We start from the raw sequence: 57671 nt of genomic DNA, 5'->3' as shown, positions 1-57671 counted from the left end.
TAGAATAAGCAGAACATTAAATATTCTTTTTATCCGATTTTTTAAAAAGATGCAAAATACAAACAATTATAGGTTGAAAAATAAATAGCTGAGTAAATATTTGCTTGCAATTAGTAAACTTTTTGATAGACTTAATGCAGATGATATTATTATATAGAAGGAAGTGGTATTGATGATTATATATATATTGGAGAATGATGAAGTAGCAAAGAGCGATATTCCAAGGGAAAAACTAATGAATTCCTTTGGAAATGATATAGAATTCCAATCAGTAAAAGAAATTGAGGATATACCTGATATCGATAAAGGGGCGATTTATGTTTCTTCGCTACAAAACCTTGGTGAAACGAAGCAGGATATTATGGATGCACTTGACCTTATCAGCGAAAAGGATATTCGTATTATTGTAGGAGATATCCCTGATACTTTAGCACTTAGACCCAATATCACAAAGATAATGACAGCTCTATACAAGACATTGGCATATAAGGATTATCAAAAGCGTGTTATTAATCAGCAACGGAAGATAAATGAAATGAAAAAAGATGAAGAAAAATGGAAGTCATACGGACGGAATCAGAAACTCACGATGGAGGAATTTACTTCGGTATATCAGTCGATACTGCAAGGGGAATTATCTGTTAAGGAAGCCCAAGAAAGAATGGGTATTTCCAAACGAACGTTTTATGTATACAAAAATAAATATGAAAAAGGTATATAAATGGTTGAAAATAGTATACCACTATGCTATACTATTGTTGTAAGGAAGAGATAGCGGTGTCTCACCTTACACTCCTCATTTGTTTGTTTAGTTGTTTGTTTTTAAATCTCCTTTTCAAAGCTGGGTTCCGGGCGTTGGAGCCCAGTAATTAAAGTAAATAGTGGAAAATAGTAATTTATTATTGTAATTTGGAAGACGATTCAGGAATTAATCTGAGTCGATTTTTTTAATTTTAGGGAAAATTTTATTAAAAGCAATATTATAAAAATTTATATTGGTCGAATGGCCAGAAAGGGGTACATTATGGATAATAAAATGGAATTTGTTTCGGTTATGGATATTGAAGGTTACAGAGTGGAGGCAATAAATGAACCAGAGAATTTGAACGAAGTAACACTGTGGGTAACAAAACCAGGAGCTGACCTGAAAATGAAGATGGGTAAGTTTAATTCAGATATTGTTGGTGAGCTTACACTGCTGATGATTACAGATATGGTAAATCAGAACTTGGAAATGAAGAAGTTTGATTTTAATTGTCTCGTGAATAGTGCTATATCCGAAGGATTAATTGAAAGAAATCCGATTGCATAGAAGGGAGGAGTAAGCCATTATGAAATACATTTACGCTATATACTTAAGCAGTGGTATTAGCTCTGCCATGATTACAGCGATTACCCATGCATTATTTGGAACGGGAATAATCGTTGGAGCAATTATGATTCGTAGGGTATTTATGATATCAAGGGAGATAAAAGAGCTTCCAAGTAATGGACTTTCGGATGAACAATGGAATGCATCGGTTGACAGAGTGATAAGGCATCATCAAATAAAGCATGCAGTTCCACTAATTGCAATGACCTATGTTGCTTTATTGTTGGTCAATTACTTTATTATCATGCGATAATAGCGGTAATTTCAACTCACATTATGGAAAGGAGATATATCTGATTGCAAAGGAGAACTAAGAAAGATTTAGAATTATTGGCAGGAGAAACCTTGCTTGATTATTTTATAAGACACACGCTGACGGAAAAGGATGAAAAAAATGTAGTGCAAGTGCTTGCACATATGAATGCTTTTGTCTTTGGTCAGACGGAGCGCAAACGTAAGGAAATTGAGGATTTCGGTGACTATTTCTTATCGAATGGGTTAGAGGAAAGTAGTAGGGATGAAAGAATTAAGTATTTTGGGGAAGAAGATGCGTATATCCTAAATATCTATTATAAGCTGTTTGAAGAGGAAGAACGGAAACGGATTTTAGAAGAAATTGAGGATATTAGTCTGGAACAACGGTACGAGGCGATGACTTTGACTGATACGATTTTTTCTCAAATCAAAGAAGATATAACTGTGACTTTATCAACGCTAGGCGGCCCCGTTATTTTTAATTATTATAAGAATGATGCGAAGAATACCGAGATGTTAAAAAACGAGTTTTTTATTTACATGGCCTACGCGATTAAGTTAGGAAAAGCAGGTCTTGTTGTTCGTATTAAAAAGAAACCGAAAGACCTACTTTTTGGAATTAAAATCGAGGATGAAAAATGGGAGCCATTACGGGTGTATGAGTTTTTAGAAGATTATGAGGATGGTCTTGATTTGAGCGTGATGTATACGGAAATATCGAGGAAGTATGAGTGATAGGTGTTGCGTCCAATTAAAAGTTTATAAAAGGGAAAGACATGGGAGGAACTGCTAGACTTTGAAAATGCTCCTGAGGATGCTATTATTTAATGAAATAGGGAATGTCATGGTAAATAATATTGGGTGTGATAGGCTATAGCTTTAATGAGATACCTAATTGTATGCAAACTGTAGAACATATGGTAAGTGAGGGCAGGTAGGACTAAACTATCTGCTTTTTATATGCAAATGTTTGCAATTGTATTGATAGCAAATATAAAAGCATGTATAATTATGGGATATTATAGAGGATTTAATTATGTATAGGGAGAATAAGATAATGTTAATAGGAAATACAGAAGAATGTTACTGTGGTAGTAGTAAAACATTTAAATCATGCTGTAAAGGAAAAGCTATATCTAGCAAGGCACAACCACTTGGAGAAGATATCTTGAGTAATCCAAATAGAATTAATCATATGTTGCAACAAATGCTTAAAGCAACTGACTTTAAAATCTGTATGCATCCTGACAAAGAAAAATGTAAGATGCCTATCAAAAATGCCCACTCATTGCAGAATAATGGTGTTTTATCATTAATAGCAGAAAAAGACCATGTAATGGCTAATGACTTGCTTAATAAAGTAAGAGATGGGTATTCCACTAAAAGGGTAAGCAAAAATGATGCAACCACATTTTATGGATTTTGTGAATATCATGATTCAGTAGTATTTCAAGAAATAGAATTAAAACCTTATGAAAATAATGTAAAACAAAACTGTTTGTTTGCCTATAGGGCATGTGCTCAAGAATACCATAAAAAGCAAAGAGAAATAAAGGCAATCCAAAACTGTTTTAAGGATAACCCAAGTCTTTTCCTAGAAGATGAGTTTGTAATGTCATATAAATTAAGAAAATTGGCACTTGATGACGTTAATCAAACTATGGACATTTTTAATAATGGAATAAATAATGATAATTATGATATAATGGAAAATTATGTGTATGAATTTGATAATCAATATGACTTTGCAGTAACAACCACTTTTTGTCCAGCAGAAGATTTAATAGGTAAGCAATTAAATGATATATATTCTACAAATCCTGAAAGATTAAAGGCTGTGTTTATTACAGTTATACCAGTTGTAGGTAAAACATATTTTATCATTAGTTGTTTAAAAGAAGATTATAGTAACTTAAAGAGTTATTTTGAGCAGATAGAAAATTTAAATGAGGATGAATTGAAAGTTTTTTTAAACAATGTAATCCCTGAATATAGTGAAAATATTGTATTAAGCCCAAGGTTATGGGGTGAATGGACTAATTTCTCAAAAAAAGAATATGAAAAGATGGTTACAGGTGAAATAGGAGATTTTGGGGAAATGCTTAAGGGTGGTTTGCCTTATGACTCATTTGATGATTTTATGAGAGGTATGGATATCAGGAATGGTAAGATTAATGTTATGCAAAAACCCAAGTATGATTTATTTAAGCTAAAGAATATATAGGGAAAGGAAGTGTTACCAACAAATAAGTATGGTCGAAGATGATGCTTATTGAGCTATATATTATGGAGAATTAATATTTAGTATAGTATCGACAACTTGGAATGATAGCGAAAAATATGATTTTGATTGGGATACATTGAAGAGTCAAAGTAATCCATTTTCTATATTTGCGTCATAGTTTACAAATCCATACAAAAGAATTGTAAATTGAATCTGACACAGATGAAATAGTTTATAAAATAACGTTTGCAATTCGATATGAAAAATCAACAGTAACGCATTTGGATTATTGGTATGTAATTAAAAATAAGAATGGAACTTATTCGACTTCTTATGGTGTTGGTTATCAATCAGGCAAATGGAGATTATTCATGAAATCAATATGGATGCAATTTAAATATCGGGAAATTATAAAAGCAGCGAAATATCAAGACCTAACAACTATTAGTATTTGGTTGGTAGGTTTTTTGCTTATATGGAATCCGTTTAGTAAGCAATCATAATAATTAGATTGATAGAATGGTATTAAAGAGCTGGTACATTCCAAAAAAGGTACCACCTACAATGATATTTATTAATGCAGATGGTATCAGCTATAGTGGTACTTTATTGCTAGAAGAGGTACCAGCTACTGTGCTACTTTTTTGAAATGATACCATCTACGGTGGTACTTTCTTTCTGTAAACATACTCATCTACGGTGGTACTTTTATTAAAAAGCAATACCAGCTATATTGCTACCTTTTTTAAAGTACCGCCTTAACTGATACTTTTTAAATAAAGAGCTGTATTTTAGAGGATTATGCTGATAAAGGGGCAGAAATATATAGAAACTGCATCCTTTATCTACAAACGACTTGATTCAGCTATTTTGGAATCTTTTGTGATATGATTTCCTGAATTTTATATCATGAGATTAATAGATGGGTAGAATTGATGAAGCAGAAAACAGCAAAATCACTTGGAAAGCCGAATCAGAATATCAAAAAATATCGGAAATTAAATTCGAATTAATTGCAATTTAATTCAAAAAAATACTTTTTTTTTCTTAGCAAGCACCAGACAAGGGGACCTTGTCAGCTTCGTTTTATCATTCACATGATAAAAATAGAAAATTCTTCGAATTTTAATAATAGTTCATAATAAAAAACTATTAAGTGCACGCTGCAAATAAATGAAGAGGTATATTATGTTTAAAAATGTAATATAAGGATGTGAATTAATGAACTATATGTTATAATTTGGATGTTATATGAGCATCACATGCAAAATAGAAACTTCAAAGGAGAAAGAGACTATGAATATTTTGGTATTAGGAAATGGATTTGATTTAGCACATGGATTAAAAACTTCATATAAAAATTTTTTAGCGTCTGTTGAAATAACAGATGATTTAATTGAATATGATAAAACTTTAAGAGTAAAAAGATGGGAGGCATATGATAAATCAAAAATACCTCAGTGTCTCTGTGAAGAATTAAATAAAATTGTTAAGACAAGAAATCATGAAATGGATGAGTTGAGAACATTTCACACATACTGGAGACATAATTTTTGGTTTAAATATTTTAAAGACAAGCCAGAAGGCACATGGATTGATTTTGAACGGGATATAAAAGAAGTTTGTAAGAATATAGAAGATGTGATTTATAATGACGGTAAGATTAGAAAACTTGATGAAAAAATAGATGTAAATAAAGAATTTAGTGTTTACTTAAAATATTTAAAAAATAAAGATGAAATAGATAGTTTTGCTAAATTAATTAATGTTTTGGAAGAAGACTTAAAACATGTTATAAATTCGTTGGACATATATATAAATGAGTTTATTAATAATCAAGAATGCGAAGAAATTTCACCGGATATTATTTCTTTGGATATTGATAAGGTGATAAGTTTTAATTACTCATTTACTTATCTAAATTTATATAACGTAACACCAAATATTGAATGTGATTATATTCATGGAAAAGCAGGTTTGCAAAGAAATAGAGATTATAGTAATTTAGTATTAGGATATGATGAATCAAAAGAAAAAATAAAGGAAGAGATGCTGGCAACATTTGCACCATTTAAGAAATACTATCAGAGAGTACTAAAGGGAACAGGAAATAAATATGTAAAATGGGTAGATGAAATACAAAAAAAACCGGAGCAAGAACACTGTGTATATTTCTTTGGTCATTCAATGGATATTACAGACCAAGATGTAATAAAGGCTTTAGTATTAAATAATAATGTAAAAACCACGGTTTATTTTTTTAATAATCAAGATAAAATGGCGAAAATTAAAAATTTGATTTCAGTGTTAGGATATGATGATTTTATTGAATATACAAGAAATAGAAGAATTGAATTTATTAATCAGACCAGATTTGATAAGAAAAAATATTCGCAGATATATAAGAGTAAAATGGCTGTTAAGAATCTGTATAATCTTCCTTATGTGTCAGAGTGGACATATAAATCAATCAATGAATGGTTTGATAATTTAGATGCTTACTCTTCTTCTTATGATATAAAATATTTATATTTGGCAATAGATGCATTACAGAAATTTAATGTAGAAACAAATAAAGTTTTAAAATTAATTAAGATATGTAGTGAGCATTGGGGTAAACCATGCAGTTATCAAGAATTTTTAAAAGATTATTCCATATATTGTGGTGTGGATACAAAATTTGAGAATAATGAATTGGAAATTTTAATAAATGATATTTATAAAAAGAGAGTTGAAAATGAAACAAATGGCTATTATAAGTTTTTGGAAAGAATTAAATTCGATGGAAGAACATTGAACTCAATCTCTATGGGAACTACATATTTGATTATTGATTTAAGAAAATTAACGAAAGTTGCAGATTGTTTCTTGGATGCATTTGATAAATATCTTTCATATCCCCAAATATATGATGACATGGTTAGTCTATTAGACTTAGTTGACCCCGATTTAGTTGAAGAATTATTTGCTTCAATGTTGAATGAATCCAGCTTAGCTGATTTCAGACGAACAAGGATGAATATTCTACTAAGTAGGCATAATGCACAATGTAATGCAAAGAAAATGGATAATAAAGAAGTTGTAAAGAAATAATATAACCTTTACTTATCCGTTGACTATGTTAGTATATTTAAGCATATAGGCAAAGTAATAACAGTGGAAAGACGGTGTAACCTGTAATCATGCATGGGTGATTGTAAAGTGGGAGTCATGTCTCGTCACTATATTATAAAAACATAAAAATTAAAATTTTAGAAAGAGAAATTTTATGAAAGCATGCGTGAGAAAAGTCAATTACAAAAGGGGATGGGCCGTTTTTGAAAAGGAAGATGGGGATTTTGGTTGGTTCGAAATATTAGATACTGTGGATTTAGAAGAGGATGATTTATTAAAAGGAGACTTTGATATTTTAGGTGGAATAAATGTTATAAAACTTGCTACTGGAGAGAATATCGATATTTTTATAGAAGATTATGGAATGACATATAAAAGAGCGATAGAAATGGTCTTTAGGTAACAGAACCATTATTATATTAGTGCAACAAAAAAATATGAAGTTGTGGAGAGAATTATGATTTTATGGACAATACAACATAAGAGTGCATATGAAAAGATGAGAAAAAGTGGAGTGCTGAGAGCAAATGAAGCACATCTTTGTGACGATTCCTTTACAGAAGCTTATCTATGGATGTCAGGCCAAATGACCAAACGTATCGGTAACTCACCGGAAGGTGTTATCTTCCCTGTTTGGGCGTGGTATAAGTGGGAAGGAGAGCGGAAAAGGCTTGATATGAGAGCTCATGGCCGTCACTGGGGAACGAAGGGCTCGCCAATTGTACTGCTAACAGTTGACGTTCCAGAAAATTTTGTATTGCTATCTGATTTTGATTATTGGCATGTAGTTTTGAATAACGGGGATATCATATTTCCTCATTGTGAAGAAGCTATTTATTCTCAAGAAGAAAAGAAAAAAAGTTGGGAGAATATATTTGATATAGATTGTTCTTATGATGGTGAGCAACATCAATACCTTACAACACAAGCCACACTATGGGAAATGAGATGGGAATGGGTAATAAAAGCTGAAAACTTTATATCTCGATAACTTCCAATTGGCAGGAATGGTTGATTCATAATAGTAAAACGTTATTTAAGAAACTCAATAATCATGCCAGTTTTATAAGAAAGGTTGAATCTATGGATAATATTTCAGATATAGCTGCATTAAGAAAGTGGAATAGCATTCCGGAAGATATCTGGAAAAAATTGTTGCAGAACGTGTTTTGTGGAACCTGCGGTGTGACGACAATAGCTCCAGGGTATACGATAACCTTTAAGAAGGGATTAGGAATCCTTCAGAATGGGAAATGTTTGAAATGTGGACATGATGTATGCAGGGTTATTGAGGATTAAGGATGAATGTAATTCCTTTATATTATTCCCGCTGAGAAGGAGACTAAAATGTCAGATGAATATATTGCTGAATTAATTCTTAGAATGACTACAAAAGAAGAAGTAAAGTCATCAGATGAATCAATTAGCTGGAAAGCACACCGTGAGGCTGAGATGCTTTCTGATGCATCTCTCTATCCAGCTTTAAAAGAACAAATTTTGCTTAATTCAAAGCCGAAGGATAAAAAATATCGCGATGCAGCATATTTTATTTTAGGAAAGCTTCTTGAAAATAATCCCGATAATGAATTCATTGTATTCTATTTGCAGCTGATGAAGGTGGAAAAAGACAAGTATATTCTCTCATCTATGCTGGATAGATTGTCTGAAATAATAATTCCATCAGATATTTCTATTGAAATCATAATATCCCTATCAATGAGTGAAAAATGGCTAATTCGACATAGTGCAATTAATGCGCTTGGTTCATCAGCTACCTCAGCAAGTAAGCAGGCACTTTATTATTATCTTAATCAGGTAGATGAAAAAGCCTATAAATACGAAATCATTTATGCAAATGCATCACTTGGTAAAATCGGTTCAGTAGAAGATATTCCAGTTTTGGAGCAGCATATAAAAAGCAAAATACGTGATGTACGTGATAGTGCAGAATTTGCGATTCATCGTATACAGGAACGAATTTGCTAACATAAATTGATGAAAGGGGGAGTGAATTGTGAAGAAAATAGCTATTATACTGTTTTGTGCTTTAATCATGGCTATTATGTTCCCTAATACTGCGAAAGCAGACATAGGACCCAAACCATCGGTGGTGATTGATTTTAATGGATTAGATGAAAAAACGTATTATGCCACACTGCTTTCGAGCGAGAAATCTACCGGTCCTTTCTCGGCACTAAATGATAGCAATCATACATATGCACATTATCAGGAGGACGATGAAGATTATGAGATTTTTCTGAAGTTTGCGGAGTACCATGACGTAGATGGGTATTATTTTCTGCAGTTCTTTAAAAACTGTACCGGGTCGAATCGATTTAGCTGGACATACTACCCACCGCAGGATTTCAAAATACTTCTGTATTTCCCCGAAACAGATAGTTTTATCATAAGTGAAAACCATTATGAACGTTATGCATTTGACAGCTATTTCACGGCGGAGGTTTCTAATACAGATATTTCTGCTAAAAAATCCTATGAGTATACGAATGAAACGCTTTCCCTGATTGTTCGAATATTACTTACTATTATTGCTGAACTTGGTATAGCACTGGTATTCGGATTTGGGGAAAGAAAGCAATTTCGATTTATCATATTTGTTAACGTCATAACACAGATTGCACTGAATATCGCACTGAATATTATAAATTATCATTCTGGAGAACTGGCATTTATAGTATTCTATATACTTCTGGAAGTTGCAGTATTTATTATGGAAGCTGTTCTTTATACTTGGTATCTAAAAAAGAACAGCCAAAAAGAAATACCAGGATGGAAGCCAGGTATATATGCATTGACGGCTAATGCCGTTTCCTTTACTTTAGGGTTTGGATTGGCTTATTGTATTCCAGGCATTTTTTAATGGATGGATTAATATAGGACAACAAATATTCATATGAGAAACCCCTCTGCTTCTTTCCTATTATTCTTGAAAACAAAAACATAAAAGGTGCTTAGAATGTAAAAAAAACAAAATAAGTGATGCCTTCAAATAGAAACATCAAATGATACCTTAGGGAGGAATGTGAAAACCAGAATAACAATAATATCATCAGAGCCCATAGCATAAAAACTATTGGGCTCTATTTCTGGAAGGGGCATAGGAAGGCTTTCACTTTTACTCATTACCATATTTCCCGGGAACTGTCTTTTTCTCAAGGTCTTTCAGATTGAAAGGTAAATGATAACTTATTATGTGATTAAATTTTTCTAATGTAACATTCCCATGAAAATCTGCCATAAATGTAATTTCATCAATACCTACGGTGTCATGCGGTCCAAGATAAGGGGTTGAAGTAAAAGTAACATAACTATTTCGGCTATCTAATGAAATTTCCTTCACAACAATACTATAATAATTTACAGTAGGTGAAATAGTATAATATTCATCATAGAAGTCATCTGATGCTTTTTTAATTCTTGTTAAATAAGTATTTACTAATAGCTGGTTACACTCTTCATGTATTTCGGAAGGTTTCATGTTAGCAGTAGCCATTGCTTCATCATTATTCGTGATAGCAAAAAGGGAAGAGACAAGTATAACATCACATAATAGCAGTAACAAAATAATTCTCTGTATATTTTCTTTTATAAATCTAAGCAATTATATCCTCCCAACAAACTAAGTGAATCGAATTACCTATATGATATATATATGATAATACCCGTAATATTATCTTTGTTTGATGGCAATAAATTAATAAATTCATTCCGGCAAGAGAATGCAAATTGTGTAGATTTGTCTATTTTGCATATGGTTAAATCATAAGTGATTATCAGATGAAAACAGAACTGCTTGATTACGGCAATTGCATATAAGTAGGCGGCCATTCTATCATATTCTTTTAGATAACATATAATCAATTTAGGAAAGGATGTGATTCTAATGGCTATATCAAAATCCATACCAATAAGAGCAGCAAAAGCTGACCGCATCGGCTCAGCCCTCGATTACATTATGGACGAGTCGAAAACCTCGACCACAGTTTACCAGAATTTTAACCGCAATACCGATATAACAGAAAATATTCTTGATGGCGCGTTTGCTTATATCAGTAATCCTGAAAAAACTACAACTGCTGAAAAAGCTATTTTAGTTTCTGGCTTTCGCTGTAATCCAGCAACGGCATCGACCGAGTTCAGAATCATAAGTGAAAAATATCACCTGACCAAATCAGAACATATTAGTGAGGAAGAGGTCTATTGTAAAGGCAATAAAAAATCTAATGGAAAACATAAACAGGCTCGTGAAGCGTATCATTTTATACAGAGTTTTCCGAAAGGGCTGGAGATAGAACCTGAGCTGGTACACCACATAGGAATGGAATTTGGAAAAAGACTTGGAAATGAAGAATTTCCGTTTGTTTGCTCTTGTCATATGAGCACAAGGTGCTTGCATAATCACATCCTGATGTCAGCTTATTCTTTAGATAATATAGCGAAATTTCGTGATTCTAAGTCACAGCTCCACCGGATGCACCAGATTAATGATGAACTATCTCGTGAGTATGGTCTCCCCGTTCTCTTAGATACAGAGAATAATAAAGGCAAAAATTACGCTGAAATCGTTGCAGAACAAGAAGGTGCCTCTTGGAAAGAATCTGCCAGGAATGATATCGAAAATGCAAAATTAAGCTCATATAGCTGGTCAGATTATAAAAATATCATGGAGGAGTCCGGGTACCAGGTTCAAGAAAACAAAAAATCTATTACCTACACATTGCCAGATGGCAAGAAAATTATGGATAAAACGCTGGGTCAGGAATATACCAAAGACAAACTGCAGGAGTATTGGGACAAGACCTATGAAGATAGCAACGGAAATCTCAATCAGCAAATAATTGATGAACTGGCAGAGCTCAATCGGAAACGTATTAAGAAATATCTGGATAGCATTAATATTAGGGTGTACCGATATACTTTTTTAGGACGGCGCAGAACGGACTTGGAGATGCTCCTAATATTTGCGATTAAAGTACTATTAATAATAATGGGCATTTTTAGATTGCTATTCTCTAATCCAGAGCAGTTAGATAGTAATCCGACATATAAGTCTGTTGAGTGGAAAATTAAGAATCTATCCAAAGCCTTGCATCTATTAGAAAAACTTAATATTCGTAGTAACACTGAATTGGATGAAGAGTTAAAGCAGAGTCGAACGGATACGTCCCAATTGCAAAAAAAAGTGGATAGACTTACAATTCAAAAGATAAATTATTCTTCTTTAATGGATAGTGTAACTGTAGTTAAATATCTTCAGGTTAGAATGGATGCAATGGGTCTTAATGAGGAAACACTCGCTATAGTTCAACCGGATGAGGTAACTATTCGTAAAAACAAGGCAATCCTTGACCCGATGTCTACAATCCAGCGAAGGAACCTCTTCCTCGCAATTTCAGACTCGAAAAACTATCGCCTCGACTGTAAATACGATGAGATTACAGCCAGCCAAGTAACTGAAATTATTGATTTTTTGAAATCTCCGAAAACACATCATAAGCCAGATATGGTAATTTCATTAGAAGAATTTGAACGCATCCGGAAGAAGAAAATGCAAGATACCATTCAAAAGCATAAAATGGGAATCCGAACAAGTCGGGAAGAAGCGGATAAGAGCGATAATCTGAGTAGTGGTAAGGATTATGTGAAATTGCTGCAAAAATATGACGCTGAAGAAAGAACGCTCATTGGGAAGTATAGGGATGCCCTGAACCATCTGGTACAGTTCGGGATTGATGATATCAGTCTGATTGAAATAAAATATAATGATATTCTGAAGACTTTGGAAGATAAAGAACAGGAGCTAATGTTATCTGATGAACGGTGCAAACAGTTAACACAGATTAAATCTGCTGTTGCATTCGCAGAGAATAAGCACTATCTGTGTGGACCTTTCCGTGATATCCTTAAAGAGAAGGATTTCAAAGATAGAATTGAAATTGTAGTAGCAGCAGAAGAGCATAATCAGCAAGAAACTACAATGGATGATATCATGGAAGAACAGAACATCGGTAGAACAAGGTGAGGGAAAATTAGTTATTCTGGAATAGGTTATGATAAAGAAAGAGGTCCGCGGAGGACCTCTTTTGCTGTAGACAAATCAATTTTGATTGAACATCATTAAGGATATGTGTTTAAATATTTTTTTAGACAGATATCTATGATACAATAAAATAAATTTGTATTTGTGGAAAGGAATCAGCAATGGAGCAAAATAGTATTTTAAATAAATTACCAAGTAAATTAATACTAGAAAATGGAATTAATTTAGTCTTGGATGAAAAAATTCATTATGGGAAAGAAAATTTATCAGATATTTCTTGGTATCAATACAAAATAGTTAATAACAAAGAATTGGGTATTGTTTATGATAATATTTGTTTAAGTTTATTTAGAATAACAGAATTGGTTAGGATTGAAGCATCTAAAGAAATTATCAAAAAAAGAGTATCAAAAAAAGAAACGGTAAGACCCCATATTGATTATATGACAGGGAATATTCATCCAAGTAAAGAATATATAGCAAATCAAAACAAACTGGGTAAAATACAGCAATTGGTATTGTGTAATGGTCTTGGACCACATATCCCTGAAAAACAATTGGATGATGATTATTATGTATACAAAAATTGTGCAAGACAATCAGGAAGCAAGGTGCATAAGGCATGCTATTACCCACTAATTGATAACAACCTTAATCTACAGGATAATTGGAGATATCAATTATTGGAGGAAATATGGAACCTAATAAATCCACCTACATATATGTGATTTTATCTTATAAAGCACCATACAAATTCCAAGTGAATACAAAAATAATTAGCCACCAAATATCATACGGTTATCTAATGGCTAGTATTTTTATACGACATATGTGTTATTATACTATGAAATATAGTTTGGCTACAGTCTAGAAATAGATACTATGAGGGCCTCTCCTATTGCCTACGTTAATCAATTTCTGTATATTACAGGGGCAGGTAGTCTCTATTCCTTTTAGTGTGGTCGATATTACTTCAAGAGGCGGTTGTTTTGTAGTGTAGCATGACCGTTTTACTCCGTAAACCAAGCTGTTAAGCGTCACAATATGCACTAATTTGTTTTTCCAGCTCTTGGTACATTCTCTTGCGCTCATTATAATTGATTTTCAGAGCCGCGTTGCAATTATTATTAATCTCTGTAAGCAGGTTCTTGGTGATTTCTGCAACATAATCAGCTTCTATGGTATTTCTTTGATTCAGTAGAGATAAAAGCTCTTGGATTTTGCAGTTTGTCTCGTAAATTTGACAGGTATAATCAAGCAAATCATTAGTTGTAATATATAGGATAACTGGACCTTTTATGAGGACAGTCTTGACATATTCAGATACTGACAACTGTTGCTCGTTAGCTTGATTTGTGATTTTATTTTTCTCTGTCTCCGAGAGATAAATCTTGATAGTTTGATTTTGCTTGTCCATACCAACCACCACCTAAAAAATAGGAAATAACGATTCCTTATCAAGTACAAACATGAGAGTAGAGCTGCCTGAATTGTCTGGAATGATAAACCATTGCGTAAGCGTGCCAAGTATAAAATCAAGTCCAATTTTTGCTTTGATAGTCACTTCGATTTTTCGAGATAGATGATTATTTTGGTTGCTGGAGGCTGCTAATGTCTTAATGAGAGTTGCCGCTTGTGACGTAAGTTCTTCAGGAAATTTCATAACAACACAAAAGAGGTCATTCTGCTCTGTTATGTCAATTGGAACATCGGTCATAAAAAATTTGCCTATCATGTTAACCTCGGCAGGGATATTGTGGTTGGCGTCAATGGTGATATTGCATTTAGCGGTTTTGTTTGGGTATGTACCGCAAAGATTGGTTGCTAAAGAATTACAAATCATAAAAATACCTTCTTTCATAAACAAATGTTAAAATGTTTCTAATATCAATATGACAGATTATTTTAAAAACATATAAAATTTAACCCTGTTTTGTCATTTGTTATTGAAGATTTTTAATGTTTTGCTCCTATTTGAACGGCCATATCGAAAATGCAAGGTTTTTGAACATCAGAGTGGGTATTACAGTGTGATAGTATTGTTCTTAGGACGATTACAGTGATTCTGCCCAGTCTATGAGTGATAGCGGTATCAGCTCAGTAAATTTCAATAAAATGCATGATTATACATCTGTCATGAGTAGAAATCTGAGCTCATCAATGGTAAAATCATGGTATTAGACTACTAAGGCAGTGACAATCATATTTGTTGCAGAAATAGCAGAATATCTATGAAAGCCAGTTACTAACGGGGCAGATATATATCGTTGAAAAGATGAGATTATCTATATCAGTAATTCTAGGATTCTGCATATTCCGTATCATAAATGCCATTGTGATTCCGTATCATAGCTTCTAGACTGAATTTTCTTTAATACAGAGAATTTTGGTTACTACAATTGCAGTTAAAGCATAACCAAGGAAAATCTTACTACAGGAGTATAATTGATGTTACAGCGCCTGTTCTTGAGTAACAACAATGATACAGAATTAGCACCCTCTATCAGACAGAAAATAGATTATCTACATTTCTGTGAGGAAGCAGATTATCATAAAATATAGGTAGGCAGCGCATAATCTAAACTACCGATGACAGATTACACTGACTACTATTATTATTATTATTTGGCAGACAATCTTATCATCAATCGAGTTGATAAAAGAATATCTGCCCTGTAAAATAAGTTGCCAGATTATCTATAATAATATATTAAGAGTCCTAAAATTAAGCAACACCTTATATATAAAGGATTTGACCAATGTCATAAAAGACAAAAATTGCAATTTGAAGGTAAAAAGTGCATGAACGAGAAAATTAAAGAAGTTTTTGAACTAGAAATGAAATATTATTTAGGGTATAAAGGTGCAACTTTTGTGGAAGAGAAAAGGGTAAAAAATTATATCAAATTAAAATCAGAGCAGTATGAATTTCAGAAAAGTGAAGTTGAACCTTGTTTATATGAAATAAATCAAACCCTGACGTCCGACCTGATTTACAATCCAGATAGGCATAGATATTATTTTCAAAATGAATACGATGCAGAGAAAAAGATAATAGACTATTTAATATCTCAAGAAGGAAAAATATCGGATAGAGATTTTACAAGGCAAATCAAGTCAGCACAGAGAGCCAGCCGTATAAAATATTCAGAAGAGCAAGAAGCTGCTATAGCTACGGTATTTCAACATAGATTATCTGTAATTACAGGCGGACCAGGAACGGGAAAGACTACAGTTATCCAGGGAATTTATCAGGTGGCAGGTAAGCTGGGGTATCATGTCAGAATCTTTGCTCCAACGGGTAAAGCTGCAATGCGAATACAGCAGGCAACAGACCTCTTTGCAACAACAATACATAAGGGGCTAATAGAAGAGATATCTTCTGAAAATAAGAACCTTATCATAATAGATGAAGCATCCATGGTGGACTCATACTTAATGGGTTTGATTATTGAGCATTGGGGAATGTTTACGATTGTACTAATTGGAGATGTTAATCAGCTTCCTTCTGTAGGTAATGGAGAAGTTCTATTTGATATCATACATTCCGGAAAGGTTGCTGTTACATACTTATCGAAAGGATATCGAAGTGAAGAGACTATTGTAGCAAATGCAAATATGGCTCTTCAGAACATGCTCGTAAAGGACTGGAAGTTTGATGCTTCATTCCGCTTTATTCCGGTCAAGTTCAGAATTTCTGATGAGCAACTTGGACTGTATGACATTCAGATTAATCGATATAAAGAGGTAGTGTATAAATACTGGAGACATCTTGCTGAAAAATATGATGTTCAGGATGTCATCATATTACTGCCATTAAAAAGGGAAGACATTGAGCAAGAAAAATTCATAACAAGTGACACCATAAATGAGTATATTCAATCAATGAGATTTTGTAGGATGAAAGAAAACTATAAATACTATGTTGGAGACAGGGTAATATACACCCAAAACCGATATGATAATCCTACTGGAAACGGTATCAACCTCTATAATGGCATGACGGGAACCGTATCAGAACAAAAAGAAGATGGCTGGCTTCTAATTCAGTTTGATAATGGATATGATTCTGAGTTCTTAATACATGAAGATGATGAAAATCTTGAACTTGCATACGCTCTAACAGTACACAAGGCACAGGGTTCAGAATATAAAGCAGTTATTTTCTTAGCCATGAATTTCCATGAGACAAACAGATACCTCTTCTATACAGCAGTATCACGTGCAAAGGAACAAGCTATTATATTGGGAAGATATGATTTGCTTTCTTATATTCTAAATATCAAAAAATACTATCGCAGGACCACGTTTTTGAAAGATTCTTTTTCAATTCAACGAAGAGAAATATTGAAAAAGATTACTTATGAGGATGGTAGGAAGTGGAACGATGAATGCCTCGTTTATGATAAAAATCGTATTACGTTTCCTTTTGACGAGTATGGATTGGTGAATCTGGATAATCATATTATTAAGTCGGATGCATTAGCAGGTGGTATCTATTCTCATGATTTAACAAAAAACGAGATGAAGGTATTGGAACTGTATTTTGCAAGCATAAGTATTGGAGATGCAGCAACGCGATTCCAGGAGTTTGATTTAAGGAGAATGAATAGGTTTCGAACTGGGCGTATATCAGAAGCACATATACTTGAGATTGCTGAGAAATTCAGAAATTTATTTATAACTATAGAAGCGCTACGTTATAATAAGAATAAAAAAGCAGTGATTGAAGATGAGTGGCCTTACGTAAAGAAGAGTAGGAACAAAAATGGTAAGAAGTGTCTAAAATTCTTTGATATTTGTGAATGGGACAAAAATATGAAAAAATTCATCCTTCAGATATCAGATGAACTAATCCCACATGTATTTCAAATACAGCCTATTACGGGCTATATTAAAAAGTATCCTCTGGAATTCGTTGACCGGATGTCACCAAAGGATGTATTGTTGTTTAATTATTTTCGCAGATATCTTGGTAAATCATTAGTATGGACGTATGAGAGACTAAGTAAGATTTTTCGACTTGAGCCTGGCACATATAATACAATCAGTGATTTCAATAAGTTCTTTCGGGAGCTTAATAAATCGATTGCTGCGAATACTGATATGCAAATTACGTTTAAAGATTACTATGAGGAAGGGAAGAATGGGCATTTATATCACAAATATAAGATTGATATTCTTGAAAAACCGATAGAAATAGCAATCAATACAATGCCTTATTCTGAGGATGAAACAGAAAAAGATACAAATCTTTCGCTGCAAAGTGTATCAGTAGTACCAGAAAATCATCCTGTTATTCGTAAGTGGAAAAAGTGCATTCATGAGATAACAGGAACCGAATACCTACGCCTCGTAGATAAATAAAATAGTATTGAGCGAAGTATATAAATACTTTACAAATGTATACCAACATGTTATAATAGAGTCATACTTAATCAGTTTATTTACTAAACTGTTGTGAGCTCCTTTATTTGGGGTTCCTGAATTGGGACCCCTACAACTTAATATGAATGTTTAACTCGGAATTTATTTCGAGTTATTTTACATTTTAAGGTAATATTTCTAAAAATGATATTATCAAAAATTGATATTTTATCGATACCAGAGACTTTAATAAATTTATGGAGGATATGCAGATGAGCGAAAAAGAAGCCAGCAAAGAAAAGAGAGAAGTACCAGTATTGTCATTACAAGAGTATTTGGAAATGAAAAATGGGAACGGAAAAAAAATAGAAGGACCAATAAAGATAAAGGCTGAAGATGCAGAAAAAGCTATAGAGTTTTTTGAAAATATGTAAGTCTAACTTTCGAAAAGGAGGTTCTTTGATGATTATGAATCAGCATGCTTTAGTTTTAATAGGTAAAAAGGGCGAAAAAATATTCCGTAAAATTTATAATGGACCCAAAGTACCTTATGAAAAGTTGATGATTGAATCGGAAGAAATAAAGAAACAATGGAAGACAGCGGAGAATGACAAAAACATAGGTACTGCTTTTGAAGTTGAAAATACTGATAAATAATGAAAAAAGGATGGATTGCATGGTCAATAAAAGCAGGAAATTGCTGTTGGAGAAAATGAAAAAGGTATTGGATTTGACTGAAAATAAGTTAGATATTAATGATAAGGAATACTGGGATACACTCAATTCTTTAAATGATGAAATAAGAGACTTGCCGACTGAGGTTAGCTGGCTTCTACCAAAAGAACGATTGCCCCAAATTCGTGAGCTTGACAAGAACTGTTGTGTTCTGGCAACTACTGAAAAAGGAGAAGTGAGCAAGGTAAAATTCAATACAATGATTATGGATTTTAGTCCTGGTGATAATGTAGTTGCTTGGATGCCGCTTCCGAAAGTTATAGTGATATTGTTGAAGTATTCAGGAAGTTTTTTGGAAAGAAATGATAATCTATGGTAAATAAGTATTTTGTTGAGAAAAGGAGTGGACTTATGGATATAAAGAATCTAGAACCTGGATTTTACATATTAGAATGTATTGAGGAAATTGGTTATGATGAGTGCTTTTTCGTTGGACGAAAGGACATAAATACCGTATGCAGATAGACGAGGATGGGGATGCAATCATAGAAGCAGATAGCAGAATTTTCAATCCAACAAAAAACCGGTTAGTTGAGATGATGGAATGTTTCATTGGTGATAAAGACTTGTGTAATAAAAAGGGACTGGTTGAATATTTTATGGAAAAAAGAAAGTCTTACAATCCAGAAAAGTGATAGATTAATAATCTTAAATGGTTACAATACCCGCGAACCAGACAAAATATTAAGAAGTTCAGATGAGGAAGGAAGACGGTTTTATGGATATAAGTAATCTGGAACCAGGTATTTATATACTGGAATGTATCGAGGAATTTGGCTACGACGAGTGTTTTTTTTGGTGGACAAAAGGTAAAAAATACCGGATGGAAATTGATAGAATTGGTGGATGTAATATAACTTGTGATATCCACATTTTTACTCCGATGGGTAACCGATTTGAAGAGATGATGGAATCTTTCGTTGTTGAAAAAGATATGGTGAATAAAAAGCTTGGTTGAAGACTTTTTAGAAAAGAGGAATTCACCCGAGTAGGAGTAATTTTTCGACCATTGCATTTGAGATACAGGTATGCCTATCTATTGAGTGCTTTATGGAACCAGTAAGCACATAGATAAATTAGTATTGTCTTAAGGTCTTTGAGGATGCCTTCAAAATTATCAAAATATAATAAATAGTATCAATCTATTTTTTTAGTAACATATTGTAGAATGAACCATGGCATTTAACCAATATTTTTTTCTGACATCATTAAATGTCATACATTCCAAATCGTAATTATCATCGTTGGCATAGGGATATTTAGATGCGATTTCAGATAGCATCATGATTTTGTATAAGATAACCCGATGATTACCATTGCCATCTACAATATATTTACCATTATTCAATTGCGATAATATTATGGGAAGTTCTTGCTCGTGTACCGGTTTTTTAAGCATACGAAAATATTTATTGCGAGTCACAAGTCCATCTTTTATATGGTAATAAGCACGTTTTAATCGCATATATGTTTCTATTACTGTCATGTATCCATAGTCTTGGTGAGTTGTTCCGACAATATCACTCAGAGGTACTTTTTGGGCGTATAGTGTGTCTTTGCTAGGCCGTCTGAACTCATAGTAGTGGAACGGCTCATGTAAAATAGTCGGAATTTCTTCTAAGTTTATTCCAAGGGTGGTAAGAAGATACCCACGTACAGCTCGTTGGTTTTCGTCATATGGAATGTAAAAATCGGAATCAGAATAGGTGAAATCAGACCATTTCATTATTTTCATCTCCTTCAGTGTATTAAACCAGATTTATTTTGGTTTATAAAAACTATTTCCATGAGGACAAAAACTTTCGAAAATTTTATCCTTGTTCAGATAAACCTCCATCTTAGGCCTAACGATTCTATCCAAGTGCCATCATATTCTTGAATGGATTCTTTCTCGTCTGTGTAAAATTTGACTATTTCATCTTCTTTTTCCATCGTTGCAATTGCAATATCCGAACAATAATTATCTTGTGAAGGACATAGATTTAATTTTAAGACCCCTTCAAATACCATTTCTATGCTTTCGGACCAATCACTATCGAATATCATGGATACTTGCCTAATAGAATCTGTTACATACATACCGCCGTTCTCCGCCTTGCCGGAACCGCTCACATAATTCAATGCTCTTAATACTGAATCATGAAATTTATGAAAAGTAGACATTAAATGATGGATATCGTCTTTGCTTTCGATATAGTTCCAATTTTTTAGCCTAGTGTCTTGCGAATATTTGTCCCATATACTTGCCGGCAACACTTTACCTTTTAGTAATTCCAACAAATAGTCATCGTTTTTAAGTACATACCCATAGCCACGATATGAAAAGAAGCTGTCATTTTTATTGGTAGCTTTTAATTGAGAAATATATTTTTTTAATTCATGTTCATCCTTGGATATTCAAGGCTCTGGCAAATCATTAGCACTAATGACGTTTATATTTACTTCCATGTTGTGTTCATCCGTGGACTTATCTAAATACTCAATTAATCGATAACCTTGAACAGATGCTGTTTTTTGAAGTACTAAATATTTTTCATAATATCCAAAATTAATTATGGCAAAGACTTCTGATATAAAGTACTCATTATTTGCTCTATCATAAACTCTTACAATCACAATTCGTCACCTCTTTCAGCGGGAATGCGTTATTTACTTTTTTCTCTCTTATTACGGTCAATCATATGATAAATGAACATTACTATCCATATTCCCCATGCAGTGGCACAGCCGATACCATTAATAAATAAATCCATAATAGCTCCAGCCATAAAAGGCACAGCCCAGTACATCATTCTTTTTCCATATATTTTGCATAATTGTATTTCATCAAACTGTTTTCTTTCTTCATCGCTTTTCATATTATAACCCGATATGAAATTCGCTGCTTTTCCATTTGATTTATAAAAATAAATACCAACGGTGTAAAAGAGTATTGCCAAACCTACATCAAAAAGAATATAAAACTTCACTTCATCAGACACGGTAAAAATAAGGACCACATTGGGATTCATGTGTATGAACATAGGTCCACTTGTTTACTTTATCAAAAATATAAATATCGTCATCTGAATCAAAATCCGTAGACTTAAGCTGCCAAGCATTTTCTATATAAAAGGTTTCATCATTATGCTGATAGAAAGCAAATACCTTTTCTTTCTTACATTTATTGAAGGCGTGTCTTGCCTTAGAATTTGAGAGTGCATTTGCCTTTTCAAAACTGAATATGTGCCACTTATAGCTTTCATATCCAATGGCTTTCTTTTCATCAGCACTTACGGAAGATGCGAATAGTTTGCTCCAGTTGGACTTAATGGCATATGATTGTTCTTTCCTGGAATTTTTGTATCAATTGCTGAGATATATCTATCTGTATCATCTATTTTGAAACCATATTTGTTTCAGGATGATAGCTTTCTGTCGGCAAATAAATTCCTATTTAAAAATTATACATTTCTAAATATAGGAAGTCAATTAGGAATAACAAGATAGGCACTATTTACGGGTATCCTTTATAGCAGTAAAATATCGGAGATTGAAATTGTAAAATAATAAATTATCAAACTGTAGATATCGGAGAGCATGTAGAAAAGTAAAAGACCCAGCATGGAACATCATTTGATGATATCCAGAGGGTCTCTTATCTCTGTGGAAATGGTCGTTTTTCATTACTTGCTCCAGTGATATAATCCATACTTACGTCATAATATCGAGCAAGTTTCATGATTGCGTCTATAGGAATTCGTGTTCTATTTAGCTCATAATCAGAGTAGGTTTTCTGGCCGATTCGGAGCACGTTCGTTGCTATAAAATCTTGACTTAGGTCGGAATCTTCACGTATCGCTCGAATACGTTCATAATATTGCATTTCTAAATCACTCCTTTTAAGTGCATTATATTTCAGAGTGAATAACTCTATTGACTTTTAGAGCTATATACTCTAAAATTTGTATTAGTAGAATTTTTATAGAAAAATCATAAGTTTTAAAAACTATATTTTTCAGGCAAACTTATTGAAAAATAAGGACGCAAAGCTATAGGGCCGTTAAAGGGGACGGCAGCCAGTTGCAAGATGAGTAAACTCTAATGCTTTGGAACTATGCATTGGGGTTTTTCTTTTATTCAATTATAGGAAACTCAAAATTATATTAAAAAATAAAAATATCTTCAAATTCATAAAACCGACCACTCTTCCAACTCGTTTTATAAATATAGGGGCAAATGAGAAGGGAGGAGTCAGATAAGAAAATGAACATCCTATCAAGAATTTTAAAAGATTTAGCCAAGGAATTTCGAATTCCAGATTCGGTTGATAAGAACTTGTTTCAGCGATTATTTTTAACAAAGAAAAACAAACAAAATAGGATAACGGAGAAAACGGATGATGGAAGAATTAAAAGCGTTAGTGATAAAGGCGCAGAGCGGTGACACCAATGTTTACGAAGAGATATATGCGAGGACCAAAAACAAGGCATATTATTTAGTTCTGCAGCTATTAAAAAATTCACATGATGCGGAAGATGCGCTCCAAGATGCCTTTACAACTGCTTTTATAAAAATTAATGATGCCATTCCGGAAAGCTTTCAAGGCTGGTTGGACACGATAGTCATCAATCGGGCAAAAGATGTATTGAAAAAGAAAAAACCAATGGCCTTTTCTGAATTAACTACAGAGGATGGTAAAGATTTTATACCAGAAGACGAAGAAGAACGTACAGAATTTCTTCCTCAAGAAAACATGGATTATCAGGAAACAAAGCGCTTAATTCAAGAAATTATTGACCAATTACCAGAAGAGCAGCGTATGGCGGTAATGTTGTATTACTATGAAGATATGGCGGTTGGAGAAATTGCAGAATATTTTGAGTGTTCAACAGGTACTATTAAAAGCCGTCTGAACTACGCTCGAAAGACAATTAAATCGAAAGTGGAGGAACTGGAGAAGAAGGGAACAAAGCTTTACAGTATTCCAGTTTTACCGTTCCTCTATTGGATGTTCCAGTCGGAAGCAGAAAAGACTGTTTGTACATCAGCAAACTTATTTCAGAATGTACTGGAAGGAGTTGTATCCAATCAAGCATCAGGTGCTGCATTACATACACCGATAGATACTATTGCAAAAGAAGCTATTGGAAGTGGAGCAAAGAAGTTTTTGGGCGGAAAAATAGCTGGTATGAGTGTCGGGATGAAGATGGGGATTACTGCTATCGTTGCCACAGTAGGCATTACAGGAGGATTTATAATTTACCAAGCATCTTCCTCACAACCAAAAGAAACGACAACTACAAATGTTGTTCAGGAGCTGAATGTATCAGATAACAAGCAGGTTAAAGAGGAAGTCATAGTAACTCCAACACCCTCTCCGACCGTAGTACCATCCGAAGAACCTACAGAGGAACCAATTTCTTTAGATGGCAAGTGGAACAGAACAAACGTGGATTCCAGTCAAGGCGGAGTGATAGAAATTACTAATTTGGATAAAGATGGATTTGAATTTCATATTAATGTTGCTAACGGCGGAAATGTGGGAGATACCAGTGGTCATGCAGTCATGGACAGTGAGTCAGAAGCCACAGCCAAGATAGACCTAGACGATGGTACTTTTGCAACCTTCCATTTTAAAATTGTTGATGAGCAAGTCGAGGTTACAACAGAAAATACGGAATTCTTAGGAGGCATGGGGACTTACTTTGATGGAACATATACAAAAGGAGAGCCCACCTATCTCAATGAAAATATTATTGAAGAAACCTTGGGAGATAACAAAGATGCTGTAATGAATTTACTAGGAGATGATTATAAAAACCTGACCTTTGTTCTGAAGGACGGAAGCTACTATGATACAGAGTTGACCTATTCTGGATTTGTTAGAGGGTGTGGTATAGGGGTCGATTTGTGGATTAAGGAAGATGGTAACATGTATTGCTTGATTTATGAAGCACCATTTGGATTCCGTTTTTACACAAATGATTCTGAATATAAAGATAATGCTCCAGAAGAATTTGGTGAGTTAGGAGATGAGAGTATTTCATTTATCTACGTAGAGCCAAGTGAATAAATCAAGAAAATAGGGTTAAGGGAGGAAAAGCTAATGAAGAACCATTATAAAATTCAAAAGCGATTTATTGGAAAATTGCTCTGCACCATTGCAATGGTAAGTCTGTTAATTATTAGTATGAACTCTACTAATGTTCAAGCAGCTACCAAGAGAATAACGTTATATCAATATCATCCCAATCAAGAAGGAGCTTATGATAGTACGGTATTAGGTCAATATTACTATGATTTATATCCCAGTGATAAGTATTACGACTATAAGAATTTCATGAAATATACTTATAAGATTTCGGATGACAGTGTTATAGGACTGGCAATAAACAAGGGAATAGATTACAGCAATAGCATCATAATGGAAGATGATAAGGGAAATCCGCTTGCACTGTATCCGTATGATATCAAGGTTATAGCATTGGGACCAGGAACTTCTACACTCAAAGTATATAGTGGTAAAAAACTGATTGATTCGTATTCATTTGTGGTGGTAGCAGATAAAAAATATTCTCCAAGTAGCTATGTCAATAATACTGGTGATGTTACAGATGGTTTTCAATATGCAAGTGATGAAGGAATTGCAGCTGAAAATAAATTAATTAAGCAATTTGCAAAAATAGCCTCAGAGGATAAATATACAACGACAAATCAAAGAGTTTTGGCTGTTCTTAATGCAGTGGTAGCACATGAATGCAAATTGATATCAGAGGAACAATATGAGAAATGGGAGGAGGGACTAAAACATTTTGACTTTAGTACCTACCGTACTGCATATTCCAGATTGGTTCTGAAGAAGGCAGTGCCTGAAGCTTGTGCAATAGCAAATAAGGCAATTCTGAATAATCTTGGATTTCGGTGTGCTGTTGAAAATCAAAGTTATGACTCTGCTTATAATACGATTAAAATTTATGAAGTGAATGAGGATTATGAAGAAGAATTGAAGGATAGAGAGGAAAATCCAGAATTTTATGAAGTTGATGAAGGTGAAGTACTGGTTGACGAACTAATTGAGGGAGAATTAAGTCCTGTTAGTTATACGGCAACGACGAAATTGTCATCTGATTATGATTTCACAAGCGAAAAGCCAGAGAGTATATACACCAAGACACATCTTCCGGCATGGATTATTGGTGAGGATACCACACAGCAGGTCATTGATGTGGGACAGACAGTCAACTTAAGGGCCAGTGATATGAACGGTAAAATGTTTTCTTCAGATACATCGGTAGTTACAGCGGAAGATGGGAAGATAACAGGTGTGAAACCAGGAGTAGCAATCGTATGTCGCTATAATGATACTTATTGTGATGTATCCTTCGTTCTGGTAAGCAAGAAAGGTTCTATAAAAACGGTTCAAACTAAAATTTACACAAAATCAAGTAAATCGTACTTTACTACTTCTGATTATGCGCCTTATTTAACGGGCGGACAATCTGATATATATCAGATAAAGGATTGGGATAACCTTCGTATCTATGAAATGGAACCGGCCTTTGGGCATGGAGGACTTTTGAAAACATCTTATTCAAAGGGAATCGTTAAGTGCTATGTGGAGTATAAGGGAAAATCAGATTTGCTCTGTACATTAGATACAGGACGTTAATCTAGACTTGTTATGCATAAAAAAAATAGAAATTAAGTGCTGCATTATGGTAAGAAATATTTCAGGGAATATAGGTTAGAGAAAGGTAAACAAAATCTTTAAAGATGCGGATTACAAAGCTGGATATAGTGCATAAAACATTCCAGTTGGGTGATATAAGAAATAGCTGGCGTTTACTGGCTAAACGTAGGATATACACATGGAGGTGAATGATGATAACAGATGAATGATTTATATATATATTCTTTTGAGTCATGGCAGCAACAAACTTTTTATTACAAATTAAAACACAGGAGGGTAACTAAAATGAGTGAAACAAAATTTATCAGCGAAGCGGAATATTTGAAATTTAAGGATGGATTAAGAAGTATTATCATCAAAATCGTGGTTGGGTTTGTTATTGGTTTAGTATTGGGTCTGGCAACAGAAATGGGTGCTGGGTCTATTATGATTGGCATATTATTTGCAGGAATGCCATATGCTTGGAGCGTAATACCAGTGAGTGCATTGGGTTGGATTGCAATACTTATAAAGTTTTTTGCAGCAATACTACTTGGATGGATTATTACTCCAATTGCTTTTATATATAATCTGGTACAGATGAAGCGTTATGAAAAAGCAGTAGCAGAGCACATTATTGGTGAGCGAAATGTAACGGAATAGGATATAAAAGGAAATACAGATAAGACAGTAAATGCGATTCAAAACAAATAAAAAATGAAAAACACAAAAGGGAGGAAATTTACATGAAAACTTACGGAAAGAAAATTTTAACAGCACTATTAACCCTTGCTTTAGCTATTTCGGTGGTTCCGAATATGGCATACGCGGCAGATGCTACAAGTAGTACAGATAATAATGATACTTCAGGTACTGCAACATCATTAAGTTCTGCAGGAGAGGTAACTGGCGTTCTATCATCAAAAGATGATGTGGATTTCTATAAATATACGGTAGATGTATCTGGCTATTACAACTTTATTTTTAGAAATTTGTCATCAGAAGATGGTTCATGGTATATAACGGTTTATGACTCATCATTTAATGTGTTGGAATCTGAAAGAAACGGAGGATACACGTTAACTACAGGGGTATATGATTTTAAAGAAGGAACAGACTTATACATCAAGGTAGAATACGATAATTTATATGAGCATTCGGTAGATAAACAATATTCATTAAAAGTTAATGCAACTTCAGACGATACCTGGGAAAAAGAGTATAATGATACAAAATCTACAGCAACAATTATTAATCAGAATAAAGAATTAAATGGAAATTTATATTCGAGTGATGATGTTGACTTTTATAAATATACCGTTGATATAACTGGCTATTACAATTTTATTTTTAAAAATTTGTCATCAGAAGATGGTTCATGGTATTTAACTGTTTATGACTCGTCATTTAATGTATTGGAATCTGGAAGAAACGAAGGCTATACAGATAATTCAAATACATATAATTTTAAAAAAGGGACTGTTCTTTATTATAAGGTTGAATACGATAATTTATATGGGCATTCTGTAGGTAAACAATATTCATTAACTGTCAATGCAAAGAAGAGTACTAATTGGGAACAGGAAAAAAATGATTCTTACAGTAAGGCAATCTCATTGAAAACAAATACAACAAAATATGGGAATCTTTACAATTCAGAGGATGTTGATTACTATTCCTATACCGCGAAAAAGACAGGGACAATAAAAACCACATTTAAAATTGATACAGATGATGTAGGAAATGGATGGAAAATAACTATTTATGATTCTTCTAAAAAGGAAATCAAAACTGTTTCAGATATAACAACAGATAAAACAATAAGTTTTAAAGCATCTAAGGGCAAAAAATACTATGTTGTGGTAAAAGCGAACAGTAGCTATTCTTCACCTACTAATATCACATATGCATTGAAAATTAAGTAATGAATCTTCTTAGAATTTTATACTGTTAAAAGTAAAGATACCAAGGGTAGAATCATATGTTATGCTTTCTACCCTTGATTTATTAATCGATATCAGTAACAATAGGGAGGTGAAATATGCTGAAATCACTAATGAAAGAATGTTACTCAAGTGAAGAAAGATTGATGCGAAGCAGTATCTGGAACAGCTTAAAGATTCTATGCAAAATATTTGTTCGACTAGCTATTATGGGGGCTATCATATGGTATTACAGCTCCCGTAAAGGCACACTGGCAGCAAGAATATTCTGGGCTGCCTTTCTGACAGAAATAATAATTTATATGTATTCTGCAATTCGAGGTTCCATCAGAGGCGGCAGGATTCAATATGAAGAATATCATATGACTATTTTTGGAAATGAAAAATATGTCGGAAGTGGTGAATTCGACTTACTTAACAGCTTTTTGAAACGTTTTATAAGAGAATTGGCTTTCTTAGCCGTATTCATAGCTATATATGCGTATAGCGTAAAGAATCTAAAAGAAGAAATCAGTGAAGAAATGATTCAGTGGATTTCAATTGCTATTTTAAGTACGCCTTATTTATTGGCTCTTAATCGGATTAGAAAATATGTTACATATTTCTATAAGGCAAAAAGTTATATTGGTTTTCGTGATGAGGCTTTTAAGGTACATAATAATTTGATTAGAATGAGGGATAATTGTCCGGAAGCCCCGGATATTATATGTGATAGCAAGGGAGCTATATTATTTCTGATTATACTTACTTGGCCGTTACGGGCATTTTTTGGAAGCATTGCAATTATTGTAACAACAGGTCTGTCATTGGCTTCAGTATTCATTGGATTTGTCGTTCTAGCCTTAGAAGGAATTGGAGTACTAATACTTGCATTTAAAGATATTCTTCCAATTATCGAGGTGCATCAGATGTCGACGTCAAAGGCACTTTCTTATTGGCCCGAAGCAGTTGTTATCATTTTTGTAAGTATAGTATCCTTCATATTAATAAAATACAGAGATGAGATGTTTGATAAAATGTATGAAATTCGTGAAAATATGATTGTCTTCCGATATGGGATGATACCATGATTTATATAAGCGGGTTATTAAGGAGAAAAATTATGGGTAACAAATTAAAGAAAATTATTATGTTCGTATTCCTCGTAGTATCTATCACTAATATGAGCAGTGCGTTAACAGTCTCTGCAGCAACTATAGTGGGTATAAATAAAACAACTGATTATCTTGTAAAAGGAGAAACAACAACGTTAAAAGTGACAGGGACTTCTAAGAAGGTTACTTGGAGCACTGATAACAAAAAAATTGCAACTGTATCAACATCTGGTAAAGTAACCGCTGTTGCTTGTGGTACAACTACCATCAAGGCAACTGTAAACAAAGTTACTTATAAATGTAAAGTCACTGTAGTAAATCCATCTAAGATTTATCTTGACCCATCCAGTAGTAAAGTCACTGTAAACGGAAAAGCAGTAAGCTTAAATCCTACTTCTGATACTTATAGTGCTGCTGCTATGAAAGCAATGAAACTTACTTACAAGGTGTCTGGGAACACTGGAGTAACAGTAAGTAGTGCTGGTAAAGTAACAGCTACAAAGGCAGGAAGTTTTAAAGTTACCGCTTATGTTCATGGCAAGAAAATCGAAACTGTATCTATGAATGCTGTATTAACAAAATCTTCGTTTCCTGGATTTGCTGTTTCAGAAGTGAATGTTGAAGTGGAAAAATACAGAGAAGTGTATTTTGCCAATAATTATTTATTAGCAGCAGATGATATTACTGTAAAATCTTCCGACCCAAGCGTTGCGACAGCAGAAGGTGCATTTTCTACACTTGACCTTGACCATTATTATGGTATTGAAATTCATGGATTAAAGGACGGTAGGACTACATTGTCTGTTACAATTAATGGCGTTACCAAATCAATTAAAGTTATTGTAGGACAAGGTATTAACGTTCTTGCTCCAGTAGATGCAGTGAAAGCAAACAACTTTGCTGGATATTCAGGAAACTCCTTGAACACATTACAGTGGACGAGACAGTTTATTGACAGTAACAATCTAGATTCCGACACTTTGACCGACAGAGAAAAGATTACAATTATTCAAAATTACCTAAATTCTACTGCTAATAAAAATACAGATAATACTTATGACGGATACATTTCAAGCATCATCTTTAATGGATATTACGGTGGAGGAGATTGTGAAGCATACAGTACTACTTTTTGTTTCTTATGTGAATGCATAAACATTGAAGTCTTATTTTGTGGAGGGTGTTCTGATAATGGTGATGGAACTGGATACAAAGGGCATGCTTGGAACAAAGTAAAAGTGGACGGCACTTGGTATTACATTGATTCTTATTGGAATGCATGTCTTAACAGTTTTGATTATTTCTTATCGGAAACGCTTTGGTCTAATCACAACCTATCCGATAGAGAAGATTACTACGCTGAATACGGAAGCACAGATAACATCCCATATGTAAGTGAAATAAAATAAAGTGCATTAGTACAAACATATGAAAATCTTAGTTTCTACGGCTTCCTTAATCAGGAAGCCATCTTTATTTGTATTGGTATAATAACCTATTTGGCTGGATTCACCAATATCCTTAAATATATTGATTGCTATAGGATAACCTTTTTAATGTAAATTAAATAAGAAATGTGCTATGATGTAAATGTTAAGGAAATGCAGATTAGGAGGAGTTATGTATGGTGTTAGATGAAGAGTTCATTTGGATTAAAGAAAATCATTCGTTTTTTGATATCTCAAAAAAAAGTACAACAATAAAATGGACTGAGAAGCCATATGTAGATTTTAAAAACTTATCAGTAGCATATTTTGAATGTGCACGTAAAGTATGTGAAGAAATTCTTGACCATCCTGACGATAATGCAAAATGTGATACATGGTTTTTCCCAGCGGTATATATGTTTCGTCAGAGTCTAGAATTACTATTAAAAGCGCTTATCTGTAAAGAAATAAAAAGGAAACGTGAAATTCAGGATATTTTCGAGAGGTGTAAGCATAATCTTTGGTTACTATTCGGCACATACAAATCATCAAATGACAATATGCTTATAAATATTGAGGAATCTGCTTGGTTAGAGGATTATTTGAAGAGTATTGAGACTGTAGATGAAAAATCAGATTTATTCCGATATCCATTTACTGAAGACTTTTTTCAAATATATAAGGATAAATTTTTTGATATAGCGGATATGGGAAATGCCTTTTTAATGGCAAATACAGTACTAAGCAAATGCGACACAGGTATCGAAAATGAGGATATCATAGAGATTGATACAAAAATGCCTACGGAGTTTATTCGTTATGCAGGGCATGGCTATGGGAATTGTTACATATGGACATCTATCAAGAAAAATGATTTTTATGCACAAGTTACCGGTTACAACAGAGTGGCAGAGTTTCTTTTTAAACAGTTACAAGAAGTGGATATAGCCATTGAATCTTATCCAATCATTTTTCTGTTAAGGAACGCTATTGAATTAGGTTTGAAAAGAGTATTGTATTCAAATACCCAAATAAGAGTTGAAAATCATAAGATTTATTCAATAAGAAATAGTCATTTACTATACAAGGATTTATGGAAAAATATCTCTGGAATGTTGGAACATTATGCTGCAGAAAAAGATGAAGATTTGAATTCTTTAAAGCTGTTTGATAAATATGTAAAGGAACTTAGTCTGATAGATAAAAAGGGAGATATATTCCGCTATCCATGTTCATATAGTGCGGAATATAAATTTAACAATAAACCAATAGATATTGATAATGTTTATCGTTGGATGCAAGGAATGTTTCAGCTGCTAGATGGCTGTGATTCCATGCTTGATTCAATAGCTGATTACGAGTCAGATATGAACTCGAATTGGTGAATGTGCAGATAAAGCGTTAATTCATGGTTGAGAAGTTATTTTTAAGAAAAACTGAATATACAACATGTATAGTTAATGTAGGCGTTGGATGAAACAAACTCACCAGCGTCTTTTTTTATGTGATAAATAATAAAAATGGCCTGAAAGTATCTAATTTTCAAAGAAATCTATCATATTGATAATAAGAATAAACAAATCATTCGTTTGTAACATTTTTAAAAATCGCAAACAAAAATAACCTTAGAAAAGGAGTTTGAAAAATGATGAACGCGGAAATAGTAGAAAGAATTCAGATAATCAAATCTGAGATATTCAAGTTCTTTGAATCCGAAATTATGTGGGCGTCCATGGATGAATATTTGTCATCGTCAGTGGATTTGGTTGAGCTGATTTTAAAATTAGAAGAAAGGTATGGATTTGCTTCTGAAATAGAAGAAGATGTGGCGAACACAGTTCAGAATGATAATGTTAGAAGATACCTATGGGTCGGGACTCAGAAGATTGAGATGTCAGGATATAGAACGCTTCGGGTTATAGCCGATGCAATTACAGTGGTAATTGCAGAAGAAGTTGAGATAGTAAATTTTGAATCTTTCTATTATAGAGAGTTATCTCTGGACGATTGGATTTGTATAGGTGAGCAACCTAACACTTTTCAGGATATGATATCAGCGGTGTCAAGAAACAGATTCTGTGACGCGGAATTTGCAGGACTATTAAAGAATGCTGGATTTATTGTTGAAAGAGCAGATTACAGTGGATGCAAAAATACATACTATGTGGAAGTTAAGAACGGACAAAGAATCTGGTTTGAAGATATCATAGTCAAGAATGAAGACATTCTGATAAAGTATCGTAGGCCACGAATAGAAATTCTGCAGAACTTGGTAAATGAAAGATTTTAGAAAATGATATAACTAAAAAACCGTGATGCTCAGTTTTATTCATATTATAGATGCTAAAAAACAGAAGAAAGGCAGGATGATAATGATGAAAGAAAAGAACATATTTGATTTGAACATGAATGAAAAGTTAAGATTGGAGATTTTAGGCTTAAGGCCGGAATGGGTGGATTATAGTTACGGTGAGCTATATGGATATTTCGGAGATGGTGTTGAGGTTGACCTTACTGTATTAAGGAAGCTTATTGATAATAATTTTATTCAAAGAGATGTATATACACCCGATGGATGTCCCTTTGAGCATGAAGGAGAACATTTCGAGGCATCTGGGTTATACATTGATGACTTTGTAAACTTTATGGAAAAATGGAAGGACTATAATCTGAAATTAATTGTTTATCTTGTTGAACCCGACAGACCAGATTATCGAATTTCCCCAAGAGGGTTGATTGTAAAAAGCCGATATTTTGATAAAGATGAAGTTTTTAGAAAAGACTTTATTAACACGGTATTAAGTACATCATATGCAAATTATTACGAAAGCCGTAGTATTAGGGGCTGCTATTGGTTCGATTAATTGGATTCATGTATATTAAAGATAACAAAATAAGAAAGGTAAAGGGAGTTCATTATGAAATCAAAAATCAAAAATTTAGAAAGAAAAGGGGTTGGAAAAGTTATGACAATTGCAGAATTGGATGAAGTGGTCTGCGAAGACAGAAGTGCATGCAACAAGTTTGCATGCCCATACATAACGTACCTCGAGCTGGGAGCAGCTAGTGTAGCAGTTTATGATGAGGCTGATAGGGAAGACACTGGCATTGAAGTAATCTGTGCAACATTTGATGTCTTGGATGATTACGATAAAGACATTGATGCCGAAGATACAGATGTTGTAATAAAACTCGGAAATACAAGGATTAAGATAAATGGATTCTATTTTGGTTAATTTAGCCTTAGAAAGTAAATTATTTTAAGGAAGAGGAAATGTCTGTTCCTTGAAAAGAGAAGAGAATAATGATACTGAGAAAAATGGAGTGCCAACAAGCTGTGGATACTCCATTTTCCTCGTTTTCACTTAGTTAGATATGTATAACAAAACTATTAAAAGAAGTATTATATTTTAAAGTATTGTAAGGATTTACTTATTTTATGTAGTAAAGGTAAGCATTTATCCTTGTCAGGAAATGATTTAGAATCACAGTCTCGTATTAGTTTGTCTAATTCTTCTATAGCTTTATATAAATCATTTGGTACATATAAGAATATCAGCGAGTAATATTTATCATATTCATCAGAAAGCCCGAAAATATTTATTTGACGTGTTGTAACAGAAAGATATCGTTCAATTATTTCAAGTCCTCGATTATTCAATATTTCTAAACGTTTCATTTTTGATTGATGCATATTAGTGATAATAGTCGTAATGATAGGAGATATTATAGCGACTGCTAAAGCAATCCAAGCAGCTGTTGTGCCCCAATCAATATTATTTGGATTTATGGTTTTAGTTAAAAATATTTGATACAAACATATCATCCTCCTCTCTATAATTAGTATAATACTGGTAATCAAATAAAGCAATAAATGTTAGATATCAAGTAACCATTAAAGCGTTATTGGAATTTATTATGGTATTCTCAAGTAAATGATATTGTATAATAATGTATATTGGTGTATATTTATGGTAGATGGAAATTTGGGATAAATAGTGTATTGGAGGGAAAAACATGATTGAGAAAAAGAGAATACGGTCACTAAATTATTTTTCTGTAGTGAATGAAGGAGAGGATATTTATCTTGGAGTACAGATAACTGAAGGTCAATACGAAAATGCCTGGAAATGTGGATTTACAAAAGACTTGAATATAGGAGAATCAATTCTTCCAGCATGTATCGGAGCAGTTACAAGAAGAAATGCAAACGGGGACACAATATTATTAAGGGATTTACCTATGGAGGAGTATGGTTATACTATTGAGTGGACAAGAAAACAGTGGATTGGAGGAGGAGAAACAGAGGAAGTAACGGGTTACGTTGATATTACTAGAAAGAGATATCAAAGAGAACAGACTGTACCGTATAATAAATATTTAACAATAGTTGAAAGCGATGGAATTAAGTTCCTTGTATCAGATAAAATTACATATAATGAATCTAATTCAGATGAAATTATTCATACAACAAACTTAATACTGGAACATTTTAAGGAATGTGGGATTTATAATTCAAAGTTAAAGCAATTTATTAAGCCAGAGGTTAAAAGGTTAGACTGGACTATATTGCCAGAAGGTGAGGAGATATGGACTAAGGCTCATGAGTATGTTGATTTAGTTGTAAGACCAGCCAAGAATAGAAAATCAATAACACATGAAAGAATAAATATTCTTAAAAAACTTAGTTTAAAGTTAATTGCAATTGGTAATGCTGGCTTCAATGGTTACATGGTGTTCAGACATGATGGCACAAACTTATTCTTTATGGAAAATCCAAGAATTAATAATGCCACATATGTTTTTAATGCGAACTGGGAAAAGCTTTCGATGCTAACTAAAGGAGAAATCATTAGTAACAAGTATTTTTATGATAGAATTATACATTCATTAAAATGGGAAGAAAATGTAATAAGCTTATTATCAGGAAAATAAATGCCAAGTATAAATTAGTTTGCATTAAGTACGAATGGTTTTATTGTCAATCAGTATATAATATTCGTAATATTTGAGATGAGCAGATAGAATGTATGTTAAGTAAAAAATAGCAGGAGCTTAGCCCCTGCTATTTGTAGTTACTGCATATCTTTAGATTTCTGAATCAACTCTTTTACCTCCGCCTCGAACGGAAAATCATCAGTAACAATCAATTTCTGGTATATCGGATATATCATCTTCACTGGCATACCATTCTTCACAGCAATCTCAAACCATTGGATACTGAAGTCTTCTGGAACATCCGGGAACAACAAATCATATTCCTTCCTTTCCCACATGATGAGATGACGGTAGTATGTTTCGGTAGCAGATACAGGGTTGGGAGGATAGTAAATATCGTCTGCGTTCAAGTAGAACATCAAACAATTTCCATTATCCACGAGGAAGCGACCGTCATTATACGCATCCCAATACAAATTATCGGTAGGTATTCCGGAAAATATTCTTCGGAATTCTAAAAGCCGATATGAAATTTCTTGCCCTTCAAATTCTGTCTCATTTGTAACATCCTCGATATGTACCAAAGATTCATAATTGTTTCTGTAGCCTTTTTTATTTGTCATTTGCTAAATCTCCCTTCGTATTTGTTTATACAATCAATATGACATTTTCAGTGGTGTTTCATTTGAAAAATAGCAAGGAAATGTAATGCAGTAGACGGGGGCTGAAATCTTTAATGAGTTAATGAATAAGGCTATTAGGAAGGTCTATATTCTGATGCACATTAACAATTACAGGTTGTGAATATCAGTGTATTTAGAGCATAATAGAAGAAAAATAAGAAAATAGGAAAGAATGCCAGAATAGAAATCAGGAGGGAAAATATGTCTGAAGAAATTGACAAGTACATAAATGAAGCTGTCAGCCATGAGCTTAAAGATATTGTAAAAAAGCTGTTAATTGAGAGTGTTGACATCAATGTTATATATAAGGCATTCTCCAAATTAACAAAGGAAGAAATCGATGAGATTGAGGTTGAAGCTTCTGTAATTCGGGAGAAAAATCATAACAGGGAATTTTGGAAACAGTATCGAGAGGAACATGCAGATGACCCAGACAATTTTGCTGTGAAAATTTTCAACGATGCTAAAGAGGAGAGTGAGCGAGAATACAGTGATATGGTTATTAAAAATATGAAAAATGAAAATTTACCGATGGAAACAATTCAGCAGGTATTTTCCAATTATACCAAAGAAGAAATCGAAAGAATTTGAGGAGGTATTGTAAATGAGCGAAAAAAATGATAACACCAAAATTGAAGTTCCGGTTCTAAGTTTTGAACAGTATCAGAAAATGTTAGAGGAAAGAAAGTTGCTCCCTAGAAATTTCAAAATCCGAGAAGAGGACAGGGAACGATATCTGGCAAGTATTGTATTCGAGGAAAAGAAGCTGTAATCATAACTTGCATTAATAGACAGAAAAAGAGCTCTCGTAGCTTAGTTACAGGAGCCCTAGTTCTATGTAATTAGGTTTAGGATAGAAAGCAAAATGTTTTATGTTTGTTATTATCATTTTTGTTTTGCTTTCTATGAATATTATGATTGAAAGTGGTGTTTGATATTTAAAAAAATAGCAGGAGATGAGCTCCTGCTATAAATTATGCATGTTTTGAATTTATTCGTCGTCGTCCTCTTCATCATCGCTATCAAAGTAATCATCATTATTAATAATTTCAGCTGCAGCTTCCAATGCAGCTGCATAGCCTTTTATGTTTTTCTTGATATCTTCTTTTATATGTTTTTCTTCTTTTTCGATAGAGTCATCCGGATTTCCACCTACCCATACGCAAACTTTAACATGGTTAAAATTATCAGCGAGCCAATAATGTTTGCGTAACTGACCATCGCCAAAATCTACATATTCAAGGTCCATATCATACCCATAATCCTCTGCAACGTTTTCAAAGCTTATTGTTTTAACAATTTTTCTTTTAATATTTTATAAATCCATAATTTTGTTTCTCACTTCGTGTTTTGTTTTATAATCTAATATGACATAATTGGATACTTGTCATATGAAATTTTGTATATTTTCGTATTATTTACTTTTTCTTTTTGGATTTCCAGATTCCTTTAGAACCTTAGAAATGTAATACTTTGATAATCCATATTTTTCTGCCATTTCTGTGAGTTTCATAGTAGTGGAATCCTTGATTAGATTCTTAAGAACATCATTAGTTACTTTCTTAGGACGTCCTCCAATTGGTGTAATAATACAGTTGTGATATTTCTCTAGGTAATTATCTAGCTTTTGTATATTTTCATATGATACAAGAGTTACTTCCATTTTGTAGTTAGCATATTCTTCGGTTTTGACAACTTTTAAATAATTTGAGTCATACAAATATTTCATGTTGAAATATGTAAGAAAGTTTGAATTTAGAGTAGTGATAAGATATAATGAGAGGTGGCAGAATATTTTAAATTAGTTTAGTTATTTGAATAAACGCTTTGCGATTTGTCTATAAGCAGATAGAACTGTGCTATACGCGCTTACAGAAATTTTAGAAATAATTAAGTTATATATGGAGATATAGAGAGATATTGGATTTTTTACTGGTGGGGAAAAATAGGAATTTAAGTGTTGGGAGATGATGTTTGTGGGTAAAGATGATTTACTAGATGCATTTAGTGAATTTGGATTTAATGTGTTAATGGAAAAAGGGAAGAAGCTGCACAATGAAATGGAGCTTAGGAAGAGAATAAAAGATTTTGTTGAGAAGGAATTCAACGCTAAATTCGAAAACCTACCTTTAGATTATGAGATTGACTTTGAGGGTCTAAACGATTATCTAAATAATGTATTTATGACTGATATATATGCATATTTTTTTAAGATTGAAAAAGAGGATAGGGAAAAAGCATACAGTACTATAATTAGTAAATCTTTGTTTTACTCAAAGGCAAAAAATAATGAACTCATTGTTACGTTCATAGATAATTTGCTTAATTTGATAAGTACATTTAAAAGTAAAGACTTTACAGAAGAAAATATTTTACTAGGGAATTTACAGGCAACAGATATAATAAACAGTATCAATAGCAGTATAAAACAAGTGGATAAGTCTACAAGTCAGGAAATACAAAAATTACGAGATGAATTAACACAGTATTTACCTGGATTAGATTTTAAAAATATAGTATCAATTATTGATGGGTATATCCATAAAGGTGAGTTTGATGCTGTAAAAAATATTGAAAAAATAGTTAGTAATAATGATTTAAGTATTTATATCAACGTTTGCTTTTTATGGTACTTTTATGAAGAAAAAAACATTGAAAGATACCTTAATGAAATTAAGAAAATAAAAGAGGATATAGTGAAAAACGCTTCTTTAGCTTTTATTGCAATATTGTATCTTGATAGGGATAAAGAAATTAAGAAATTAATTGATATAGCCACTGATGGCAATTTAATTTATATTCTTAATATATTGTTAGAAAAAAATTATGAATTACTATATCAAACAGTTTCAACAAAAGAAGGGGAAAATAATATTATTAAATTTGAAGTTAAATATTCCTCTTGCGAGTATCAATATCTGCAAAAACAAATTATATTTAGGTGTATAGAAAAAGAAGTTGGTATTTTAAATTTATCAGAAGTACTACAAGAAATTTTTCCGGTTAGTGATTTCGAATATCGGTTTAAATATTTAATTCGGAAAGCAAAGGAATTATATTCAAGAGGTAATCAATATCACACCGAAGAATTACAAGAAATTTATAAGGAACTGCTTGGCTTGAAAATAATTTATTACAATTGTGCGGATGTACTTTGCAAGACTTATTTGGTTGAAATGTTTTCTTTAGCTCAGGTTATAAATAATGAGATTGCGGTGTATGAATATGACCAATTGAGTGAAAGTCTTAAATCTGATATAGAAATTAAATCACTATACTATGAAGGAATACTTAATAACGGTAAATGTTGTATTGATAAATTTGAGTTGTTAGATTTTGCGACTGAAAATCAACAGTTTGTCTTACTAAATATGGTCTTTACTAAATATATTTTTTCGATTGAAGAATTAAATAACTATTGGGATGAGCATCTATATCTTCTTAGAAAAAATATTATTGCAGTACATATATATTACGATTGCTTTAAAGGTAAAAAAAGTAATAAAGAAATAAAAATCAATATTTCAAAATGCAATAATGAATATAATAATCAATTAGAATTTTACCTTATAATATTAAAACTGCAAATGGATGAAGTATTAGTAAATGAGGTATGTAAGAAGTTAGTAAGCGGAGAAATGAAATTCATACAAGTCTATGGACTACAGGAATTTTCTTATCTTTGTATAAATAGCGGTTTTCATCAAGCAGTGCGTCCAGTATTAGAAAAATATAGTTATGTACCAATTATTGATATAATCCTTTGTAAGGTGATTTTTGATTATTATGAAGAAGAGCGTGACATTTTATTAACCAAGGTGGTTAATCTATTAGAGAATGGTTACAATGATTCAGATATTTATGAAATTAAAGCGATGATATTGCAGAGTAAAGGGTATCAATTGGAAGCAATAAAAAACTTTAAGTATGCCTTTTCATTGAATCCTAATAAGTATAATACAATTCTGAATCTTCTATATTTATCAATACATAATAATAGAAATTTGGATTTGGCAATATTAGAATCAGCAAAGCAGTTTAATGATACACAAATGTTATATATGATTGCAGGAGCTTATGATTACCTAGGTGATAAGCAAAATCAAAGGCGCTATATTACGAAAAGTCTTTTGACCAGTGATGAGTACGTGAAGGAAGTGTACAATGCTTATTTAATGGCTGTGTTACTGCAACCTAATAGTAAAAATACAGATGACCCAGAAAGAGTGGATGATACATCTACAGTGTTTTTAAAATATGGTAATGAAAATAGAATCATAAGTTTCTATAATGATGAAAATATGTTGCCTGGCAGTAGGAGTAAATTTGCTGATGCGGAACATTATTTTGTGCGAAGTCAAGCTGGAGTCAAGTTACTTAGAAAGAAAAAAGATGATAAGGTAAATTTAGATGGAAAAGAATATGTGGTTGATAATATTTTGCAAACTGATAAATTCCTTTTTCAATATTGCTTGAGAAAACTGGATGAAATGAAAGGCATTATTGCCGGACATTTGGGACAGGATGGGGATATGTCGGAACTTGTAAGTATTCTAAAGACTTATACTCCATCAGATAGAACAGAGAATAATCTTATTGCTTTATATAGTGAGCCGAGAGACGGAATACCTATTTCATTTTATAGCATAAGCGGAATGTTTAGATGTTTATCAGATACTATAGAATATCTATTATTAAATGAGTCAGTTACTATCTGGAATACTTATTTAAAAGCTGATATAGAAATTGAAGATAGGCCAATAGTGGTTACATATAGTGCTAGTTTAATGCTATATCTGTTAGGTGTGCCTATTGATAAATTGACTGTATTAAAGGATATTTATGTTGAAAGTGTTACTTCAAATAGTAATAGACACGATTACGAAGCAAAAATAGAATATTATAATAAAGATGATGTAACAAGCATATTTCAACAAGAAGACAAATTATATCGAAATGAAGTATCAGAAGATGTTAAGGAAAAGGAATTACAAAAAGCGCTTGATATTTATGAATATATTTACGCATTGAATAATATTGAAAGTGCATCTGAACCAATAAAGGAGATTGGGATATCAATTGAAGATATGCGAAAAATGTTGGGGGATTGTGATTATTATGCAATGTGTCTAGTAGAAGAAGAGAAAGCTTATTTAGTAACAGAGGATATTTTCCTTATAAAATCAGTTGAATTTATGAATTTGGGGATTGAAGCTATATCAATATTTACATTGATTACTCAATTAGATTTAAATTTAGAGAATCTATTAAATATAATTGAAAATGCAATAAAATATCGTTTTCAGAATCCTTGGCATATTTGTGTTATCAAGTATATATCTGAAAAATATTCTTGCATAGTTGATGAAGAAAAACGTAAACAGATAATAAAAAGATTGTTAGAACTCATGATACCAAATATACAGGACGAAAAGTACATAGAACTGGTTAAAAACGATATCAATGCGCTTTTTATATTGGTATATAATAAGGAATTAGTAATAAACGCTGATATCGAGAATGCAATCCAGCGAGTTGTTTATTATTATAATCAAAATATTGTAAGGGCTACTTTGAGGAGTTTGTTTGTAATAGATGGAGATGATAATTTACACTAACGTTTTGTATTTGTTGAATTGAAGATATATAACGTGGTAAGTAGAATTTATTAAAATATGGAAAAGAGAGAGTATATGGCTGATATAAAATATGAAATCATAGAAGAAATCGGAGTCTTATCAGAAAACGCAAAGGGTTGGAGAAAAGAACTGAATCTTATCAGTTGGAATGATGCAGCTCCGAAATATGATATACGTGATTGGGCTCCTGACCATGAAAAGATGGGGAAAGGGGTAACACTGACGAAAGAAGAAGTGGAAAAGCTGAAAGAGATTCTGTAGGAATTAATATCTAGGGCGTTGTGCAGAAATATTGTACAGCGTCCTTTTATAATTGTAATTGATTTTAATTATTTGATGATAAATGGTATTGTTAAATTGTGGATAGATTGTTATACTATAAATAATGTCGAAAATATACAAAAAAGAAAGACTGTGAATAACTTCTAGGAAGGTATCAAGTATTACAATGATAATCGAGCTACTTTGAACATTTAAGAATTACTATTGGAGTAGAGGAAAATAGCTTATCCAGAGATGAAAATGTGATGCAGATTAAAGAGGCGTAGTTTGCTGGATAAGAACGATGAGAATATTTTGTTTGCAATAAAACAAAGAACAGATAATCAGCAGACACAATGTTGTGTCAATGTTTTAACCGAGAATTTCTATGATGCAAAGGAATCGCTTGAAAAGATGGACGAAGAGGAAAAATAGATTTATAAAATATTCAGTTATATAGCTATTGAAGTAGAAGTATGGGGGCGACTCTTACATATAAGGATGTTTATATGAAAAAAACGAAAAAACAGCATTATGTTCCAAGATGTTATCTTGAGAATTTTAGCATTCCAGGCACATATCAAATTAATGTATATGATAAGCAGTTAGAAAGCAGTAGAATTAATAGCATAAATGACGTAGCATCTGAAAATTATTTTTATGATATAGAATTTTCTAATGTATTAAATGATGACTTAATTAAAGAAATTAATAATATTGGAATATCAATTAGCAGCCTTGATAACGAACAATATATAGAGCACTATTTAGCTGAGGCAATTGAAAGTGATTTTTCAAAATTACTAAGCGATATTATTGGCAGAGCCAAATCATCAACTCCATGGTATATTAAAAATTGCTTCTTCGTATCTGAAGAACAGAAGTTAAATTTATCTATCTGTTTAGCAGTACAATATATTAGAACGAAGACTGTAAGAGAAGGGATACTTGAATCTTCAGATTGTATGCTCCAAGCGTTGGAAGATATGAATGCCAGCTGTGAATTAAAGGATTCAATGCGAATTACAAAAGAGAACCTTAAATTAATTCATGGGAAAATGATACTTGACAAAAATAATTTATTTGACATGGTGAAATCTTTTAATAGATTGAGTTGGATTCTTGGTATTAATAAAACGGCAAAACATTTTTATACCTCTGATACACCAATTGGAACAAAGGCACATTTAAGGCATCCGTTACTTTCTATGGCAGGGTTAAATTCAGAAGGAGTAGAAGTGTTTTTTCCTATATCGCCAGAATTAATTTTAATAATGTATGATGGAAACTATCACAAGGAGATAGCATCTAAAGATAGAACCTATGTGGTTATTTCATTAGAGGATAATGTAGATTATTATAATTCGTTGTCGGTACTGAGAAGTCATAGGTGTATTTTCTCTGATAAAAGTGATTTTTCTTTAATAGAAGAAATGGTAAAAAGAAATCCACTAATCTTTGAAAATACTACTACTACAGAACTACTTTGGGGAGGAAAAACATATCGGCCACAAGGGTAATTGCTACCCATTTTGGCAAGAGTTTATAGTACAAATTTGAGGTGAGGATAGTCCTTATGATAGATAATATTCAAGTGGAAAAAGAACCAAAATGCAAATTATTTATATATGAAGACTTTATTAAATCATATGAAAAAAGTGTTGATTTGTCCATGTATACACATATAAGAGCTTATCATGCTTGTCGTCCCATTGACATTGAAAGTTATATGATAAATGGTATCAAAGCAATTGGCAGAAAGTTAGCGATGGAAGATGCATTGAAAAGAATAAAGGCAACATATATAACCGAAGATGATGTTAAAAAAATGTTTAATAAAGAATGGAAGAATGTAGATGCTTCTGATAAAAAGGTATGGTTAGCAGTAAATAAAGAAATATTAATAACTGACGCTGGACATTATTTAATTTATGGAAGTGAGTTCATCAATATGCTGGCTATGAAACTTGGGTGCAGAGATTTATTAAAAAACGTTGGAATACCAACAATTTTTATATGCAATATTCCATTACAAGATATAAAGGGTTCTTGGCTTAGTGATGTAGAACAGGCAATAAACAGATGTTCGGATGATGTTTCTATCTATGTTGATGCAGTCAGGCCAGAAAATATAATTGAATATGAGCATCCAAAAGAAATTCCGGACCCTTATTATGGATTTTCAAAATATAAACCTAATTATAGTAAGCTAGATATGGAAAATAAAAGGACTGAGATTCTATAAGTATGGTTTAGAAGGTATTTAAGTATTATATGATGATGTGGTCTTTAGGAAGTCCTATTCGAGTAAATAAACAGAAAGTTGATGATAACAGCAAGAAATAGAAGGAGGCATAATGGATATTTTTACTGAAATCATAGCGAGAATATCAATCTTTTTTGATAGTATTAATGGGTCATTAAAATCAACAAATGTGTCTAGAACTAGGATAATTAGATTTGCTATAAACATGGTATATGCAATAGCTATTTCTGCGCTTTTAGGCTTGATTATGCAAATATTTTCATTTGTTTTTATTGTCGCATTTACTGGCTGGAATATAGTCGGGGAAATAAATTTATGGGTAATGCCGTTATTTCTATTACTTTGTTTTGCAGAAATAAATTTATTTAATTACAAAATTGGGAATTTTAGTCTGCCTAAAAAGGTACTGCATTTATATGTTGTATTAAAGAATATTAGTATTTTTGATGGAATATGGAAAACAATAGGTTTTTCTCTTATAAATAGTATGATTTTAATGCTGTTATTTGGTTGGATGCTTAGTCCGTTTAAAATGCCAGATGGTGTACTGCCAATGGTAATGTTAATAATAGGGATTATAGCATTATTAATCACTATGGTAATATATCACGAAGCTACTGCTAATGAAATGAATAGAAAAAGAAGGCAGTTTTTAATTGCAATGATTGTTTTCGTGGGTTATTTAGTACTCAATATATATCAAATGGGAAAGGTATTAAACAGTGAATGGAATAATTCTACTATTGCCATTTATTCTACTACAATTTTAGGGTTGCTGTTATCAATAATAACAGTAATAGATAAAGCAAGAGATTTTTATAGAATTGCAAAGGGTACATATAAGGATGAGATTGACGAAATAGAGAAAAAACTATATGAAAAGTATTCCTATAAAAAGGGAATAAAGGTTATAAATGAACAAAAATCAGACTTAAGACAATCATTTAATGATATGCGTATAATATGGACTTTAGGGAGTAGGAAAGAAAAAAGAAATATATTACTATATATGATAGCTTGCGTAATATTTCTTTCTTTTGCCTTTTATTTTATTTGGGGGATTCCGGAGAATAAAATCTTAGGTGCAATAGGATATGTAAAAGTATTTATAATAGAAAGCATATTTGATGGAAATACAGAATTGGCAGCAATTGTCTTGGTATTATTGATAACAGCCGTGTTTATAGTGAGATTTATATATTATTTTATTAGGAACTTTAGAGTCAGTAATATTATTTACAAGATACAGCAAATATGCAAAATAGAGCTGTGTTTAATCATATTAATATCATGTTCGAAAGATATTTTCCCTATAGTATATATATTTCTTATAAAGTATCTACTAATGCCTCTATGTTTGTTATTTTTGGTATCATTAATAGTATTATCGGTTTTAATTAAGAAAGAGAGTAAGGAAAAAACGAATTAAAAATTTTATTGCAAATTGAAATGAATATCATTACTTATGATAAGGATATTCAGTTGCCTTTATGGAGTGATTTATCGAAATGAATTTTTATGATGAATATTTTAAGAAAAATAATGACGAAGCGACAAAATATAAATTGAAGTATTTACAATCTGTTGTAAAGAGCAATACTATTTACAAATTTATTCAATTTGATGAGAATAATTCTTTGAATAATATTAAATTAAACGCATTAAAGGACGAGCTTCTATGGTTCAGTTACTATAAGTATTTAAATGATAAGACAGAATTTGAAATTAATTATGATGTTATGCGAGTTTCCAGAGAGGCTAACAAGTCTCCAGAGTTTATAAAGTATTTATTTGATATTATGGTGGAAGTATATGATATTTGTAGTTTTACATATGAATACCATAAATATATGTGGAGAGAATATGCTAATTATGGCAATGGAATATGTCTTATATTTTACGTAAATAATTTGGATGTTTTATTTCCAATAGATTATATAGAAAAGAATATAATAGATTTTTCAAGCTTAATCATAAAATCTCTAAATAATTCTTTTGGTAGTATAGATTATAATGACCCAATGGCATTATTACCATTTGTAGTAAAAAACCCATACAATGGAATATTAGATTCTACCAAAGAGAAAGAAGTAAGGATATTATATTCTCCATTTGATAAGGAAGAATGTAACCAGGGGAAGGTAGAACCAAATATTAAAACTAATGTGGGACATAAGGGTATTAATGTTAATTATTCTGATGTTGGTTTATCGCTAAAAGGTATTATTTTAGGTAATAAATGCGAAAGTAACATGGAGAAAGAAATCCTTAAATATTCTGCTGATTGTCACATTTCTATGCAGGTTTTGAGAAATGATTTCTAAAAAAATTTGAATTACTTAAAAACAAGATTTAAAGGCATTTAAAATCAAGCCAATGTTGAATCCTATTTATTTTGAATTAATTTTTACTATAAATATTGCTTTATATCAGATGATAGGCAGGTAGCGCATAGATGTTTTTAGATAAAGATAAAAATAGAAAAATGCTAGAAGGCTCATATAAAAAGATAAAATCTTATTATAACTACAATAAGAATTTTGTTTTCATGAAAAAGAAGATTGCTGAATACGAATTTGATGCTTCTAGGATGAACTATTCATTAGAAAATTTATCAGAAATACTCATGAATTTGGAGAGTGAAACGAGCAAAGAGTCTATAAAAAAATTGATTGATAAAATCAATTTTTTTATAATGCCTAAAGCCTTCGCAGATAAAAGTGAAAAGAACCAAATGTTTGTGTCTAGCAACGAGCCAGTGAATAAGCCGGTTAATAAAGTTAATTTCTTTATTGACATGCCTATTGAACTCCATTTATTGGAGACGCTTTGGACCGTGCTTGTCGGAAAAATCGCATATGATAAGGGAATAATAACGGATGGCTGCTATGGAAATTGCATAGATAACAAAGTGGTGTATAATCATGAAAAGGAATATTTAGCATCAATTAATTTTGATAAAAACAATTTATTTAAAATATACTTTTACCAGTATTGTGATTGGAAAAATAATTCTATTTATGCAACTGAAAAAAATATTAAAAAAGATACTGCATTAGTTTCTCTTGACATAAAAAGCTATTATTACACAGTGAACTTTAAATTTCGAGAACTATTAGTAATCCTTCAAAATGATGAAAATCTTATTAAAATTGAAAAATTGACATATATTATTGAACAAATATATGTGAAATATACAGGGATTCTCAGTGAATTTAGAGAGGTGCTTCAAGATTATAAAAAACAAGAAGTCTTATTACCAATAGGCACCTTTAGTTCAATGCTTATAGCAAACTTATACCTATCTGAATTTGACAATAGTATGAAAAACAATAAAAAAGTATTATACTATGGCAGATATGTCGACGATATGCTGATTCTATTAGATGTATCCGCTGATAAAAAGGTAGATAAGAATATAATTATTGATGATTATCTTGTAGAGAAAAATAAGATTTTAGATAAGGTAAAAGAAAATAAATACTGTATACATAAACTAGATAATCTTATTATTCAAAAAGATAAAGTTAAGATTATCTATCTTGAAGCGAAAAAGTCAAGGTCAATAATAAATCAATTAAAGAAGACTATAAAAATACCGAGCCAGATGAATATTATACCGGATTCGGACTTAGAGCTAAATGATTTTGAAGAAGCAGCCTATGTAATCAGTAACTTTAATAATGAAACAAAGATACGTGATATTGGTCAAGTCGAAGTTGATAAGTTTCAACTGGGGTGGTACCTATCACAAATAGTGCAGAATAGTAAAGTTAATAAAGCGCTATTAACAGAAGATGAAAAAATAAGCCGTCAACATGAAGGCGAAAAGATACTAGAGTTTTTTAATCTGAGTAAAGCATTGGAATATAGTAGTAATTGGATTAATGTAATGTATTTTTATTTATTGACCAATGAATGGAGCTATTTTAAAAAATTTGAAACCAATGTTCGTGAAGCTATTAAAGGAATAAGAACTGAACATATTGAGGGATTAGTAAAAGGAAAAGAACGAACAATTAAAGCAAAGATGAAAAGATGTCTTGAAAAGCATTTTGACATATGCGTAGCTACTGTATTAGCTATCAATCCTTCGTTTAGCAAAAAAGAGAAAGATGATATACGTAATTTATCAATCGAATTACGTAAAGCTAATCTGTTTAATCATTATTTGGTTTCTTTTCCACTAGTTAACTATGTTGATGATTTAGATGATAATGTCGATTTAACAAAATTAACGTTAGATGATATACATAGATTTAATTTAGATATTAAAGAAAATAGAAAGGTAAAGCTCTCGCCGAGATTTATTAAATTGGATGAGTTATTTCAATGGGTATTTCTACGAAATACTATTTACGGTGGTAATTATTATTTAGATGGAAAAATATCTGCTAAAGAAAAGATAGAAGCAATAGAACAGTTCTTTTATAAAGTCAACAGTATAAACAAATCAACAGTTAAACCTTTAAGTATTGAAATCAATAATGAAAAAATTCTGGACAAGTATATTGTTCAGAAAATTAGGCTTGGAAAAGAGGCAATTCCTAAATCAAAAATAAGAATAGCAATTGCTAATATTAAATTAGATACAAAAATGTGTTGCTATGGCTTGGAAAGTAAAGTAATGCCTACTTTGAAAAAAAGAGATTTTAATTTGTTTCTCAAAACAGCATATGATGATGGTAAAAATAGGGCGGATTTTCTGCTGTTTCCAGAATTTTATTTACCTGTAGAATGGATTGCAGAGGTTATGTCATTTGTTAGAAAAACCGGAATTACAGTTATAACTGGCTTACATTATATGACTTATAGAAATTGTGCATTCAATAATATTGCTGTATTTGCTCCGGTAAAAACAGGAAGATATCAAAATTCATTTTTAATTGTAAGAGAAAAAAATGATTATGCTCCAATGGAGCAGCAGATTCTCGCCATAAAGAATTTTGTTTGTAAAAATCAAGATATACCCAATTATCAAGTTATCACCAACGATGGAATTGATTATGGCACATTTTTGTGCTACGAATTTACTGATATCGTTGCAAGAAGTTTGTATAAAAATCAAATAGATTTGCTGTTTACCCCTGAGCATAATAGAGATACAACTTATTTTTCAAATATAATCGAGACGACAACAAGAGATTTACATGCTTTTATTGTTCAAGCGAATACATCAATTTATGGCGATTCTAGAATTACAGGACCATATAGTAGAAATGATAGAAATATTGTTCAAATAAAGGGTGGAGATATGGATAACATCATTATTGGAACGATTGATTTAAAGGGTGTTATGGATTATCAAATTGGAGAACAAGCGCTTGCTAATAATGAAATTGATGAATATCTAATGCTTGACAAAAAGAAAAGATATGAAAAAGAGACAAAATTATATGATGAAAATGTTGTGAAAGTCTCAAAAACATCGGCCAGGTTTGACTCAAATAGGTTAAAGAGAAAGTTTGGAAAGAATTAATGTAATTGTGAAATACTAAGAGCTAATAGGAAAAAGTTGCACTTTCCTAGGAATGTGAATAATAAGGAAGTTAAAATTAAAAATGGATTTTAAATAAACATTAGGAGTGGATATTATGTTTCCTGACGAGAATGAATTAGTAAATTCATATCTATTGAAAATTAATTTAAAAGATGGTAAAAGGCTAATGGAATACTTGCAGCGCTTTGTATATCTTACTACCGGTAGGGCGGATGTAATGTTCTGTAATGCATTTATAAACGAATCAATAAGATTACTAATTAATTCAATTAGGTTATATGAAGAGGGCTTTTTTGATTGTGCCTTTTATTCTGTAAGGCAAGCAGTAGAATGCACAAACAATATGTTGTATTTGGCTAATAGCGATGAGGCTATTTTAAAAAGTTGGAGGCTCAAAGAGTATTTCCCATCGGATAATAGAATCAAAGATAAGTTGCAAAAAATAGATACATCATATAAAGAAGTTTATTCGATATTGCCATCATTTTTTGATACATATGAAGATTTGCTGAAAAGGGCAAACAAGATAATCCATAAACAAGGGTTTAATGCATTTTATTCTTTTAGAGAAATTTATAAAAAGAAAAATGAAAACACTTTCGAAGAATTTTTTGAAGAATTTCTTATATATGCAATAGCTAGAACTATTATAATGTATATTATTCTTGACCCGTTATCATTGGCTTTATGTGATGAGAGATTAATAATGAAAATACCTTTTATGCCAATGACGGAACCGATAGATATTGAATTTTTTACAGAGTTTTTATCAAAAGATATAATTGACAAATTAAAAGAGACAGAGTTTTTCAATGAAATATTTTATTTTTTTGATGCCAAGGAAGAATTGAATCCTGAAACTTTTGATGTTTTAGTTAATGAATTTTATGACTTGGAAAAATTGCATTCTATAGAATTGCAGAGGCATCTACTAAATGCTCCAGAAAAATTTTTCCTTGATGTATTGCAACATGGTATAAAAATTAAACGATTTTTTAATGAGGATTCAATTATGGGATACATAACATCTGATTATATCGATAAATTTAAAATGAGTTGGCATAGTGGAGAATACGATTCTTATAAAAAAGAAGAATCATGTTTCAATATGAGTAAAGATGGGTTATTTATAAGTTCATTTATGCTATATGATGAATTATGGCTTTTTGAACATACTATGATTTTAAATGAAAATGAAATGGATTGGTTAAAGCAGAAGATTGCTGAATCAAATAATAAGCTAAAAAAGCTATATGGGGAGATTAATTGGGACAGGTTTATAGGAGAATAGAATATTCTCATAAAATGTTTACCTATGTTGTGTATATTAAGTGTTATAATTAGCATTCTGTTCGATTTTGCAAATGGAGGACATGATGATAGCAGAAATACATAATAAAGTATCGAGTTCTTGCTCCAATCTGACGGAGCGAAGTGAAGATGCATTAACAGGTTATTTTTTCGGATGTATGCGCTATATCCCGTTTGATAAGGGGCTCAAGGAGGTATTACTTCAATGTATTAGGCCAAGTGAGTTATCTAAATACATTGAGCCATTAAAGGTGTTTGAATGGTCTGATAAGATTGAATTCTGGAAAAGAATTAAAGTCGAAAATAAAAGTACAGAAATAGATGTTTATCTGGATTTAGAAGATATACTGATAGGAATAGAAGTAAAATATTTAAGTGGGCTTTCATCGGAAGACGATGTTGATAATTCGAATGGAAATAATCAGATATCATATAACCAACTGTCGCGTGAGGCAAGAGCACTAAGTCAAATTGGCAATAATAAAAGTAAACTATTAATCTTATTGGCTGATGAACTATCGTGCACCAAAATATATCAAAGTGTTCAAATGCGAAATATTATAAACGGAGTTGAGCTTGGATACATATCATGGCAGGAAGTATTAATGGTACTTAGCAACTTAGATAATCTCACTCAATATGAGCAAGTCATAATAAATGATATAATTCTTTTGCTTGAGAAAAAGGGCTTTAGGAGATTTGTAAATTTTGATACTGATGTTAATGTTGATAAAAATAATTACTGGTCGTTTACCGGGAGAATAAATATTAAATTTGATTTTAAAACTGAAAAGAAAGTAAGGAAAGGGGAGTATTATGAATTTGGATGATAACATTTTTAATGCGTTTGAAGTGGTAAATAAAACGCATGAGAATGTAGATAAATTGATGAATTATTGTAAAAACATCATTACTGAAAAAGATGGTTATGTTCTTGCTAGTCCCAAATTTTTACGATGGAAGTCAGATGGTGACTACTGGGCATGGAATACTAATAGTTTTATTCTATTATTTCAGGATACTAATGATTGTGAGTTAGAGAATGAATGGAGAGACGGACCGGTTTATGTTCTTGAAATTGATTTATATAACCCGTCAGTATACGATATGCCAATGGTGGTGGTTGCGAAGTTTGAATATGATAATATAGCCTCTTGGAGTAAAGGATGTTCACCTGCAAACCATTACATATTTTATGACCCACTTTATGATTTCGATTATGAAGAGTTGGAAGGAGATTTTGTTGTTGTTGAATTAGACGAATCATATAAACAAAGATATTGGGGACTTAAAAGAGTGGTATGTTTTGAAGTTCCTCTTACGGAAATTACTGGTGAAAATGCGTATGATAAAATCATGGGTAACTTTGACAGAATGAAAAAGATGTAAGGACTGAGAAGTCATGATGGGGATGATAAAAACTAAGTTGTTATTACATTATTAAGAGGTTGATTATTTCTTCATGATTAGAAATATTAATAGAGTGCTGAGTTTTTATGCAAATATACTTTTGAGGTGAATGTACTTGATGGATGAAATATTTAGTGAGCTGAAAGATAAATTTAATAATTTTTGGACAGAATTAAAGTATGACGAAGATATAAAGATTGATAAGAGTGTTATTGATAACAAATATAACATTTTAAATAACTATATATTTGCCGGATATACCTTTGTAAGTGACAGAAAAAGAAGTGCTTTTATGGAGTACTTATTCATGCTGATAGTTGAAGAAACATATTATGAAAATTACAAAAAAAGATATGAATTTCAAAATGAAATGTTTCATCTAGAAAAACGGAGTAATGAATACATTAGCCAATATGAAAGTATTAAAAAACGGATTGACATGCAGTATGATGATTTTCGAAATGAAATATCAAAAAATTACGATTACGAAAATGAAGTACTGGTAATTGCGTTTAGGTTATTAAGATTCTTTGATTTAAACAGCAATCAATTGTTATTAAAACCATTTGATGAACCTTACCGAGTCATAATATTTAATGATTATAGGAACAATATTTTTATATGTGAAGTAAAAGAAAAAGTAAAGGACTATGCAACATATAAAACGATTAAGAATAAGGTAGATGAACTTAAAAGAGAAGTTGAATATTTAAATGATTTCGTACTAAATTATTATGAGAATAATTTTAAAGAAGTGTTTTGTATTTCGAAAGTAATTTTTGATGAGCACAATGTTGAACGTAATTTTATACAAGGCAACGTAAGTTTTAAAGCAAGTTTTAAAATAATTCAAAAATTAATAGGGCCACTCTATTTAAACAAAGAAAGCTATGGAATCAGAGAAATAATACAAAATGCAGTTGATGCATGTATGAAAGTAAAAAGAAATTTTAAAGAAATTGATATAATTTATACGGATAAGGGGCGACGTGAATTACCAAAAATTATAATTAAAGATAATGGAATAGGAATGAATGAAGATATTATTCTTAAGAAATTTCTTACCGTAGGAGAATCAGGAAAAGATAATTCGACAAGTATAGGGAAATTTGGAATTGGGTTATTGGCGGCATTTCTTATTTCAGATAAATTAAGGTTTAAAACAAAGTATGATGAAGAAATTATGTATATGTCAGAGGAAATAGACCTTGAAGTTGTTCAAAAAGAAAACGCATTTATAAATATAAAGATTATCAAAAGAGGAGAAGAAAGATTTGATGAAAACTTTATCGGTACTGAAATAGAATTAACTTTAAAAAAAGAATTAGTTAATAATGAAAAAATTGCGGATATTAAGAATAATATTAAACAGAATTTATCAAATAATTTAAAAGAAATTTTGGGATTAAAAAATAATATGCCCGGCTCTATTTGGTATGGATTGGCGGAATATTTACAAGTACTTAAAAATGAAATTGAACAGTTTAAAGACTTTGATAATGAAAATAAAATTATGCAAAATCAAGAATTTAAATTCAATGATTTGAATGAGATTATTATGATTTTAAAGAACTACAATTTTAATTTGCCAGAGGAAAAAAGAGCTAAGTACATAAATTTTGAAGAGAAATTATATGAAAAATGTGATATTATACTTGCTCAATTAGAATATATGAAATACATTGACGCGTATGGAGTCCTTTGCTATTTAAATACAAATCAATGGTATCTGATTGATAATGATGAAATTAAGATAAAACTATTTTCTAGTGACCATGAATTTGCTTTTCTAAAAAATTTTCAATTAGACGAAATTCTTAATATAGATTGTAAAGAAAGTACAAATTTGGTAACAACAAGTAATAATGCAAAAATTGGGTACATATGGAGTAAAAAGTACCAAGGAAAAGTATTTTGTAATAATATGTTAATACCGAATAATTATAAGTTTGATTGTAATTTATATAAAGCGTATAAAGAATTACCAACAATTTTGGTTGATGAAAGTAACACAGAAAAACTCGATATAGATTTAGCAAGAGAAAATTGTAGATTAATAATCGATAATACTAATTATGAAAAGAGAATATTGAGTACAATACTGAAAAAAACATTGGAAGATTACATTAGCAATGGAGATTATCAAAATGTATATTTAAATTCTTTAAAGTGGATATATTTTATTAACCAAGAGGGTATTGTAAAAAAAGCAATAAAGAACAGCTGCTGGTTTAAAGAAAACAATGATAAAAATTTTTATTGTATTATTTTACTAAAGAAAAAATATGATGGGGTTTATAAAGAGATAGAGTTAGTAAAAATTTTAAGAACAATGAAAGCGTTTGAGAATTGTGTCTTTGAGTTTATTGAATCAAACTTATTAGTTGAAACAACTCTAAATGATATACGCTGCAATGATTTGTATACAGCTGCACTATATAATGGACAAGTTTATATAAATGAGAATGTTTATGGCTCAATAACTAATTTCAACCCATACCATTTGAGAGCATTAGTTATAGCAGCGTATAATGTTGACGGGAGCATTGATATCACAACTCAAAACCAATTGAAGCTAAATACAAATGCATTAAGGGGATATCAGTATACTGAGAATTATAAAAAGCTAGTACAAGATTCATTATTGAGAGAATATAAGGTTAATTGTCTTAATTATAATTATGATTTGAATCCAGAAAATATTGAATTTCTTGATGAAGTAATGGGAGTAATGAGATTTAAATTAAATAGTTATTCTGAATGCGTGAAGTTATTTGAAACAATGAGTAGAATACCTCGAAGAGAAGATATATGGAGTGGTTTTCAAGAGGGGATTTATGAAACGAAACTAGGAGAAAATGAAGAAATATTTAAATTTCTTACTAGAGAATATGAGGTGAACAATTATGAATAGAGAGGACATATTTAATAGAACACGAGTATCGGATTACATATTTGAAATAGTGAAACATAAAGAGGAAATTTTTGATACGGAACAGTCGTTGATAATCAGCATTGATTCACCTTGGGGAACAGGAAAAACAACTTTTCTTGAGATGTGGGAAAAAGAATTGAAAGAAAATCAAGATATAAAGTTGCTTTCGTATAACGCTTGGATAGATGATGATTTGGATAATCCGCTGATATCCATAACAATGAAGATACATGAAAATATAGAAAATACTAATATTGATGCTGAAAAAATTAAATCATCATTAATAACATCAGCAGGTATAATTGCTAAAAGTGCCGCTAAAAATTATTTGGCTAATAAAGTTGTTAATTATATTGGTATTAATGGGACTGATGAAGTAAAGAAAGTATTTGGCGAAATTTTGGGAGATGAAAGCCAATTAAAAGAAACACTGGATGAAATAGCCTCTACTAAGGAGAAAAGTAGCTATGTGGAGGAACATCAGAACTATATAAATGTAAAAAACGAATTTAGAAAAACGCTTATGAATTTAACTAAGCATAAAAAAGTTTTTTTTCTTATTGATGAGTTGGACAGATGCCGTCCTTCATATGCCATAAAAACACTTGAGACTATTAAGCATTATTTTAATATTCCGGGGATTGTATTTATATTTGCATTGGACATGGAACAACTAAAACATTCTATAGCTACAATATATGGCCAGAATATGGATTCATATGGTTACCTAAGGAGATTTTTTAATCATAGTATAAAACTACCAAAACCGTCATTAAAAAAATACTTATCTTACATTGATAAGAATAATATTCTCAGCGAAAATCAAAGAATGTTGAATGTTATAAGTGATATATTTGAAACCCTTGAGCTTACACTTAGAGATGTTGATGTAGTTTACATAAATTTAAAAATTTTAAATATTCTTAAGTTGAAAAAATGCAATGATGAGAAGAAGATGACGTTCTATGCATATCTAATAGCTTTAAAATATAAATACCCTCAAAATTACGATTTAATTTGCCATCAATTGTTTATTTTAAATATAAAAAAACAAGTTTGTGATAGAAATGAAAAGGAATTACCTGAACCATTATCTTTTTCGGAAAATCAAAAAGAAGTAAGTATGTTTCTTGATAAATTGCAAATGAGTTGGAATACAAAAACTATTGCAGAATTTTGTAGGGAAAGTGACAAAAGTGAATTTTTTGTTTATTATATTAGTGTTGAAACAATTCCTTATGAGGACACTATGAGAGTATATGAATATATTGAATTAGTGATGGAAGGGATAGGAATGATTGAATAAAATGTAAGGTTTTAAGGCTAAATAAAAATTCTGTTGAAAATACTAATTAAAATTTATATAATAATACTATGGTCTGATTTCTGCCATGTCCCGAGGTACCCCATCTCATCGTTGAGGCAACCCCGTTTATCCTCGTCGACAGTAGAAAATGAAATAGAAAATACCGCGAAATCATCTTC

The 57671-nt window shown here is 31.6% G+C and carries 60 protein-coding genes and 1 riboswitch (1 of these 61 running past the window's edge); of the genes, 47 read left to right on the top strand and 13 right to left on the bottom strand.

The genetic code is table 11. The features are described from left to right. The 12 genes from BUB90_RS21395 to BUB90_RS21340 all read left to right on the top strand — a co-directional run. Positions 1-3: the final stretch of a helix-turn-helix domain-containing protein gene (locus tag BUB90_RS21395; RefSeq protein WP_073291346.1), read on the top strand. It extends 609 nt beyond the left edge of the window; only the last 3 of its 612 coding nucleotides appear in the window; the start codon falls outside the window, past its left edge; it ends in the stop codon at positions 1-3. Positions 4-172: 169 nt separating this feature from the next. Beyond that, positions 173-721: a helix-turn-helix domain-containing protein gene (locus BUB90_RS21390; protein WP_073291343.1), complete on the top strand. Its 549-nt coding sequence runs from the start codon at positions 173-175 to the stop codon at positions 719-721. Between the two features lie 303 nt (positions 722-1024). Continuing rightward, entirely contained in the window at positions 1025-1312 is a 288-nt protein-coding gene (locus tag BUB90_RS21385; RefSeq protein ID WP_073291341.1) for a hypothetical protein, read from the top strand. A gap of 19 nt (positions 1313-1331) precedes the next feature. Next, positions 1332-1625, top strand: coding sequence for a hypothetical protein (locus BUB90_RS21380; protein ID WP_073291339.1), 294 nt, complete (start codon positions 1332-1334; stop codon positions 1623-1625). Positions 1626-1669: 44 nt separating this feature from the next. Continuing rightward, positions 1670-2362: a hypothetical protein gene (locus BUB90_RS21375; RefSeq protein ID WP_073291337.1), complete on the top strand. Its 693-nt coding sequence runs from the start codon at positions 1670-1672 to the stop codon at positions 2360-2362. Between the two features lie 322 nt (positions 2363-2684). Further along, complete coding sequence (locus tag BUB90_RS21370) at positions 2685-3851, top strand: hypothetical protein (RefSeq protein ID WP_139241837.1); 1167 nt, start codon at positions 2685-2687, stop codon at positions 3849-3851. A 1296-nt stretch (positions 3852-5147) separates the two neighbouring features. Then, on the top strand, positions 5148-6944 hold the full coding sequence (locus tag BUB90_RS21365; RefSeq protein ID WP_073291332.1) for an AbiH family protein: 1797 nt from the start codon (positions 5148-5150) through the stop codon (positions 6942-6944). 175 nt (positions 6945-7119) lie between these two features. Then, on the top strand, positions 7120-7368 hold the full coding sequence (locus tag BUB90_RS21360) for a hypothetical protein (protein ID WP_073291330.1): 249 nt from the start codon (positions 7120-7122) through the stop codon (positions 7366-7368). A 54-nt stretch (positions 7369-7422) separates the two neighbouring features. Then, a complete protein-coding gene (locus tag BUB90_RS21355; protein ID WP_073291327.1) occupies positions 7423-7956 on the top strand; it encodes a DUF3841 domain-containing protein in 534 nt (177 codons plus the stop codon). 92 nt (positions 7957-8048) lie between these two features. Then, positions 8049-8264 carry a hypothetical protein gene (locus BUB90_RS21350; RefSeq protein ID WP_073291325.1) on the top strand — a complete coding sequence of 72 codons (216 nt, stop codon included), beginning with the start codon at positions 8049-8051 and terminating at the stop codon, positions 8262-8264. 48 nt (positions 8265-8312) lie between these two features. Further along, a complete protein-coding gene (locus BUB90_RS21345) occupies positions 8313-8951 on the top strand; it encodes a HEAT repeat domain-containing protein (RefSeq protein WP_073291323.1) in 639 nt (212 codons plus the stop codon). Between the two features lie 28 nt (positions 8952-8979). Continuing rightward, a complete protein-coding gene (locus BUB90_RS21340) occupies positions 8980-9846 on the top strand; it encodes a hypothetical protein (protein ID WP_242952588.1) in 867 nt (288 codons plus the stop codon). Positions 9847-10101: 255 nt separating this feature from the next. Here BUB90_RS21340 and BUB90_RS21335 read toward each other — a convergent pair whose 3' ends face one another. Next, the gene (locus BUB90_RS21335) at positions 10102-10587 is read right to left on the bottom strand and encodes a DUF3888 domain-containing protein (protein ID WP_073291321.1); all 486 of its coding nucleotides are present in this window, start codon (positions 10585-10587) and stop codon (positions 10102-10104) included. Positions 10588-10869: 282 nt separating this feature from the next. On the opposite strand from BUB90_RS21335, the gene BUB90_RS21330 reads away from it, so the two are divergent. Next, entirely contained in the window at positions 10870-13008 is a 2139-nt protein-coding gene (locus BUB90_RS21330) for a relaxase/mobilization nuclease domain-containing protein (protein WP_073291318.1), read from the top strand. Between the two features lie 179 nt (positions 13009-13187). Then, positions 13188-13754 (top strand): hypothetical protein, encoded by a 567-nt coding sequence (locus BUB90_RS21325; protein ID WP_073291316.1) that lies wholly within the window; start codon positions 13188-13190, stop codon positions 13752-13754. A gap of 302 nt (positions 13755-14056) precedes the next feature. Here BUB90_RS21325 and BUB90_RS21320 read toward each other — a convergent pair whose 3' ends face one another. Together BUB90_RS21320 and BUB90_RS21315 are read right to left on the bottom strand one after the other, a co-directional pair. Continuing rightward, positions 14057-14443, bottom strand: coding sequence for a plasmid mobilization protein (locus BUB90_RS21320; RefSeq protein ID WP_073291314.1), 387 nt, complete (start codon positions 14441-14443; stop codon positions 14057-14059). Positions 14444-14455: 12 nt separating this feature from the next. Further along, on the bottom strand, positions 14456-14869 hold the full coding sequence (locus BUB90_RS21315; protein WP_073291312.1) for a hypothetical protein: 414 nt from the start codon (positions 14867-14869) through the stop codon (positions 14456-14458). 959 nt (positions 14870-15828) lie between these two features. Between BUB90_RS21315 and BUB90_RS21310 the strand changes: the two genes are divergently transcribed. The 6 genes from BUB90_RS21310 (at position 15829) to BUB90_RS21290 (ending at position 20086) form a co-directional block, all read left to right on the top strand. Continuing rightward, positions 15829-18393, top strand: a complete 2565-nt coding sequence (locus tag BUB90_RS21310) for an ATP-dependent DNA helicase (RefSeq protein ID WP_073291309.1) — start codon at positions 15829-15831, stop codon at positions 18391-18393. A gap of 272 nt (positions 18394-18665) precedes the next feature. Further along, positions 18666-18827 (top strand): hypothetical protein, encoded by a 162-nt coding sequence (locus BUB90_RS23715; protein ID WP_170865559.1) that lies wholly within the window; start codon positions 18666-18668, stop codon positions 18825-18827. A gap of 28 nt (positions 18828-18855) precedes the next feature. Further along, complete coding sequence (locus BUB90_RS21305) at positions 18856-19050, top strand: hypothetical protein (protein ID WP_073291306.1); 195 nt, start codon at positions 18856-18858, stop codon at positions 19048-19050. 19 nt (positions 19051-19069) lie between these two features. Next, a complete protein-coding gene (locus BUB90_RS21300; protein ID WP_073291304.1) occupies positions 19070-19447 on the top strand; it encodes an SRPBCC family protein in 378 nt (125 codons plus the stop codon). A 136-nt stretch (positions 19448-19583) separates the two neighbouring features. Continuing rightward, positions 19584-19763, top strand: a complete 180-nt coding sequence (locus tag BUB90_RS21295) for a hypothetical protein (protein ID WP_073291301.1) — start codon at positions 19584-19586, stop codon at positions 19761-19763. 83 nt (positions 19764-19846) lie between these two features. Continuing rightward, positions 19847-20086 carry a hypothetical protein gene (locus BUB90_RS21290; RefSeq protein WP_073291299.1) on the top strand — a complete coding sequence of 80 codons (240 nt, stop codon included), beginning with the start codon at positions 19847-19849 and terminating at the stop codon, positions 20084-20086. 192 nt (positions 20087-20278) lie between these two features. Here the strand turns inward: BUB90_RS21290 and BUB90_RS21285 are convergent, their stop codons facing one another. From BUB90_RS21285 to BUB90_RS21260, 6 genes are all read right to left on the bottom strand, one after another. Then, on the bottom strand, positions 20279-20854 hold the full coding sequence (locus BUB90_RS21285) for a hypothetical protein (protein ID WP_073291297.1): 576 nt from the start codon (positions 20852-20854) through the stop codon (positions 20279-20281). A 95-nt stretch (positions 20855-20949) separates the two neighbouring features. Continuing rightward, positions 20950-21405 (bottom strand): hypothetical protein, encoded by a 456-nt coding sequence (locus BUB90_RS21280; protein WP_139241836.1) that lies wholly within the window; start codon positions 21403-21405, stop codon positions 20950-20952. 120 nt (positions 21406-21525) lie between these two features. Continuing rightward, positions 21526-21744 carry a hypothetical protein gene (locus BUB90_RS21275; RefSeq protein ID WP_073291292.1) on the bottom strand — a complete coding sequence of 73 codons (219 nt, stop codon included), beginning with the start codon at positions 21742-21744 and terminating at the stop codon, positions 21526-21528. A gap of 29 nt (positions 21745-21773) precedes the next feature. Then, a complete protein-coding gene (locus BUB90_RS21270; RefSeq protein WP_242952587.1) occupies positions 21774-22151 on the bottom strand; it encodes a DUF3784 domain-containing protein in 378 nt (125 codons plus the stop codon). Further along, complete coding sequence (locus tag BUB90_RS24520; protein ID WP_408605974.1) at positions 22102-22380, bottom strand: DUF4275 family protein; 279 nt, start codon at positions 22378-22380, stop codon at positions 22102-22104. The genes BUB90_RS21270 and BUB90_RS24520 overlap by 50 nt, the downstream gene beginning before the upstream one ends. A gap of 385 nt (positions 22381-22765) precedes the next feature. Beyond that, positions 22766-22993 carry a helix-turn-helix domain-containing protein gene (locus BUB90_RS21260; RefSeq protein ID WP_073291290.1) on the bottom strand — a complete coding sequence of 76 codons (228 nt, stop codon included), beginning with the start codon at positions 22991-22993 and terminating at the stop codon, positions 22766-22768. A 125-nt stretch (positions 22994-23118) separates the two neighbouring features. After that, positions 23119-23198: riboswitch (cyclic di-GMP riboswitch) on the top strand. Positions 23199-23373: 175 nt separating this feature from the next. On the opposite strand from BUB90_RS21260, the gene BUB90_RS23710 reads away from it, so the two are divergent. The 11 genes from BUB90_RS23710 to BUB90_RS21210 all read left to right on the top strand — a co-directional run bounded on the left by BUB90_RS23710 (position 23374) and on the right by BUB90_RS21210 (position 34479). Beyond that, positions 23374-23553, top strand: a complete 180-nt coding sequence (locus BUB90_RS23710) for a hypothetical protein (RefSeq protein ID WP_170865558.1) — start codon at positions 23374-23376, stop codon at positions 23551-23553. Then, positions 23507-25183, top strand: coding sequence for an RNA polymerase sigma factor (locus tag BUB90_RS21255; RefSeq protein ID WP_073291288.1), 1677 nt, complete (start codon positions 23507-23509; stop codon positions 25181-25183). Before BUB90_RS23710 ends, BUB90_RS21255 begins: the two co-directional genes overlap by 47 nt. A 33-nt stretch (positions 25184-25216) precedes the next feature. After that, positions 25217-26779 carry a hypothetical protein gene (locus BUB90_RS21250; protein ID WP_073291286.1) on the top strand — a complete coding sequence of 521 codons (1563 nt, stop codon included), beginning with the start codon at positions 25217-25219 and terminating at the stop codon, positions 26777-26779. A gap of 306 nt (positions 26780-27085) precedes the next feature. Next, positions 27086-27442, top strand: a complete 357-nt coding sequence (locus BUB90_RS21245; RefSeq protein ID WP_073291284.1) for a hypothetical protein — start codon at positions 27086-27088, stop codon at positions 27440-27442. Positions 27443-27525: 83 nt separating this feature from the next. Then, the gene (locus BUB90_RS21240) at positions 27526-28704 is read left to right on the top strand and encodes a hypothetical protein (protein ID WP_073291282.1); all 1179 of its coding nucleotides are present in this window, start codon (positions 27526-27528) and stop codon (positions 28702-28704) included. A 116-nt stretch (positions 28705-28820) separates the two neighbouring features. Continuing rightward, complete coding sequence (locus BUB90_RS21235; RefSeq protein WP_073291280.1) at positions 28821-29792, top strand: hypothetical protein; 972 nt, start codon at positions 28821-28823, stop codon at positions 29790-29792. Positions 29793-29824: 32 nt separating this feature from the next. After that, positions 29825-31225, top strand: coding sequence for an Ig-like domain-containing protein (locus BUB90_RS21230; protein ID WP_073291278.1), 1401 nt, complete (start codon positions 29825-29827; stop codon positions 31223-31225). Between the two features lie 215 nt (positions 31226-31440). Continuing rightward, positions 31441-32628: a hypothetical protein gene (locus BUB90_RS21225; protein WP_073291276.1), complete on the top strand. Its 1188-nt coding sequence runs from the start codon at positions 31441-31443 to the stop codon at positions 32626-32628. Positions 32629-32888: 260 nt separating this feature from the next. Beyond that, positions 32889-33533, top strand: a complete 645-nt coding sequence (locus tag BUB90_RS21220; protein ID WP_073291274.1) for a hypothetical protein — start codon at positions 32889-32891, stop codon at positions 33531-33533. A gap of 85 nt (positions 33534-33618) precedes the next feature. Next, positions 33619-34107, top strand: a complete 489-nt coding sequence (locus tag BUB90_RS21215; protein WP_139241835.1) for a hypothetical protein — start codon at positions 33619-33621, stop codon at positions 34105-34107. A gap of 54 nt (positions 34108-34161) precedes the next feature. After that, positions 34162-34479, top strand: a complete 318-nt coding sequence (locus BUB90_RS21210; protein ID WP_073291269.1) for a hypothetical protein — start codon at positions 34162-34164, stop codon at positions 34477-34479. 167 nt (positions 34480-34646) lie between these two features. On the opposite strand, the gene BUB90_RS21205 is transcribed toward BUB90_RS21210, so the two are convergent. Then, positions 34647-35060, bottom strand: coding sequence for a hypothetical protein (locus BUB90_RS21205; RefSeq protein ID WP_073291266.1), 414 nt, complete (start codon positions 35058-35060; stop codon positions 34647-34649). A 200-nt stretch (positions 35061-35260) separates the two neighbouring features. On the opposite strand from BUB90_RS21205, the gene BUB90_RS21200 reads away from it, so the two are divergent. Continuing rightward, positions 35261-36178, top strand: a complete 918-nt coding sequence (locus BUB90_RS21200) for a hypothetical protein (RefSeq protein WP_073291264.1) — start codon at positions 35261-35263, stop codon at positions 36176-36178. Between the two features lie 140 nt (positions 36179-36318). Here the strand turns inward: BUB90_RS21200 and BUB90_RS21195 are convergent, their stop codons facing one another. Next, the gene (locus BUB90_RS21195; protein WP_073291257.1) at positions 36319-36804 is read right to left on the bottom strand and encodes a hypothetical protein; all 486 of its coding nucleotides are present in this window, start codon (positions 36802-36804) and stop codon (positions 36319-36321) included. 261 nt (positions 36805-37065) lie between these two features. Here BUB90_RS21195 and BUB90_RS21190 point away from each other — a divergent pair, with 261 nt between their 5' ends. Both BUB90_RS21190 and BUB90_RS23705 read left to right on the top strand, forming a co-directional pair. Next, positions 37066-37455 carry a hypothetical protein gene (locus BUB90_RS21190; RefSeq protein ID WP_073291255.1) on the top strand — a complete coding sequence of 130 codons (390 nt, stop codon included), beginning with the start codon at positions 37066-37068 and terminating at the stop codon, positions 37453-37455. 13 nt (positions 37456-37468) lie between these two features. After that, entirely contained in the window at positions 37469-37636 is a 168-nt protein-coding gene (locus tag BUB90_RS23705; protein WP_170865557.1) for a hypothetical protein, read from the top strand. Positions 37637-37855: 219 nt separating this feature from the next. Here the strand turns inward: BUB90_RS23705 and BUB90_RS21185 are convergent, their stop codons facing one another. Both BUB90_RS21185 and BUB90_RS21180 read right to left on the bottom strand, forming a co-directional pair. After that, on the bottom strand, positions 37856-38113 hold the full coding sequence (locus tag BUB90_RS21185) for a hypothetical protein (RefSeq protein WP_073291252.1): 258 nt from the start codon (positions 38111-38113) through the stop codon (positions 37856-37858). Between the two features lie 165 nt (positions 38114-38278). Further along, positions 38279-38527: a hypothetical protein gene (locus BUB90_RS21180; RefSeq protein WP_073291250.1), complete on the bottom strand. Its 249-nt coding sequence runs from the start codon at positions 38525-38527 to the stop codon at positions 38279-38281. Between the two features lie 313 nt (positions 38528-38840). Between BUB90_RS21180 and BUB90_RS21175 the strand changes: the two genes are divergently transcribed. From BUB90_RS21175 to BUB90_RS21120, 13 genes are all read left to right on the top strand, one after another. Next, on the top strand, positions 38841-42482 hold the full coding sequence (locus BUB90_RS21175) for a hypothetical protein (protein WP_073291248.1): 3642 nt from the start codon (positions 38841-38843) through the stop codon (positions 42480-42482). Between the two features lie 75 nt (positions 42483-42557). Continuing rightward, the gene (locus BUB90_RS21170; RefSeq protein ID WP_073291246.1) at positions 42558-42764 is read left to right on the top strand and encodes a YdbC family protein; all 207 of its coding nucleotides are present in this window, start codon (positions 42558-42560) and stop codon (positions 42762-42764) included. A gap of 288 nt (positions 42765-43052) precedes the next feature. After that, complete coding sequence (locus BUB90_RS23700; protein ID WP_170865556.1) at positions 43053-43199, top strand: hypothetical protein; 147 nt, start codon at positions 43053-43055, stop codon at positions 43197-43199. Positions 43200-43273: 74 nt separating this feature from the next. Then, complete coding sequence (locus tag BUB90_RS21165; RefSeq protein ID WP_170865555.1) at positions 43274-44284, top strand: DUF4238 domain-containing protein; 1011 nt, start codon at positions 43274-43276, stop codon at positions 44282-44284. A gap of 56 nt (positions 44285-44340) precedes the next feature. Next, positions 44341-45009 carry a hypothetical protein gene (locus BUB90_RS21160; RefSeq protein WP_084139421.1) on the top strand — a complete coding sequence of 223 codons (669 nt, stop codon included), beginning with the start codon at positions 44341-44343 and terminating at the stop codon, positions 45007-45009. A gap of 112 nt (positions 45010-45121) precedes the next feature. Beyond that, positions 45122-46459, top strand: a complete 1338-nt coding sequence (locus BUB90_RS21155) for a hypothetical protein (protein ID WP_073291242.1) — start codon at positions 45122-45124, stop codon at positions 46457-46459. A 79-nt stretch (positions 46460-46538) separates the two neighbouring features. After that, entirely contained in the window at positions 46539-47354 is an 816-nt protein-coding gene (locus BUB90_RS21150) for a DUF2971 domain-containing protein (protein WP_073291239.1), read from the top strand. Positions 47355-47485: 131 nt separating this feature from the next. Next, positions 47486-50509, top strand: coding sequence for a reverse transcriptase domain-containing protein (locus tag BUB90_RS21145; protein WP_073291237.1), 3024 nt, complete (start codon positions 47486-47488; stop codon positions 50507-50509). Between the two features lie 115 nt (positions 50510-50624). After that, entirely contained in the window at positions 50625-51821 is a 1197-nt protein-coding gene (locus BUB90_RS21140; RefSeq protein WP_073291235.1) for a hypothetical protein, read from the top strand. Positions 51822-51906: 85 nt separating this feature from the next. Further along, positions 51907-52671: a hypothetical protein gene (locus BUB90_RS23840; protein WP_073291233.1), complete on the top strand. Its 765-nt coding sequence runs from the start codon at positions 51907-51909 to the stop codon at positions 52669-52671. After that, complete coding sequence (locus BUB90_RS21130; RefSeq protein ID WP_073291231.1) at positions 52658-53230, top strand: hypothetical protein; 573 nt, start codon at positions 52658-52660, stop codon at positions 53228-53230. Before BUB90_RS23840 ends, BUB90_RS21130 begins: the two co-directional genes overlap by 14 nt. 139 nt (positions 53231-53369) lie before the next feature. Beyond that, the gene (locus BUB90_RS21125) at positions 53370-56165 is read left to right on the top strand and encodes an ATP-binding protein (RefSeq protein WP_073291229.1); all 2796 of its coding nucleotides are present in this window, start codon (positions 53370-53372) and stop codon (positions 56163-56165) included. Further along, the gene (locus BUB90_RS21120; RefSeq protein WP_073291227.1) at positions 56158-57492 is read left to right on the top strand and encodes a KAP family P-loop NTPase fold protein; all 1335 of its coding nucleotides are present in this window, start codon (positions 56158-56160) and stop codon (positions 57490-57492) included. The genes BUB90_RS21125 and BUB90_RS21120 overlap by 8 nt, the downstream gene beginning before the upstream one ends. The last annotated feature ends 179 nt before the right edge of the window (positions 57493-57671 follow it).

The sequence above is a fragment of the Anaerosporobacter mobilis DSM 15930 genome (assembly GCF_900142955.1).
In the GTDB taxonomy this organism is placed as follows: Bacteria; Bacillota; Clostridia; order Lachnospirales; family Lachnospiraceae; genus Anaerosporobacter; species Anaerosporobacter mobilis.
The sequence above is the reverse complement of the archived record's forward strand: the minus strand, read 5'-3'. Positions and strand labels throughout refer to the sequence as shown.

Excerpts from the sequence above, each read along its gene's own strand:
- BUB90_RS21120 (WP_073291227.1), top strand. The coding sequence starts at position 56,158 with ATGAATAGAGAGGACATATTTAATAGAACACGAGTATCGGATTACATA.
- BUB90_RS21190 (WP_073291255.1), top strand. The coding sequence starts at position 37,066 with ATGTCTGAAGAAATTGACAAGTACATAAATGAAGCTGTCAGCCATGAG.
- BUB90_RS21355 (WP_073291327.1), top strand. The coding sequence starts at position 7,423 with ATGATTTTATGGACAATACAACATAAGAGTGCATATGAAAAGATGAGA.
- BUB90_RS21200 (WP_073291264.1), top strand. The coding sequence starts at position 35,261 with ATGATTGAGAAAAAGAGAATACGGTCACTAAATTATTTTTCTGTAGTG.
- BUB90_RS21230 (WP_073291278.1), top strand. The coding sequence starts at position 29,825 with ATGGGTAACAAATTAAAGAAAATTATTATGTTCGTATTCCTCGTAGTA.
- BUB90_RS23710 (WP_170865558.1), top strand. The coding sequence starts at position 23,374 with ATGAACATCCTATCAAGAATTTTAAAAGATTTAGCCAAGGAATTTCGA.
- BUB90_RS23705 (WP_170865557.1), top strand. The coding sequence starts at position 37,469 with ATGAGCGAAAAAAATGATAACACCAAAATTGAAGTTCCGGTTCTAAGT.
- BUB90_RS21305 (WP_073291306.1), top strand. The coding sequence starts at position 18,856 with ATGATTATGAATCAGCATGCTTTAGTTTTAATAGGTAAAAAGGGCGAA.
- BUB90_RS21350 (WP_073291325.1), top strand. The coding sequence starts at position 8,049 with ATGGATAATATTTCAGATATAGCTGCATTAAGAAAGTGGAATAGCATT.
- BUB90_RS21180 (WP_073291250.1), bottom strand. The coding sequence starts at position 38,527 with ATGGAAGTAACTCTTGTATCATATGAAAATATACAAAAGCTAGATAAT.
- BUB90_RS21300 (WP_073291304.1), top strand. The coding sequence starts at position 19,070 with ATGGTCAATAAAAGCAGGAAATTGCTGTTGGAGAAAATGAAAAAGGTA.
- BUB90_RS21270 (WP_242952587.1), bottom strand. The coding sequence starts at position 22,151 with ATGTTCATACACATGAATCCCAATGTGGTCCTTATTTTTACCGTGTCT.
- BUB90_RS21220 (WP_073291274.1), top strand. The coding sequence starts at position 32,889 with ATGATGAACGCGGAAATAGTAGAAAGAATTCAGATAATCAAATCTGAG.
- BUB90_RS21225 (WP_073291276.1), top strand. The coding sequence starts at position 31,441 with ATGGTGTTAGATGAAGAGTTCATTTGGATTAAAGAAAATCATTCGTTT.
- BUB90_RS21310 (WP_073291309.1), top strand. The coding sequence starts at position 15,829 with ATGAACGAGAAAATTAAAGAAGTTTTTGAACTAGAAATGAAATATTAT.
- BUB90_RS21320 (WP_073291314.1), bottom strand. The coding sequence starts at position 14,443 with ATGGACAAGCAAAATCAAACTATCAAGATTTATCTCTCGGAGACAGAG.
- BUB90_RS21290 (WP_073291299.1), top strand. The coding sequence starts at position 19,847 with ATGGATATAAGTAATCTGGAACCAGGTATTTATATACTGGAATGTATC.
- BUB90_RS21215 (WP_139241835.1), top strand. The coding sequence starts at position 33,619 with ATGAAAGAAAAGAACATATTTGATTTGAACATGAATGAAAAGTTAAGA.
- BUB90_RS21365 (WP_073291332.1), top strand. The coding sequence starts at position 5,148 with ATGAATATTTTGGTATTAGGAAATGGATTTGATTTAGCACATGGATTA.
- BUB90_RS21390 (WP_073291343.1), top strand. The coding sequence starts at position 173 with ATGATTATATATATATTGGAGAATGATGAAGTAGCAAAGAGCGATATT.
- BUB90_RS21245 (WP_073291284.1), top strand. The coding sequence starts at position 27,086 with ATGAGTGAAACAAAATTTATCAGCGAAGCGGAATATTTGAAATTTAAG.
- BUB90_RS21360 (WP_073291330.1), top strand. The coding sequence starts at position 7,120 with ATGAAAGCATGCGTGAGAAAAGTCAATTACAAAAGGGGATGGGCCGTT.
- BUB90_RS21255 (WP_073291288.1), top strand. The coding sequence starts at position 23,507 with ATGATGGAAGAATTAAAAGCGTTAGTGATAAAGGCGCAGAGCGGTGAC.
- BUB90_RS21330 (WP_073291318.1), top strand. The coding sequence starts at position 10,870 with ATGGCTATATCAAAATCCATACCAATAAGAGCAGCAAAAGCTGACCGC.
- BUB90_RS21170 (WP_073291246.1), top strand. The coding sequence starts at position 42,558 with ATGGCTGATATAAAATATGAAATCATAGAAGAAATCGGAGTCTTATCA.
- BUB90_RS21155 (WP_073291242.1), top strand. The coding sequence starts at position 45,122 with ATGGATATTTTTACTGAAATCATAGCGAGAATATCAATCTTTTTTGAT.
- BUB90_RS23715 (WP_170865559.1), top strand. The coding sequence starts at position 18,666 with ATGAGCGAAAAAGAAGCCAGCAAAGAAAAGAGAGAAGTACCAGTATTG.
- BUB90_RS21160 (WP_084139421.1), top strand. The coding sequence starts at position 44,341 with ATGATAGATAATATTCAAGTGGAAAAAGAACCAAAATGCAAATTATTT.
- BUB90_RS21370 (WP_139241837.1), top strand. The coding sequence starts at position 2,685 with ATGTTAATAGGAAATACAGAAGAATGTTACTGTGGTAGTAGTAAAACA.
- BUB90_RS21130 (WP_073291231.1), top strand. The coding sequence starts at position 52,658 with ATGAATTTGGATGATAACATTTTTAATGCGTTTGAAGTGGTAAATAAA.
- BUB90_RS21260 (WP_073291290.1), bottom strand. The coding sequence starts at position 22,993 with ATGCAATATTATGAACGTATTCGAGCGATACGTGAAGATTCCGACCTA.
- BUB90_RS21185 (WP_073291252.1), bottom strand. The coding sequence starts at position 38,113 with ATGGACCTTGAATATGTAGATTTTGGCGATGGTCAGTTACGCAAACAT.
- BUB90_RS21240 (WP_073291282.1), top strand. The coding sequence starts at position 27,526 with ATGAAAACTTACGGAAAGAAAATTTTAACAGCACTATTAACCCTTGCT.
- BUB90_RS21380 (WP_073291339.1), top strand. The coding sequence starts at position 1,332 with ATGAAATACATTTACGCTATATACTTAAGCAGTGGTATTAGCTCTGCC.
- BUB90_RS21295 (WP_073291301.1), top strand. The coding sequence starts at position 19,584 with ATGCAGATAGACGAGGATGGGGATGCAATCATAGAAGCAGATAGCAGA.
- BUB90_RS23840 (WP_073291233.1), top strand. The coding sequence starts at position 51,907 with ATGATAGCAGAAATACATAATAAAGTATCGAGTTCTTGCTCCAATCTG.
- BUB90_RS21150 (WP_073291239.1), top strand. The coding sequence starts at position 46,539 with ATGAATTTTTATGATGAATATTTTAAGAAAAATAATGACGAAGCGACA.
- BUB90_RS21140 (WP_073291235.1), top strand. The coding sequence starts at position 50,625 with ATGTTTCCTGACGAGAATGAATTAGTAAATTCATATCTATTGAAAATT.
- BUB90_RS21125 (WP_073291229.1), top strand. The coding sequence starts at position 53,370 with ATGGATGAAATATTTAGTGAGCTGAAAGATAAATTTAATAATTTTTGG.
- BUB90_RS21285 (WP_073291297.1), bottom strand. The coding sequence starts at position 20,854 with ATGAAATGGTCTGATTTCACCTATTCTGATTCCGATTTTTACATTCCA.
- BUB90_RS21325 (WP_073291316.1), top strand. The coding sequence starts at position 13,188 with ATGGAGCAAAATAGTATTTTAAATAAATTACCAAGTAAATTAATACTA.
- BUB90_RS21345 (WP_073291323.1), top strand. The coding sequence starts at position 8,313 with ATGTCAGATGAATATATTGCTGAATTAATTCTTAGAATGACTACAAAA.
- BUB90_RS21145 (WP_073291237.1), top strand. The coding sequence starts at position 47,486 with ATGTTTTTAGATAAAGATAAAAATAGAAAAATGCTAGAAGGCTCATAT.
- BUB90_RS21235 (WP_073291280.1), top strand. The coding sequence starts at position 28,821 with ATGCTGAAATCACTAATGAAAGAATGTTACTCAAGTGAAGAAAGATTG.
- BUB90_RS21385 (WP_073291341.1), top strand. The coding sequence starts at position 1,025 with ATGGATAATAAAATGGAATTTGTTTCGGTTATGGATATTGAAGGTTAC.
- BUB90_RS21195 (WP_073291257.1), bottom strand. The coding sequence starts at position 36,804 with ATGACAAATAAAAAAGGCTACAGAAACAATTATGAATCTTTGGTACAT.
- BUB90_RS21210 (WP_073291269.1), top strand. The coding sequence starts at position 34,162 with ATGAAATCAAAAATCAAAAATTTAGAAAGAAAAGGGGTTGGAAAAGTT.
- BUB90_RS21165 (WP_170865555.1), top strand. The coding sequence starts at position 43,274 with ATGAAAAAAACGAAAAAACAGCATTATGTTCCAAGATGTTATCTTGAG.
- BUB90_RS21315 (WP_073291312.1), bottom strand. The coding sequence starts at position 14,869 with ATGATTTGTAATTCTTTAGCAACCAATCTTTGCGGTACATACCCAAAC.
- BUB90_RS21250 (WP_073291286.1), top strand. The coding sequence starts at position 25,217 with ATGAAGAACCATTATAAAATTCAAAAGCGATTTATTGGAAAATTGCTC.